Here is a 43742-nt window from a genome sequence, read left to right as displayed (position 1 = left end):
TCGTCCCCTTCGTCTAGTGGCCTAGGACACCGCCCTTTCACGGCGGTAACAGGGGTTCGAGTCCCCTAGGGGACGCCATTTTTTGCGGGAATAGCTCAGTTGGTAGAGCACGACCTTGCCAAGGTCGGGGTCGCGAGTTCGAGTCTCGTTTCCCGCTCCAAATATGGTGCTCCAGCGTTTGATAACGCTGTAGTGATGGAGCAAGTGCAACAGCGCTTGTTCTTGCCGGATTTACCGGTCGCTACAAAATTTGCGGGAATAGCTCAGTTGGTAGAGCACGACCTTGCCAAGGTCGGGGTCGCGAGTTCGAGTCTCGTTTCCCGCTCCAAATAAAGAAACGCCGTTCGTTTGAACGGCGTTTTTTTTCGTCTCGATTATTTAATCGCTGGTTGTGGGCGGCAGGGCTGTTTGTCAGCCCTGCACACCTTCATCGCTTAATGCTTGCTGTCGTCGTCCGACATGCTCAGCAGCTGTTTTTCCTGGTTCCAGTCGAAGGGTTCGTCATTCTGCTCGGCTTCGAAGCGGCGCTCTTCCAGTTCCTGGTACATGTCCAGCTCGTTCTCCGGCATGAAGTGCAGGCAGTCGCCGCCAAAGAACCACAGCAGGTCGCGTGGCACCAGGTGCGCGACCTGTGGATAGCGCTGGATGACCTGGCACATCAGGTCCTGGCCAAGATAGGTGCTTTCCGGGTCGACGGGCAGTTGCAGCATCAGATCGTCGAAGCGCTCCAGAAACAGCGCGTGGCTTTCTTCCGGCACCTGCTCGGCTTCGCCCAGGGCAACCAGGATGGTGCGCAGGTGGGTGAGCAGGGCGAGATGGTATTCCAGGCGATCGGTAGCCATGCAGGCAGTCCTCTTGAGCAAAAACGGGCGCGGGAGTATACGGCTCCCGGCGCCCGATGTCCCGGCCCTTAGCGAATCTTGCCGTCAGCCGGTAGCAGTTGCTCCTTGTCGAAGGCATCGACGTCGATCACCCGCCGGCGTGCCGACTCAGCGGCATGCAGGCTTTGCGCCTCGCTGGCCTGGAGTACGCCGGCATGCAGGGCCGCGTCGATTACCGACTCGCCCGGAGCAGGGACAACCTGGCCGCTCTTGAGTGCCTGATGCAATTTTTTGCGCAGTGGCTCACCTGCACTGAGTTGATCGTAAGCCTGTTGCAGGGCGGCAACCGGGTCACCGTCCGCTTGTGGCCGGTAACAACCGGCAAGCAGCTCTTCCAGGGCCGGGTCGCCCTTGGCCCGGCCGATCAGCTCGGCGATTTCGGCGTCCAGTTCATCGCCTGGCCCGGTGTGACGGCGGCCGAAGGGGAATACCACCAGGCGCAGGGCGCAGCCGAGGAAGCGGTTTGGGAAGTTGTCGAGCAGCCGGTCCAGGGCTTTTTCAGCCTGGCCGAGGCTCTCTTCCAGGGCCCAGCGCAGCAACGGTTGCAGGTGCTCGGGCGAATTCAGGTCGTGGTAACGCTTGAGCGCCGCCGAGCTCAGGTACAGGTGGCTGAGCACATCGCCCAGGCGTGCCGACAAACGCTCGCGACGCTTGAGCTCGCCACCGAGGAGCATCATGCACAGGTCGGCGAGCAGGGCGAAGGCCGCCGCCTGGCGGTTGAGCGCGCGGAAGTAGCCCTGGCTCAAGGCGTCGCCTGGGACTTTCTCGAAGTGACCCAGGCCCAGGCCGAGCACCAGGGTGCTGGCGGCGTTACCCACGGCGAAGCCGATGTGCTGCATCAGCAGGTGATCGAACTCCTTGAGCGCCTGGTCGTGGTCTTCGCGACCGGCCAGGGCCATTTCCTTGAGCACGAACGGATGGCAGCGAATCGCCCCCTGGCCGAAGATCATCAGGTTGCGCGAGAGGATGTTGGCGCCCTCGACGGTGATGAAGATCGGCGCTCCCTGCCAATTGCGCCCCAGGTAGTTGTTCGGGCCCATGATGATGCCCTTGCCGCCGTGCACATCCATGGCGTGCTGGATGCATTCGCGGCCGCGCTCGGTAAGGTGGTACTTGAGAATCGCCGAGAGTACCGAAGGCTTCTCGCCCAGGTCCACGGCCTTGGCGGTGAGCAGGCGCGCGCTATCCATCAGGAAGGCGTTGCCGCCGATCCGGGCCAGGGATTCCTGGATGCCTTCGAAGGCTGCCAGCGGCACATTGAACTGCTCGCGGATGCGGGCGTACTGGCCGGTGACCAGGCTGGTGTACTTGGCTGCGCCGGTACCCACGGCCGGCAGGGAAATCGAGCGGCCAACCGACAGGCAGTTCATCAGCATCATCCAGCCCTTGCCGAGCATGTCCTGGCCGCCGATGAGGAAGTCCAGCGGCACAAATACATCCTTGCCGCTGTTGGGACCGTTCATGAAAGCGGCCCCCAGGGGCAGGTGGCGCTTGCCGATCTCGACACCGGGGGTGTCGGTGGGAATCAGTGCCAGGCTGATGCCCAGCTCTTCCTTGTCGCCCAGCAGGTGCTCAGGGTCGTAGGCCTTGAACGCCAGGCCGAGCAGGGTGGCGACCGGGCCGAGGGTGATGTAGCGCTTTTCCCAGTTCAGGCGCAGGCCGATAACTTCCTCGCCTTGCCATTGGCCTTTGCAGATGATCCCGGTATCGGGCATGGCGCCGGCGTCGGAGCCGGCCAGCGGGCCGGTGAGGGCGAAGCAGGGGATCTCGTCGCCGCGGGCCAGGCGTGGCAGGTAATGATTGCGTTGCTCGTCGGTGCCGTAGTGCAGCAACAGTTCGGCCGGGCCCAGGGAGTTGGGCACCATCACGGTCGAGGCGAGGTCACCGCTACGGGTTGCAAGCTTCATCGCCACCTGCGAGTGGGCGTAGGCCGAGAAGCCCTTGCCGCCGTATTCCCTGGGAATGATCAGGGCGAAGAAACCGTGGCTCTTGATGTGCTCCCAGGCGTCTGGCGGCAGGTCCAGGTCCTGGCCGATCTGCCAGTCGCTGACCATCGCGCAGAGTTCTTCGGTGGGGCCATCGATGAACGCCTGTTCTTCTTCCGTGAGTTCGGCCTTGGAGTAGCCGAGCAAGGTGTTCCAGTCCGGGCGGCCGCTGAACAGCTCGCCGTCCCACCACACGGTGCCGGCGTCGATGGCTTCGCGTTCGGTCTGCGACATCGGCGGCAGGGTGCGCTGGAACCAGCCGAACAGCGGTGCGGTAAGCACTTTGCGGCGCAGGTCGGGGAGCAGCAGGGGGGCAGCCACTGCGGCCAGCAGCAGCCAGAAAATCGTCAGCAGCCAGCCTGGCGCGTGGCTGAAAATGCCCATCGCCAGCAGGTACAGGGCAACGATGCCCAGCGCCGGCAAGGCGGCGATGCGACGGTGGGCCAGGTACGCCACGCCGATCACCAGGACCACTAACCACAACAGCAACATAGGAATTCCTCCGTGAAACATTGGGGCATTTCGCCATCCATCGAAGCTTAGACCGCATCCGCTAAATGGCTTGTCTGAACAGTGACAGGACATGAACTCAGGAGTTCGCCTGGATGCCAAACGATTGCCAGCGCGACCGCCTGGAGTAGACTGGGCGACCAGCCAAATCATCAGGGAAATATCATGCTCAAGATCTGGGGCAGGAAGAATTCGTCGAATGTCAGGAAAGCACTGTGGTGCGCCGAAGAGCTGGGTCTTGAATATGAGTCGATCGATGCCGGTGGCGCCTTCGGCCTGGTGAACGAACCGCAGTACCGGGCACTGAACCCCAACGGCCTGGTGCCGATGATCGAAGACAATGGCCTGGTGCTCTGGGAGTCCAATGCCATCGTGCGTTACCTGTCGGCGCAGTATGGCAGCGCGTCTGGCTGGTATGAGGCGGATGCGCGCAAGCGCGCCGAGGCCGACAAGTGGATGGACTGGGTCACTTCTTCCCTGGCCACACCGTTCCGCCCGTTGTTCTGGGGCATCCTGCGTACGCCTGCCGAGCAGCAAGACTGGGTGGCCATCAATGCCGCGCACAAGACCTGCGCGCAGTTGCTGTCGATTGCTGACCAGGCCCTGGCGCATAAGCCGTACCTGTCCGGCAGCGTCCTGGGCATGGGCGATATCCCCCTGGGCTGCTTTGCCTACGCCTGGTTCGAGATGCCCATCGAGCGCCCCGAGATGCGCCACTTGCGTGCCTGGTACGAGCGCTTGCAGGAGCGTCCGGCCTACCAGGCGGCGGTGATGACCGCGCTGACCTGATCAAGGCGGTCAACCTGATAGTTATTATCGATATACATGACTGTACTTGTCTGGCACGGACAAGCACCATGATCATATTCACTGCGGCTGGCCTTGCCCGGCTGCGTCTAGAACCTTCCAAACTGGTACGCGACCCGCTATGAGTTCTGCTCTGTCCATAAGGCAGCTAACCAAAACCTACGGCAACGGTTTCCAGGCCCTCAAGGGTATTGACCTGGATGTCGCCGAAGGTGACTTCTTCGCCTTGCTCGGCCCCAATGGCGCCGGCAAATCCACCACCATAGGCATCCTCTCGACCCTGGTCAACAAAACCAGTGGCAGCGTGAACATCTTCGGTCACGACCTCGATCGCCAACCCGCCGCGCTCAAGCGCTGCATCGGCGTGGTGCCGCAGGAATTCAATTTCAACCAGTTCGAAAAGACCTTCGACATCGTCGTGACCCAGGCCGGTTACTACGGCATCCCGGCCAAAGTGGCCAGGGAGCGTGCCGAGCAGTACCTGACCCAGCTCGGTCTGTGGGACAAGCGCGATGTACCGTCGCGTTCGCTGTCCGGCGGCATGAAGCGCCGGTTGATGATCGCCCGCGCCCTGATCCACGAGCCGCGCCTGTTGATTCTCGACGAGCCGACCGCGGGCGTCGATATCGAGCTGCGCCGTTCGATGTGGAGCTTTCTTACCGAGCTCAACCAGAAAGGCATCACCATCATCCTCACCACCCATTACCTGGAAGAGGCTGAACAGCTGTGCCGTCACATCGGCATCATCGACCACGGCACCATCGTCGAGAACACCAGCATGCGGGCATTGCTCAGCAAGCTGCACGTCGAGACCTTCCTGCTCGACCTCAAGCAGGACCTGCCCCAGGCGCCAAGCCTGGTCGGTTATCCGTGCCGGTTGATCACCCCGCACACCCTGGAAGTGCAAGTCGACAAGGAAGTGGGCATCACTGCGCTGTTCGGCCAGCTGGCACTACAGAACATCGAGGTGCAGAGCCTGCGCAACAAGACCAATCGTCTCGAGGAGCTGTTCGTGTCCCTGGTTGAGAAAAACCTGGCAAAGGTGGCGGTATGAGTTCGGAACTGAGCGCCAACCTGGTCGCCCTCAACACCATCGTCTACCGCGAAGTGCGTCGTTTCACCCGGATCTGGCCGCAGACCCTGCTGCCCCCGGCGATCACCATGGTCCTGTACTTCGTGATCTTCGGTAACCTGATCGGCCGTCAGATCGGCGACATGGGCGGCTTTACCTACATGGAGTACATCGTCCCGGGGCTGATCATGATGTCGGTGATCACCAACTCCTACGGCAACGTGGTGTCGAGCTTTTTCGGGAGCAAGTTCCAGCGCTCGATCGAGGAGTTGATGGTGTCGCCGGTGTCGCCGCACACCATCCTCGTCGGCTACACCCTGGGCGGCGTGTTGCGCGGCCTGGCGGTGGGGGTGATCGTGACCTTGCTGTCGTTGTTCTTCACCGACCTGCAGGTGCATCACCTGGGCGTGACCATAGTCGTGGTGCTGCTGACGGCGACGATTTTCTCGCTGTTGGGCTTCATCAACGCCGTGTTCGCACGCAATTTCGATGATATCTCGATCATTCCGACCTTCGTGCTCACGCCGTTGACCTACCTGGGTGGGGTGTTCTACTCGATTACCCTGCTGCCGCCATTCTGGCAGACCGTGTCGATGGCCAACCCGGTGCTGCACATGGTCAACTCGTTCCGCTATGGCATTCTCGGCGTGTCGGATATCCGTATTGGCGTCGCCATCAGCTTCATGCTGGTCGCCACTGCGGTACTGTACGTCGGATGCGCGCGCCTACTGGTCAGCGGGCGAGGAATGCGCACCTGATTGCTTGACCTTGCGCCGGCGCCACTGCCGGCCTACCCACCAGCGCCAATAGAGCATGGTCAGGCAGTAGGCGAGGGCGCCGAGCAACACGCCACACACCACCGAGCCGAGCAAGAACGGCTGCCACAAGGTCGACAGCTGGTCGGTGATCCACTCGAAGGTCAGTTCTTCAGGCAGGGTGCGCGGTGGGATCTGCATCAGCCAGGCGCCCATCTGGTAGGTGCAGAAGAACACCGGCGGCATGGTGATCGGGTTGGTCAGCCACACCAGGCTGACCGCGATCGGCATGTTGCCGCGCACCATGATCGCCAGGCTGGCGGCCAGCAGCATCTGCATCGGAATCGGAATGAAGGCGGCGAACAGGCCGACGGCCATGGCGCGCGCAACCGAATGCCGGTTGAGGTGCCAGAGGTTGGGGTCGTGCAACAGCCGGCCGAGAAAGCGTAAGGATTTGTGTTCCCTGATGCTGGTCGGATCGGGCATGTAGCGTTTGAAGAGACGACGCGGCATGTGGGGTCTCGGCAATCTGAAGGGTGCCAGTATGCACGGATTCTAAAACTGCCTTATTCAGACTTTGTGACAATTATTTAGCGAGCTGTTGCTGTCACTGATCTAAGCCTCAGGGGGTGGTTTACTTCTGGAGCTTCACGCTTATGCGCACAGGGATGTTGGCGCTTGCACTCGGGCTGATCAGCCTCGGGTTCCTACCGGTCGTGCCGTCCGTCTGGACACTTGTCCTGCTGACATTTATCGGGCTTTCCAGTCTGCTTTCAAGGCTCTGGCCAATCGGGCTGTTTCTGTTGGGACTGAGCTGGGCCTGTGTCTCGGCGCAATTGGCGCTGGATGAGCGCCTGGCGCCGCAGCTCGATGGCCGTACCCTGTGGATAGAAGGCCGGGTCACCGGCTTGCCGGAGCAGGGGGCGCGCTCGGTGCGGTTCGAGTTGAGCGACGCCGAGTCGCGTCGCGGACAATTGCCGCAACGGCTGCAGCTCAGCTGGTTCGGTGGGCCAGCGGTCAACAGCGGTGAATATTGGCGATTGGCCGTCAGCCTCAAACGCCCCTCTGGCTTGCTCAATCCTCACGGCCCGGATCAGGAAGCCAGCCTGTTGGCGCGACGTATCGGCGCGACCGGTAGTGTCAAGGCCGGGGAACGTCTGCTGCCAGCGACGGCGGCATGGCGTGATGGCCTGCGCCAGCGCTTGCTGGCGGTCGATGCCCAGGGCCGAGAGGCGACGCTGGTGGCGTTGATTCTGGGCGATGGTGGCGGGTTGGCGCGGCAAGACTGGCAAGTGCTGCAGGCTACCGGCACGGTGCACTTGCTGGTGATATCTGGTCAGCACGTGGGCCTGCTGGCCGGGCTGGTGTACGCCTTGATTGCCGGGCTTGCGCGCCTGGGCTGGTGGCCGCAAAGGCTGCCCTGGCTGCCTTGGGCGTGCGCGCTGGCATTTGCCGCGGCGCTGGCCTACGGCTTGCTGGCCGGTTTTCAGGTGCCGGTGCAGCGGGCGTGCATGATGCTAGCCATGGTGCTGCTCTGGCGCCTGCGTTTTCGCCACCTGGGCGTTGGCTTACCGCTGTTGCTGGCGCTGAATGCGGTGCTGCTGTGGGAGCCACTGGCCAGCTTGCAGCCAGGTTTCTGGCTGTCATTCATGGCCGTGGCCATTCTGATCTTCACCTTCAGCGGCCGCCTTGGCGCCTGGAACCCCTGGCTGGCCTGGAGTCGCGCCCAGTGGTTGATCGCCATCGGCTTGTTGCCGGTGTTGCTGGCGCAAGGTTTGCCGGTGAGCCTGACGGCACCACTGATCAACCTGCTGGCAGTACCGTGGATCAGTCTTGCTGTCTTGCCCTTGGCGTTGCTCGGCACCCTGTTGCTGCCCGTGCCGTATCTGGGGGAGGGGCTGCTATGGCTGGCTGGTGGCGTGCTCGATGGCTTGTTCCGCTTGCTGGCTGAAGTCGCTTTATGGCGACCGGCATGGCTACCTCAACCGCTGCCTTTCTGGGCCTGGTTATTGGTGTGCCTGGGGGCGTTCCTGCTGCTGTTACCGCGCGGCTTGCCTATGCGGGTGCTCGGCTGGCCATTGCTACTGCTGGCAGTGTTTGCGCCGAGAGAGCGCGTGCCGGTGGGGCAGGTCGAGGTTTGGCAGCTGGATGTCGGCCAGGGGCTGGCTTTTGTTTTGCGCACCCGTCACCACGCCATGCTCTATGACGCGGGCCCCGCCATGGGCGATTTCGATCTGGGTGAGAGGGTGGTGTTGCCCAGCTTGCGCAAGCTGGGTGTGCGCAAGCTTGACCTGATGTTGCTCAGTCATGCTGACGCCGACCATGCCGGTGGTGCCCGCGCCGTGCAACGCGGCTTGCCGGTGTTGCGGGTGCTTGGCGGGGAAGCCGCGGCCTTGCCTGAGGTGCTGAAGGCGCAGCCTTGCAGCAGTGGCGAACACTGGCAGTGGGACGGGGTGGGTTTTTCCCTCTGGCAATGGCATGAGGCTGGCGACAGCAACCAGGATTCCTGTGTGCTGCTGGTCGAGGCGCAAGGCGAGAAGCTGCTGCTGACCGGCGATCTCGATGCCCGTGGCGAGCGGGCGTGGGCGCGGGACTGGCAGGCGGGCCGGATCGACTGGCTGCAATCGCCCCATCACGGCAGCCGCAGCTCATCCAGCGAGGCCTTGTTGAAGGCGACTGCGCCGCGTGGCGTGCTGATCTCCCGCGGGCGTTACAACGCCTTCGGTCACCCTCACCCGGAGGTGATGGCACGCTATCGGACGCACGGTATCCAGGCCTACGACAATGTCGAGCACGGTGCGCTGCGCCTGCAACTGGGCGCGTTCGGCGAGCCGCAGGGCCTGCGCGCACAACGGCGTTTCTGGCGCGAACCGAGATGACGACCTTCGGCAGATGAGCCCCCTGGGGTCCTATGGTAAAGTGGCGGACTTTTTTGAGGGGATGCTTACTGTGTGGGAATTGGTCAAGTCCGGTGGCTGGATGATGCTGCCGATCATTCTGAGCTCCATCGCTGCCATGGCGATCGTCGCCGAGCGTCTCTGGACCTTGCGCGCCAGCCGGGTCACGCCACCGCACCTGCTTGGCCAGGTGTGGATGTGGATCAAGGACAAACAGCTCACCAGTGACAAGCTCAAGGCCCTGCGCGCCGACTCGCCGCTGGGTGAGATCCTTGCCGCGGGCCTGGCCAACTCGCGCCATGGCCGCGAAATCATGAAGGAATGCATCGAAGAGGCCGCCGCCCGGGTCATCCACGAACTGGAACGCTACATCAATGCCCTGGGCACCATCGCTGCCATGGCGCCGCTGCTCGGCCTGCTCGGCACCGTGCTGGGCATGATCGATATCTTCAGTGCCTTCATGGGCACCGGCATGTCCACCAACGCCGCAGTACTGGCCGGTGGTATCTCCAAGGCGCTGATCACCACGGCAGCCGGCCTGATGGTCGGTATCCCGGCGGTGTTCTTCCACCGTTTCCTGCAACGCCGTATCGATGAGCTGGTGGTTGGCATGGAGCAGGAAGCGATCAAGCTGGTCGAAGTGGTGCAGGGCGACCGCGATGTCGACCTGGCCGAGGGCAAGGCGTGAAATTCCGGCGCAAGCCACGGGAGACCGTGGACATCAACCTGGCCTCGTTGATCGACGTGGTGTTCATCCTGCTGTTGTTCTTCGTGGTCACCACCACCTTCACCCGCGAAACCCAACTGCGCGTCGAACTGCCGGAGTCGGTAAGCGGCGCGCCGGCACCGGATTCGGAGCTCAAGCAACTGGACATCACCATCAGCGCCGATGGCGTCTACTCGGTGAACAACCACCTGTTGCCCAAGAGCGACCTGGCGACCCTGACCGAAGCCCTACAGCAGGAATCCGCAGGTGATACCAAACTGCCGTTGTCGATCAGCGCCGACGGCAAGACCCCGCATCAGGCGGTGGTGACTGCCATGGATGCGGCCGGCAAGCTCGGTTTCAGCCAGTTGCGCATGACCACGGTCGAGGCGGCTCAGGGGACACCCTGATGGCTTTTGCCGATCGCCTGCTCGATGCCTGGTACGCCGGGCATCCGGCCCTGGGGCTGCTGCGTCCGCTCGAAGCCCTCTATCGGCGGGTGGTGCTGGGCAAGCGCGCGCGTTTTCTCAGCGGTGAAAGCCAGAGTTACCGTGCGCCAGTGCCGGTGATCGTGGTGGGAAACATCACCGTCGGCGGTACCGGCAAGACCCCGATGATCCTCTGGTTGATCGAGCATTGCCGCCAGCAAGGCCTGCGCGTCGGCGTGGTCAGCCGTGGTTATGGCGCCAAGCCGCCGCAGCTGCCGTGGCGCGTGCGTGCCGAGCAGAGCGCGGCCGAGGCGGGCGATGAGCCTTTGCTGATCGTTCAGCGCAGCGGCGTGCCGTTGATGATCGACCCGGACCGTTCGCGTGCGGTGCAAGCCTTGCTGGCCAGCGAGCCGCTGGACCTGATCCTCTGTGATGACGGCATGCAGCACTACCGTCTGGCCCGTGATCTGGAGCTGGTGCTGATCGACGCCGCCCGCGGCCTGGGCAATCGCCGCTGCCTGCCGGCCGGCCCCTTGCGCGAGCCGGTGGAGCGCTTGCAGGACGTCGATGCGGTGCTCTACAACGGCGCCACGGCGGACCGGGCAGATGGTTTTGCCTTTGCCCTGCAGCCCACTGCGCTGGTCAATCTGCGCAGTGGCGAGCGTCACGGCCTCGACTGTTTTCCGCCCGGCCAGGCCCTGCACGCAGTGGCCGGCATTGGTAACCCGCAACGTTTCTTCAATACCCTGCAGGGACTAAACTGGCGGCCTGTGCCACACCCTTTTGCCGATCATGCCGAGTACAGCGAGCAGGCCCTGAGCTTCACCCCTGCGCTGCCTTTGGTCATGACCGAGAAGGACGCGGTCAAATGCCGCGCCTTCGCTGCCGACGACTGGTGGTACCTTGCGGTCGATGCTGTGCCTTCGCCGGCCTTTCAGGCCTGGTTCGATGCTCAGCTTGCACGCTTGCTGCCCGGGTCGCGGCCCTCCTGATTCATTTCTTTTTCCGGCCACTGGCCTGAGGAATTTCCATGGACACCAAATTGCTCGATATCCTTGCCTGCCCGATCTGCAAGGGCCCGCTCAAGCTCAGCGCCGACAAGACCGAGCTGATCAGCAAGGGTGCCGGTCTCGCCTACCCGATCCGCGACGGCATCCCGGTGATGCTTGAAAGCGAAGCCCGCACCCTGACCGATGACGAGCGTCTGGACAAATGAGCCTGGCCTTTACCGTTGTGATTCCGGCGCGGCTGCGCTCCACGCGCTTGCCGGGCAAGCCATTGCTGCCGATCGCCGGCAAGCCGATGATCCAGCACGTCTGGGAACAGGCGCGCAGAAGCAGCGCCAGCCGCGTGGTGATTGCCACCGATGACGCGGGCATCTTCAAGGTCTGCGAGGCCTTCGGCGCCGAAGTGCTGATGACCCGCGAAGACCATGACTCCGGTACCGACCGCCTGGCCGAAGTGGCTGCCAAGCTGGGCCTGGCTGCCGATGCCATCGTGGTCAACGTCCAGGGTGACGAGCCGCTGATTCCGCCGGTGATCATCGATCAGGTGGCGGCCAACCTGGCTGCCCATCCGGAGGCGGGTATCGCCACCCTGGCCGAACCGATCAGCGACGTCGAAGCGCTGTTCAACCCCAATGCGGTCAAGGTGGTCAGCGATTGCAACGGTCTGGCCCTGACCTTCAGCCGCGCACCGTTGCCCTGGGCGCGGGATGCCCTGGCGCAGAGCCGCGAGCAACTGCCGCAAGGTGTGCCGTACCGCCGTCATATCGGCATGTACGCCTACCGGGCCGGCTTCCTGCAGGATTTCGTCGCCTGGGGTCCGTGTTGGCTGGAGAAGACAGAATCGCTGGAACAACTGCGGGCCCTCTGGCATGGCGTGCGTATTCACGTTGCCGATGCCATCGATGCGCCGCCGGTGGGGGTCGACACCCCTGAAGACCTGGAGCGCGTACGGCGCTTGCTGGAGGCCTGATGCGGGTTTTGTTCGTGTGCCTGGGCAATATCTGCCGCTCGCCCACCGCCGAAGGCGTGCTGCGTCAACAATTGCAGGCTGAAGGTCTGGGTGAGTTGATCGAAGTGGCGTCGGCCGGTACCGGTGACTGGCATGTCGGCAAGCAGCCGGATACCCGCACCTGCCGCACTGCGCGCATGCGTGGCTATGACTTGTCGCAACAGCGTGCGCAGCAGATCAAGGTCGCGCACTTCAATGAATGCGACCTGATCCTGGCCATGGACAAGAGCAATCTTGGCCATCTGCAGGCCATGCGCCCGGCCGGGGCCAAGGCCGAGCTGGACCTGTTCCTGCGCCGCTATGAAGGCGCGCTGGACGAGGTGCCGGATCCTTACTACGGCGCCGAGCAGGATTTCGAAGAGGTCCTCGACCTGATCGAAGCCGCCTGCAGTCGTTTGGTCATCGAACTCAAGGGTCGTCTATGAGCGTGCAGTGGCAGCAACAGGTATCGCTCAAGCCGTATAACACCTTTGGCATCGATGTGAGGGCTCGGTACTTCACCGAAGCCCACAACGACGATGAGGTGCGTCAGGCGTTGGCCCAGGCGGGTGAGCAGGGTGTGCCGGTGCTGGTGGTGGGTGGCGGTAGCAACCTGCTGCTGACCGCCGATATCCAGGCGCTGGTGCTGCGCATGGCCAGCCGTGGCCTGCGCATCCTGACTGAGCGCGGCGAGCGGGTTGTGGTCGAGGCCGAAGCTGGCGAACCCTGGCATCCGTTCGTGCAGTGGAGCTTGTCCCAGGGGCTGGCCGGGCTGGAGAACCTCAGTTTGATCCCCGGCACGGTGGGCGCTGCGCCGATGCAGAACATTGGCGCCTACGGTGTCGAGATCAAGGATGTGTTCGCCGGGCTTACCGCGCTGGATCGCCAGACCGGTGAACTGCGCGACTTCAGCCTGGAAGAGTGCGCCTTTGCCTACCGTGACAGCCTGTTCAAGCGTAATCCGGGGCGCTGGGTGATCCTGCGTGTGCGCTTTGCCTTGAGTCGGGTCATGCATGCCCATCTGGATTACGGCCCGGTGCGTCAGCGCCTGAGCGAGCAGGGCGTCAGTCGTCCGACCGCGCAAAACGTCAGTGATGCGATTTGCAGCATTCGGCGAGAGAAACTGCCCGATCCGCTTGAGCTGGGTAATGCCGGGAGTTTCTTCAAGAACCCGGTGGTGGCTGCAGTGCTGGCTGACAGGATCCGTTTGCAGTATCCGGGGCTGGTGGCTTATCCACAGGCTGATGGCCAGTTCAAGCTGGCTGCCGGTTGGTTGATCGAGCAGGCGGGCTGGAAGGGCCATCGTGAAGGCGATGCCGGGGTGCACCGCTTGCAGTCGTTGGTGCTGGTCAACTATGGCCAGGCGACCGGGGTGCAGTTGCATCAGCTGGCGCAGAAAATCCAGGCCGATATCCTTGAGCGCTTCGGGGTTGAGCTGGAAATGGAGCCGAACCTGTACTGAATACGCTGTGTTGTTCTGTGGGAGCGGGCTTGCCCCGCGATTGAGGTACAGGTGTTGCCTGCTGTGCTGGCTACACTGGCAATATCGCGGGGCAAGCCCGCTCCCACAGGCCATAAAAAAAGCCCCGCCAGTTACCTGGCGGGGCTTTTTTTCAGCCTGGATGATCAGACGAGCGGTTTATGCTCTTCTGCGGTTTCCAGTTTCTCTTCGACCACTTGTTCAGCCGGTGCAGCAGGCGCTTCTTCAGCGACTACGGCAGCGCTGGCTTCGGCGGCGACCGCTGCAGCGGCGGCTGCGGCAGCTTCGGCTTCACGCTTGCGACGGCGTACTTCACGTGGATCGTTCGGCGCGCGACCGCTGCTGGTCAGGGCGCTGGCCGGTGCTTCGACAGCAGGTGCCGGCTCTTCAACCGGTGCTGGCTCGACAACTGGCGCAGGCGCTTCGACTGCTTCGACGGCAACCACTGGCTCGGCCACAACCGGTGCCTGGACTTCAGGCTCTGGCTCGACCGCGGCAACAGGCTCGACCACTTCAGCTGGCGCAGCAACAGGGGCTTCGACTACTGGAGCGATACTGGCTTCTACTGCTGCTGGTGCTTCGACCGGGGCAGTAAAGGGTTGCTCGACAACCGGTGCGGCAGCGACTTCAGCAGCCTGAGCGGTTTCAACCACTTCGGCGACTTCAGAGGCTTCAACCACTGGCTGAGCAGCTTCGACGACGACGGTTTCGCTGGTAGCAACTTCAACAACAGCCGGCTCTTCGATTGTGGCAGTGGCGCGTTCGGCCTGCTGGTTGGCTTCGGCTTCGGCAGCGGCGCTGATGTTGCTGGTGGCAACAGCGGCAGTCACGGCCAGGCCAGCGGCCAGTTCAGCACCCAGCTCGGTGGCTTGCGGCTGCTCTTCGCTGCCTTCTTCCGAACCTTCTACCAGGTTGCCGTTGGCATCGCGTTGACGCTCGCGACGGTTGCTGCGGCGACGCTGGCCACGGGAGCGGCGGCGAGGGCGTTCGCCTTCGGTGCCTTCCAGGTTGTCATCCTGCAGCAGCTCTTCGTTCGGCAGTTGCTCTTCAGCAGCTTCAGCAGCCTGTTCGGCTGGGCGAGGCTGACGCTCTTCACGCGGCGGACGCGGTTGGCGCTCTTCACGTGGGGCACGTTCTTCACGCGGAGCACGTTCTTCGCGCGGTGCGCGCTCTTCACGTGGTGCGCGTTCTTCGCGTGGGGCGCGTTCTTCACGAGGCTGACGCTCTTCGCGCGGGGCGCGTTCAGGGCGTTCTTCGCTTACGGCCGGGGTGGCTGCGTCCAGTGGCTCGCGCAGTTCGCGGACCGGACGGTCCTCGCGAGGGCGGCGTTCTTCACGTGGTGCGCGTGGTTGACGCTCTTCACGCGGTTGACGTGGTGCGCGCTCTTCACGGGCAGGTGCTTCTTCGCGGGCTTCGCGTGGCTGACGCTCTTCACGTGGGGCGCGCTCGGCACGTTCTTCACGCGGTTTGCGGTCTTCATCACGGCGGCCGTTGCGGTTGCGGCTCTGCTGGCGACCGTTGCGGCGTTCTTCGTTGCGCTGCGGGCGTTCGGTGGCAGGCTTCTCGGCAACCACAGGCGCTGCGGCGGCAGGTTCGTCCTTGCCGGCGAACAGGCTGACCAGCGACTTCACCAGACCTTTGAACAGGCTTGGCTCAGGTGTGTGCTGGACCGGAGCGGCCACTGGTGCGGCAGCTTCGGCAGGTACCGGGGCGTTGGCGCGGGCCGGAGCGGTCTTGACGGCGGCTTCCTGGCGCACCAGGGTGCGGGTGGCGGCAGTCGGCTGGACTTCTTCGGTCTCGGCGGCGGTGATTTCGTAGCTGGACTGGCCGCTAAGGGCTTCCGGGCTGTCGTCGCGCAGGCGCTGGACTTCGAAATGCGGGGTTTCCAGGTGATCGTTCGGCAGAATGACGATACGGGCCCGGGTGCGCAGCTCGATCTTGGTGATCGAATTGCGTTTTTCGTTGAGCAGGAAGGCTGCAACCGGAATCGGCACTTGGGCGCGGACTTCGGCGGTGCGGTCTTTCAGGGCTTCTTCTTCGATCAGGCGCAGGATGGCCAGCGACAGCGATTCGACGTCACGGATGATGCCGGTGCCGCTGCAGCGTGGGCAGACGATGCCGCTGCTTTCGCCAAGCGATGGGCGCAGGCGCTGACGGGACATTTCCAGCAGGCCGAAGCGCGAGATGCGGCCAACCTGTACGCGGGCACGGTCGGCTTCCAGGCATTCGCGGACTTTTTCTTCCACGGCGCGCTGGTTCTTGGCCGGGGTCATGTCGATGAAGTCGATCACGATCAGGCCGCCGATGTCACGCAGACGCAGCTGGCGGGCGATTTCCTCAGCCGCTTCCAGGTTGGTCTGCAGGGCGGTTTCCTCGATGTCGCTGCCTTTGGTGGCGCGCGCCGAGTTGATGTCGATGGAGACCAGGGCTTCGGTCGGGTCGATGACGATCGAGCCGCCGGACGGCAGGTCGACGACGCGCTGGAAGGCGGTTTCGATCTGGCTTTCGATCTGGAAACGGTTGAACAACGGCACGCTGTCTTCGTACAGCTTGATCTTGCTGGCGTACTGCGGCATCACCTGGCGGATGAAGGTCAGGGCTTCTTCCTGGGCGTCGATGCTGTCGATCAGTACTTCGCCGATATCCTGACGCAGGTAGTCACGGATGGCGCGGATGATGACGTTGCTTTCCTGGTAGATCAGGAATGGCGCGGCGCGGTCCTGGGAGGCTTCCTTGATCGCGGTCCACAGCTGCAGCAGGTAGTCGAGGTCCCACTGCATTTCTTCGCTGCTGCGGCCAAGGCCGGCAGTGCGCACGATCAGGCCCATGTCGGCAGGGGCGACCAGGCCGTTGAGGGCTTCGCGCAGTTCGTTGCGCTCTTCGCCTTCGATGCGACGGGAGATGCCACCGGCACGCGGGTTGTTCGGCATCAGTACCAGGTAACGACCGGCCAGGCTGATGAAGGTGGTCAGGGCGGCGCCCTTGTTGCCGCGCTCTTCTTTCTCGACCTGGACGATGACTTCCTGGCCTTCGCTGAGCACTTCCTTGATGTTCACCCGGCCTTCGGGCGACTTCTTGAAGTATTCGCGGGAGATTTCCTTCAGCGGCAGGAAGCCGTGACGCTCGGAGCCGAAGTCGACGAAAGCGGCTTCAAGGCTAGGTTCGATCCGGGTGATCCGGCCTTTGTAGATGTTGGCCTTCTTCTGCTCACGCGCGCCGGACTCGATGTCCAGGTCGTAGAGACGTTGGCCGTCCACCAGAGCTACACGCAACTCTTCGGGTTGAGTCGCGTTAATCAGCATTCTTTTCATGTAATACCGTCGGTTTCCGGGCTGCCGGAAACGGCGTTCGGCACACACGACTTCTCACGGTCTGTGTCAGGTGCGCAAGGGGTGGCGGGCCACCCCCGTGTCCAGCAACTTTCGAGTCCGACTGGTCACCCAGTACTGCCGAAGTCGCGACGACGCGTCCTGCTTGCTGTGGTGTCAAATGCACTCAGTCAGGAGGAGGAATCAGCCTTCGGCCGTGGACGCCCGTGGGGCATCTTGATCAAGACCGGGTCCGGTCGCCTGGCCAATAGGCCGGTGGACTGGACGCAGTGCTACACGGTCCGACGGTTGTGCATCTCCACCCTACACGTATCCCTGATAATTCGGGTGCTGCCGCGCGCTGAATCCGCAACGGGTTGCATTTTCGCCAGCTCCATACGGGAGCCCGCGCCTTTTATGTCCAAGGCTGGTATTTCCGAAGCCGTCGCCATGACTGCGTGAAATTGACGGCACTGACAGAGTGGCAGCGAAAAAAAACGTGGGGGAGGGTGAAATACCGCTCTTGTAGTTTTTTATCGGTCTTCTCTGCGCGGCGCTGGTGGCGATTCCAGGCATTTCTGTAAACTGGCGAAAGCCCCGTCGGACGGCCTCGCGTCCTCGAGAATTGCGTCGGTCAGGGCCGGCTATAAGCCGTGAGTCCGCTGGCCAGCCGCTTTTGGCGGCGTTCGCGACTATAGCAGCAATCATTAAGTGCTTCAAATCCATAAAAAATTGTTATGATTGGCAAATGACGACTAATGCCCCTCCGACCTCCGGCGTCCAGCTGATCGAGGTCGCGCCGGAACTTGCCGGCCAACGAATCGATAATTTTCTCATCACTGCGCTCAAGGGTGTTCCCAAGACCTTGATTTACCGCATTTTGCGTAAAGGCGAAGTGCGCGTGAACAAGGGCCGGATCAAGCCCGAGTACAAGTTGCAGGCCGGTGACATCGTGCGCGTGCCGCCCGTTCGTCTGCCTGAGCGCGACGAACCGGTGCCGGTGGCCCAGGGTTTGCTTCAACGTCTCGAGGCGGCGATCGTCTACGAAGACAAGGCCCTGATTGTGCTCAACAAGCCCGCCGGCATTGCCGTGCATGGTGGCAGCGGCCTGAATTTTGGTGTGATCGAAGCCTTTCGTCAGATGCGTCCGGATGCCAAGGAGCTGGAGCTGGTCCATCGCCTGGACCGCGACACCTCTGGCCTGTTGATGATCGCCAAGAAGCGCAGCATGTTGCGTCACCTGCACGCCGCCCTGCGTGGTGATGGTGTCGACAAGCGCTACATGGCGCTGGTTCGCGGTCACTGGGCCACCGCCAAGAAGCAGGTCAATGCCCCGTTGCTCAAGAGCAACCTGCGCTCCGGCGAGCGTATGGTTGAGGTCAACGACGAGGGTAAAGAGGCGCTGACGATCTTCCGTGTGCTGCGCCGTTTTGGCGAGTTCGCGACGATTGTCGAGGCGCGGCCGATCACCGGGCGCACCCACCAGATTCGCGTACATGCCCTGCATGCCGGGCATTGCATCGCCGGCGACAGCAAGTATGGCGATGAAGATTTCACCCGCGAGATCCGCGACCTGGGTGGCAAGCGCCTGTTCCTGCATGCCTACGCCCTGACCGTGCCGCTGCCTGATGGCGGCGAGCTCAAGCTCGAGGCGCCGGTGGACGATATGTGGGCCAAGACCGTGGAGCGCCTGAGTGCAGCGTGATTACGACCTGCTGATCTTTGACTGGGACGGCACCCTCGCCGATTCCATTGGTCGGATTGTCGAGGCCATGCACCTGGCCGCCGGTCGCGCGGGCTATGCGACCTGCGATGACGAGGCGGTCAAGGGTATAATTGGCCTGGCGTTGCCCGAAGCCATCAGTGTGCTGTATCCGCACCTCGATGCTGTCCAGGTGGCTGCGTTCCGCCAGCATTACGCTGACGTCTACATGGCTCTGGACGACCAGCCTTCACCACTGTTCGACGGTGTGGTCGAGTCGCTGGAGGGCTTTCGTGCCGAGGGCTATCGCCTGGCGGTGGCTACCGGCAAGGCCCGCCGCGGGCTTGATCGGGTGTTGCGCGCCAACGGTTGGGAGGGTTACTTCGACATCACCAGGGCGGCCGACGAGAGTCGGGGCAAGCCGCACCCGCAGATGCTCGAGGAGATCCTTGCTCATTGCCAGGTCGAGCCGCAGCGTGCGTTGATGGTCGGAGATTCATCATTCGACCTGTTGATGGCCAGCAATGCCGGCATGCATTCGGTCGCGGTTGGCTACGGCGCCATGTCGCTGGAGGCCTTGAGCGCCTTCGGGCCACAGGTGTGTATCGATCATTTTTCGCAGTTGCAGGCCTGGCTTCGTCGCTCGCCTGTGGCGGCACATTCCAGGGTAGGTGAGCATGGCTGACGAGTGGAAGGCGCCCAGCGCCGAAGGCAACGAAGAGCAGAAGAGCTGGAAGCTGCTGGAGAAAACCCTGCTGGCCGGTGTTCAGGAGCAGCGTCGGGCCCGGCGCTGGGGGATTTTCTTCAAGCTGCTGACCTTCGTCTATCTGTTCGGCATCCTTGCCCTGTTTACTCCATTGATGGACATGGACAAGACGGCCTCGCGCAGTGTCAGCCATACCGCGCTGGTCGAAGTGCGCGGCATGATCGCTGACCAGGAGCCAGCCAGCGCCGACAATATCGTGGGTGGTCTGCGTGAAGCGTTCAAGGACCCGAAAACCAAGGCGGTGATCCTGCGCATCAACAGCCCGGGTGGCAGTCCGGTGCAGTCGGGTTACATCTACGATGAAATTCGCCGTCTGCGCGCCGAATACCCGGCAATCAAGCTGTACGCCGTCATCAGTGACCTGGGGGCTTCCGGTGCCTATTACATTGCCAGTGCTGCTGATCAGATCTACGCCGACAAGGCCAGCCTGGTTGGCTCCATCGGTGTGACTGCGGCCGGTTACGGTTTTGTCGGTACCATGGAGAAGCTGGGTGTCGAGCGCCGTACCTATACCGCGGGTGAGCACAAGGCCTTCCTCGATCCGTTTCAGCCGCAAAAGCCTGCGGAGACGGCGTTCTGGCAGGGTGTGCTGGAAACCACCCACAAGCAGTTCATTGCCAGCGTCAAGCAGGGCCGTGGCGAGCGCCTCAAGGACAAAGAACACCCTGAACTGTTCAGTGGCCTGATCTGGTCGGGCGAGCAAGCATTGGCGCTGGGGTTGGTGGATGGCCTGGGCAGTGCTGGCTATGTGGCGCGCGAGGTGGTGGGGGAGAAGGAGTTGGTTGACTTCACTGTCGAGGAGTCGCCGTTCGACCGCTTCTCCAAGCGCCTGGGTGCCAGTGTTGCCGAGCACCTGGCCATGTGGATGGGCTTCCAGGGGCCATCGCTGCGCTGATTGTCTGGTGCATTGAAAAAGCCGACCCTTCGAGGTCGGCTTTTTATTTGTGTAGGGGCGGGCTTGCCCTGCGATATCGATATGACCGCTCGCTCCCGCAGGTGTCAGGGCAGGTTCACGCCTTCAGTCAGCAGCATATCCACCAGGCGAATCAGCGGCAGGCCGATCAGGCTGGTGGCATCCACCCCGTGGGTGCTCTGGAACAGGCTCACACCCAGGCCTTCGGCCTTGAAGCTGCCGGCACAGTCGTAGGGTTGCTCGGCGCGCAGATAGCGCTCGATGCGCGGCAGGTCCAGCTCGCGCATGTTCACCGTGAAGGGCACGCAGTCGACCTGGCAGTGGCCGGTAGCGCTGTTGAGCAGCGCCAGGCCGGTTAGAAAGGTGACGTGATTGCCGCTGGCGGCCAGCAGTTGCTCGCAGGCGCGTTCAAAGGTGTGGGGTTTGCCGAGGATCTGCTCGCCAAGCACGGCGACCTGGTCGGAGCCAATGATCAGGTGTCCGGGGTGGCTGTCGGCCAGGGCCTGGGCTTTCTCCCGGGCCAGGCGTTTGACCAGGTCAAGGGCGGGTTCTTCAATCAGGCGTTGTTCGTCGATATCCGGGGACGCCCAGCTAAATGGCAGGCGCAGGCGTTCGAGCAGTTCGCGCCGGTAAGGTGAGCTGGAAGCCAGTAATAAAGGCAGCATGATAGACTCCTGGGCAGGTGAAACGATTCTAACATGCTGAACGGGGCCGAATTTCCTTTGACAGGGGCGGGGGTCATCCCTAGAATGCTGCGCCTATGTTGAATGACCCGATTCCACCTCACGTTGACCCGCGCAAATTGGCCGATCGTGGTGTTTCCCTCGAAGGAACACTACAACTCGCCGATTTGGAGAGACTCTGCGACCCGCTTTCCGACACTGTCGGTACGGTGCAGGCTAAATTCGATTTTGAGCGCGACGAGCAAAAGGCTGTGGTTATCCACACCGACCTGCACGTCGAGGTCAAGATGGTTTGCCAGCGTTGTCTTGAGCTGGTCACCCTGCCGATCCACAGCGAAACTACATACGCCGTGGTGAAGGAGGGTGCGAATACCCAGTCGTTGCCGAAAGGTTATGACGTGCTGGAACTGGGCGAAGATCCTTTGGATCTGCAGGCCTTGGTCGAGGAGGAGCTTCTGCTCGCCTTGCCTATCGTGCCTGCTCATCATCCGGAAGAATGCCAGCAGCCGGCGGGCGCCGATGAGCCCGAACCGAGCAAGGACGAGGTAACACGGTCCAACCCGTTCAGTGTATTGGCGCAGTTAAAGCGTGACCCAAACGTTTAGGAGTTAATCAATTATGGCTGTTCAGCAGAACAAAAAATCCCGCTCTGCCCGTGACATGCGCCGTTCGCACGACGCCCTCTCGGAAAACGCTCTGTCCGTAGAGAAAACCACTGGTGAAGTGCACCTGCGTCACCACGTATCGCCAGAAGGCGTATACCGTGGTCGTAAAGTGATCGACAAGGGCGCTGACGAGTAATCCTTGTCCGCTCAGATCATCGCGATTGACGCAATGGGCGGGGACTTCGGTCCCCGCAGCATTGTTCAGGCGAGTATTGCTTGCCTGTCGGCTACCCCCTCGCTGCACCTGACCCTCGTCGGTCAACCCTCCCTCCTTGAAGATCTTATCGCTGGCCAGTCGGCAGCGGATCGCGCGCGCCTGCAGATCGTGGCCGCCAGCGAAGTGATCGGCATGGACGAGCGGCCGTCCCAGGCGCTGCGCGGCAAGCCCGATTCGTCCATGCGCGTGGCCCTGGAACTATTGCGTGATGGCAAGGTTCACGCCTGCGTGAGTGCCGGCAACACCGGTGCGCTGATGGCGTTGTCGCGCTATGTATTGAAAACCCTGCCCGGCATCGATCGCCCGGCCATGGTTGCCGCCATTCCCACCCAAACCGGTTATTGTCAGTTGCTCGATCTGGGCGCCAATGTCGACTGCAGCGCGGAAAACCTCTACCAGTTCGCCGTTATGGGCTCGGTGGCCGCCCAGGCCCTGGGGATCTCCCGGCCGCGTGTGGCCTTGCTCAACGTCGGCACCGAAGACATCAAGGGTAATCAGCAGGTCAAGCTTGCTGCCAATCTGCTGCAGAACGCCCGCGGTCTGAACTACATCGGCTTCGTCGAAGGTGACGGACTGTACCGTGGCGAGGCGGATGTGGTGGTGTGCGACGGCTTTGTCGGCAATATCCTGCTCAAGTCCAGCGAAGGCCTGGCGACCATGATCGGCTCGCGCATCGAGGCCCTGTTCAAGGGCGGGCTTGGCGCGCGCCTGGCCGGGGCTGTGGCCATGCCGCTGCTGCGCCGGTTGCAGGCTGACCTGGCGCCGGCGCGACATAATGGCGCAAGCTTCCTCGGCCTGCAGGGCATCGTCATCAAGAGTCATGGTTCTGCCGGCGTGCAGGGCTTCCAGAGCGCCATCCAGCGGGCGCTGATCGAGATCCAGGAGAACCTGCCGCAACGCCTGCACGGTCGCCTGGAAGACCTGTTGCTTTAGGCATATGCCTCAGGAAGTGGTTAAATGTGACCGCTTGGTCCTCGTTACCATCCAACTCTTCAGTTTCTTGTGCTCAGCCTGGTGCTGGGCGCTTTATTTCCGACGACAAGATCACTAGGGGCTTGTTCAATGTCTGCATCCCTCGCATTCGTCTTTCCCGGTCAAGGTTCGCAGTCCCTCGGCATGCTCGCCGAGCTGGGCGCCCAGTATCCGCTGGTCATTGATACCTTCCGTGAGGCCTCCGAGGCTCTGGGCTATGACCTCTGGGCGCTGACCCAGAACGGTCCGGAAGAGCAACTCAACCAAACCGACAAAACCCAGCCGGCCATCCTCACCGCTTCGATCGCCTTGTGGCGCCTGTGGCTGGCCGAGGGCGGCGCGCGCCCGGCATTCGTTTCCGGCCACAGCCTGGGCGAATACAGCGCCCTGGTTGCCGCTGGCAGCCTGAGCCTGGGTGACGCTGTGAAGCTGGTCAAGCGTCGCGGCGAACTCATGCAAGAGGCCGTTCCGGCCGGGCAGGGCGCCATGGCGGCAATTCTCGGCCTGGACGACGCTGTCGTCGTGGGTATCTGCGCTGAAGCTGCCCAGGGCGAAGTGGTCAGTGCGGTCAACTTCAACTCGCCTGGCCAGGTCGTGATCGCCGGTGTCAAGGCGGCCGTCGAGCGCGCCATGGAAGCCTGCAAGGCTGCCGGCGCCAAGCGTGCACTGCCGCTTCCGGTCAGCGTGCCGTCGCACTGTGAACTGATGCGCCCGGCTGCCGAGCGCTTTGCCGAGTCGGTCAATGCCATCGACTGGCAGGCCCCGCAGATCCCGCTGGTGCAGAACGTCAGTGCCGCCGTTGCGGCGGACCTCGACACCCTCAAGCGCGACCTGCTGGAGCAACTGTACAAGCCGGTGCGTTGGGTCGAGTGCGTGCAGACCCTGGCCGCCAATGGTGCGGTACAGCTGGTCGAGTGCGGCCCGGGCAAGGTTCTGGCCGGCCTGAACAAGCGCTGCGCCGACGGCGTCAACACCTCTAACCTCAATACCCCGGATGCTTTCGCCGCGACCCTCGCGGCGCAGGCCTGATTTAGGAGAAACTTGCATGAGCCTGCAAGGTAAAGTTGCCCTGGTTACCGGCGCCAGCCGTGGTATCGGCCAGGCTATCGCCCTGGAGCTGGGCCGTCTGGGCGCTACCGTGATCGGTACCGCCACCTCCGCTTCGGGCGCCGAGCGTATCGCCGCGACCCTCAAGGAGCACGGTGTCACCGGTACCGGCCTGGAACTGAACGTGACCAGCGACGAGTCGGTCACCGCCACCCTGGCCAAGATCCAGGAGCAGTTCGGCGCACCGACCATCCTGGTCAACAACGCTGGCATCACCCGCGACAACCTCATGCTGCGCATGAAGGACGACGAGTGGTTCGACGTCATCGACACCAACCTGAACAGCCTCTACCGTCTGTCCAAGGGCGTTCTGCGTGGCATGACCAAGGCGCGTTGGGGTCGTATCATCAGCATCGGCTCGGTGGTCGGTGCCATGGGTAACGTCGGCCAGGTCAACTATGCTGCTGCCAAGGCGGGCCTGGAAGGTTTCAGTCGCGCTCTGGCGCGTGAAGTCGGTTCGCGCGCGATTACCGTCAACTCGGTGACCCCGGGTTTCATCGACACTGACATGACTCGCGAGCTGCCTGAAGCTCAGCGTGAAGCCCTGCAGACCCAGATCCCTCTGGGACGTCTGGGCCAGGCTCAGGAAATCGCCAATGTGGTGGCTTTCCTGGCCTCTGAAGGTGCAGGCTATGTGACCGGCGCGACCATTCCGGTCAACGGCGGCATGTACATGTAAAATCGAATGTGACGGATTGCTTCAAAAAAATGTCATACGAGCTGTCTAAAATCCGTTATAAAGCTGCAATCAGATTCTAGTTGGTTGGCGGGTGTGGTCTTGTAAGGCGTGTTGCGCTTGAAAAGCAGACGTCTTTCTATACACTTACACACCGGCCAGCTGCCTGACATATGTCCATTAGGAGTGAAAACAAGGTATGAGCACCATCGAAGAACGCGTCAAGAAAATCGTCGCCGAGCAACTGGGCGTTAAAGAAGAAGAAGTAGTGAACACTGCTTCCTTCGTCGAAGATCTGGGTGCCGATTCCCTTGACACCGTTGAGCTGGTGATGGCTCTGGAAGAGGAATTCGAGACCGAAATCCCTGACGAAGAAGCCGAGAAGATCACTACTGTTCAAGCTGCTATCGACTACGTCACCAGCCACCAGGCCTAAGACGTTGTAGTCGTTGCTTCTTGTCATGGAAAAACCGCACTGCCTTCGCCGGCGTGCGGTTTTTTCTTTACAAGAGATGTAGTCAATTGAATAAGGAGAGTGCTGTGTCGCGTAGACGCGTCGTGGTCACCGGTATGGGTATGCTGTCGCCACTGGGTACGGATGTGCCGAGCAGTTGGCAGGGCATTCTGGCTGGCCGCAGTGGCATAGGTCTGATCGAGCATACTGACCTGTCTGCCTACTCCACCCGTTTTGGCGGCTCGGTAAAGGGCTTTGAAGTCGAGCAGTACCTGTCGGTCAAGGAAGCCCGCAAGCTCGATCTGTTCATCCAGTACGGCCTGGCAGCCGGTTTTCAGGCAGTGCGTAATGCCGGCCTGGAAGTGACCGATGCCAACCGCGAGCGCATTGGCGTGGCCATGGGCTCGGGTATCGGCGGCCTGACCAACATCGAAGAAACCAGCCGGACCTTGCATGATCAGGGCCCGCGGCGCATTTCGCCATTCTTCGTACCGGGTTCGATCATCAACATGATTTCTGGTTTCCTGTCGATCCATCTGGGTGTACAGGGGCCTAACTACGCTATTTCCACCGCTTGCACCACCGGTACCCACTGTATCGGCATGGCCGCGCGCAACATTGCCTTCGGTGAAGCCGACGTGATGATCGCCGGCGGTGCGGAAATGGCTGCCTGCGGTCTGGGCATGGGCGGTTTCGGTGCGTCGCGGGCGCTGTCGACCCGCAATGACGACCCGACCCGTGCCAGCCGTCCGTGGGACAAGGGCCGTGATGGCTTCGTCCTCGCCGACGGTGCCGGTGCGCTGGTACTCGAAGAGCTCGAGCACGCCAAGGCTCGCGGCGCGACCATCTATGCCGAGCTGGTTGGTTTCGGCATGAGTGGCGATGCCTACCACATGACCTCGCCGCCAGAAGATGGCAGCGGTGCTGCGCGCTGCATGGTCAACGCCCTGCGCGATGCCGGCCTGAACGCCAGTGACGTTGATTACATCAACGCACATGGCACGTCGACGCCAGCAGGCGATCTGGCAGAGTCCTCGGCGATCAAGTCGGTGTTCGGCGACCACGCCTACAAGCTGGCCGTCAGCTCGACCAAGTCGATGACCGGTCACCTGCTGGGTGCTGCCGGTGCTGTTGAGGCAATCTTCAGCGTGCTGTCGATCAACAGTCAGGTGGCGCCGCCGACCATCAACCTGGATGAGCCGAGCGAAGGTTGCGACCTCGACTTCGTGCCACACCAGGCGCGGACCATGCCGATCGAGGTGGTGCTGTCCAACTCCTTCGGTTTTGGTGGCACCAACGGCTCGCTGGTGTTCCGCCGGTTCGCCGGCTGATGCACAGCTGGGTCGATGGCCTGCCGGCAGATGCGCTAACGCTGCAAAGCCGGGGGCTGGCCTATGGCGATGGTCTGTTCGAGACCCTCGTCGTACGTGCCGGTCGGCCATCGTTGCTCGAGTACCACCTCGAGCGCCTGGCGCTGGGTTGCCAGCGCCTGGCGATCAGCGCCGATCACGGCCTGATTCGCGACGAGCTATGCCGTTACGCCAGCTTGCTGGGTGACGGCGTACTCAAGCTTATTGTTACCCGCGGCGACAGCCAGCGCGGCTATGCGCCGGCCGCTGGCGTGGCGCCACGGCGTATTCTCCAGGGCAATCCCTTGCCCGGTTATCCCGCACAACATGCCGAGCAGGGCGTTCGCCTGTTCGATTGCCAGACGCGCCTGGCCGAGCAGCCGTTGCTGGCTGGCCTGAAACACCTCAACCGCCTCGAGCAAGTGCTGGCCCGTGCCGAATGGCAGGATGCCGGGCATGCTGAAGGTTTGATGCGCGATGTTTCCGGGCGCATCATCGAAGGGGTGTATAGCAACCTGTTCCTGGTGCGCGACGGTCAGTTGCTGACCGCCGACCTGAGCCGCTGTGGCGTGGCCGGGGTGATGCGCGCAGCCTTGCTCGATCACGCCAGGGATGCCGCGATCCCCTTGCAGATAACCGACTTGAGCCTGCAGGACCTGCAGCAGGCCGACGAAGTATTCGTCTGCAACAGCGTCTATGGCATCTGGCCGGTGCAGGCTTTTACATCGCTGAACTGGCCGCCGGGGCCGCTCACCCGTAAACTGCAGGCCATTGCCCGTACGCTACTGGATACCTGATTTGTGAGACGTAAATTCTTGGTGCTGCTGGAGATCGGGTTGATCCTGGCCGGCCTGATGGCGGGCTATTCTGCCTGGAAGGTGAAGTCGGCGCTGGAGCAGACCCTGCACGTGTCCCAGGAGCAGTTGCTCGACGTGCCCACCGGTACTACTCCCAACCGCATGTTCTACCGTATGCAGAGCGACGGTGTGCTGGAAGACGCCTTCTGGCTGCGCCTGTACTGGCGCTTCAACATGGCTGGCGTACCCTTGCATACCGGCGAATACCGCATGACTCCGGGCATGACCGTGCGCGACCTGTTCGAGGTCTGGCGCCGTGGTGATGTAGTGCAGTACACCCTGACCCTGGTCGAGGGCTGGAATTTCCGCCAGGTACGTGCGGCGCTGGCCAGGCACGAGAAGATCAAGAAAACCATCGACGGCCTCAGCGACACCGAGGTCATGGACAAGCTCGGCCATCCGGGAGTATTCCCTGAAGGGCGCTTCTTCCCCGATACCTACCGCTTCGTGCGCGGCATGAGCGACGTCGAGTTCCTCCAGCAGGCCTACGCGCGCCTGGAAGAAGTGCTGGCCAAGGAATGGGCGGAGCGCTCCAGCGACGTGCCGTATCGCGATCCGTACCAGGCGCTGATCATGGCGTCGCTGGTCGAGAAGGAAACCGGCGTGCCTCAGGAGCGCGGGCAGATCGCCGGGGTGTTCGTGCGGCGCATGCGCATCGGCATGCTGCTGCAAACTGACCCGACGGTGATCTACGGCATGGGCGAGCGCTACAACGGCAAGATCACCCGCGCCGACCTGCGCGAACCGACTCCGTATAACACCTACACCAATGCCGGCCTGCCGCCGACGCCGATCGCCATGGTCGGTCGCGAAGCCATTCATGCCGCGCTGAACCCGACGCCGGGCAGCAGTTTGTACTTCGTCGCCCGTGGCGATGGCAGCCATGTGTTCTCCGATGATCTCGATGCGCACAATTCGGCGGTCCGCGAATACCAGATCAAGCGCCGCGCCGACTACCGTTCGAGCCCGGCACCTGTCACCGAACCTGAACCCGAGGTTGCACCGCAGACTCCGCAAACGCCGGAAGTCAGCCCTGTGCCTGTGCCTGCGCCTGAGCAACCGGCGCCGGCCAGCGAAGAAACCTCCCCGCAATGATCAACTGTAAGGACTGCCTGTGAGCGGCTTGTTTATCACCCTGGAAGGTCCCGAAGGCGCGGGCAAGAGCACCAATCGCGAGTACCTCGCCGAGCACCTGCGCGCCGCGGGCCTGGATGTCGTGCTGACCCGCGAGCCCGGCGGTACACCGCTGGCCGAGCGGATTCGCGAACTGCTGCTGGCGCCCAGTGACGAGAAAATGGATGCCGACACCGAGCTTCTGCTGGTGTTCGCCGCGCGTGCCCAGCACCTGGCCGAAGTGATTCGCCCGGCCCTGGCCCGGGGGGCGGTGGTCCTGTGTGACCGCTTTACCGATGCCACTTACGCCTATCAGGGCGGTGGCCGTGGCCTGTCGCTGGAGCGCATCGCCATGCTGGAGAGCTTCGTCCAGGGCGACCTGCGTCCGGACTTGACCCTGGTGTTCGACCTGCCGGTGGAAATCGGCTTGTCCCGCGCCGCCGCGCGCGGTCGCCTGGACCGTTTCGAGCAGGAAGGCCAGGCCTTCTTCGAAGCCGTGCGCCAGGCCTACCTGGCCCGGGCCAAGGCCGCGCCGCAGCAGTACCGGTTGATCGATGCCGCACTGCCGCTGGCGCAGGTCCAGCAATCGCTGGACGCCTTGCTGCCGCAAATCCTGGAGCGTTGCCGTGGCTGAGGCCTTCCCCTGGCAGCAGGCTTTGTGGCAGCAACTGGCCGGACGTACCCAGCATGCCCATGCCTACCTGCTGCATGGCCCGCAAGGCATCGGCAAGCGGGCCATGGCCGAACGCCTGATGGCGTTGCTGCTGTGCCAGCGTCCAGAAGGGTTGCAGGCTTGCGGGCAGTGCAAGTCGTGCCTGTTGCTCGCAGCAGGCAGCCACCCCGACAACTACGTGCTGGAGCCGGAGGAGGCCGACAAGCCGATCAAGGTCGACCAGGTTCGCGACCTGGTGTCCTTCGTGGTGCAGACGGCGCAGCTGGGCGGGCGCAAAGTGGTGTTGATCGAGCCGGCCGAGGCGATGAACGTCAATGCCGCCAACGCCCTGCTCAAAAGCCTTGAAGAGCCCTCGGGCAATACCGTTTTGCTCCTGGTCAGCCATCAGCCCAGCCGCTTGCTGCCGACCATCAAGAGCCGCTGCCAGCAGCAAGCCTGTCCGCTGCCGAGCCGCGAGCAAAGCCTGGCCTGGCTCGAGCAGGCCTTGCCCGACTGCGACGAGCAGGAGCGCCTGGAGTTGCTCAGCCTGGCCGCCGGCTCGCCTTTGGCGGCCGTCAGCCTGCAGGCCCAGGGTGTGCGCGAGCAGCGCGCGCTGGTGGTCGAGGGCGTGAAGAAGTTGCTCAAGCAGCAGCAATCGCCCAGCCAACTGGCCGAAGCCTGGAATGCCATTCCCTTGTTGCAACTGTTCGACTGGTTCTGCGACTGGTCCAGCCTGGTCCTGCGTTACCAGTTGACCCAGGACGAGGAGGGGTTAGGCTTGAGCGATATGCGCAAGGTGGTCCAGTACCTGGCGCAGAAGAGCAACCAGGGCAAGGTCCTGGAGATCCAGGACTGGATTCTGGCCCAGCGCCAGAAGGTGCTGGGCAAGGCCAACCTCAATCGAGTGCTGTTGCTCGAGGCGCTGCTGGCGTCCTGGGCGATGTTGCCGGGCCAGCGTTGAGCTGCGCCGTTCCTTCATTACTTTTCAGCGTTGTCATCCGCCCATGCTTGTAGATTCCCATTGCCACCTCGACCGTCTCGACCTCACTGCCCACCAGGGCTCCCTGGATGCGGCCCTGGATGCGGCTCGCGCGCGTGGCGTCGGCCACTTTCTGTGCATCGGCGTCAGTGCCGACAATGCTCAGGCGGTCAAGGACCTGAGCGAGCGCTACAGCGATGTCGACTGTTCGGTGGGTATTCACCCGCTGGACCTCACCCCTGATGGCGCGCCGCCGCTGGACTGGCTGCTCAAAGAGCTTCAGCACCCGCACGTGGTGGCCATCGGCGAAACCGGCCTGGACTATCACTACGAGCCAGAGGCTGCCCAGGTGCAGCAGGACTCGTTCCGCCTGCACCTGGAGGCAGCCAAGGTCACTGGCAAGCCGGTGATCATCCACACCCGTGCGGCGCGCGCCGACACCCTGACCTTGCTGCGTGAAGCGGATTTGAGTCAGGCCGGTGTGCTGCATTGTTTCACTGAAGACTGGGACATGGCCAAGGCGGCGCTGGATCTGGGCTATTACATCTCGCTGTCGGGCATTGTCACCTTCCGCAACGCCGATGCGTTGCGCGATGTGGCCCGGCAGGTGCCGGCCGATCGCCTGCTGGTCGAGACCGACTCGCCATACCTGGCGCCGATTCCTTATCGCGGCAAGGCCAACCTGCCGCAATACGTACGGGAAGTGGCGGAGTTCGTCGCGATGGTGCGCGGTGAGCGCTATGAGCAGCTGGCCGAGCAGACCACTGCCAACTTCAAGCGGTTGTTTCCGTTGGCGCGGGTGGCCTGAACGGCTCCTGCAGGTGGTAAAAATCGCAGACAAAAAAAACCCGGGTTCTGGGGGGTGAATCCGGGTTAAGACCATTAGGAGTAAAACAAAGGCGCGCGGTCCCTGAGCACCTTTATCGGCGCCACATGGGGGGATGCGCTGCGCCAACATCTGAAGTATTGGTCAGGATTGGCGCGCCGCCACCGGCCGCTGCTCGTTTTTTAAACAGATTTGGAATACGCCTGCCGCTGCTGAGCACTCATCGCTCTGCAATCTGCCGCACAATGGCCAGAGTTTCGTCGATTATCGACTTGGGTGTGTAGAAGTGCGGAGAAAATCGCACCCCGGGGCCCCGCGGAATGCATATCACCTGTTCCTGCTTGAGTCGCTGATAGATCTGCGCGTTTTCAACGCCATCCATGCTGAAGGAAACAATCCCCGAGCGGCGCGCCGGGTCCTGCGGGCTGTGTACGCGTACCCCGGGGATCGCCGCCAGGCCCTCGGTGAGCCACTGCGCCCGTTCCAGTAGCGCTGTCGCCACCTGTTCCATGCCCACTTCCTCGAGCAACGACAGGCTGGCCTCCAGTGCTGCAGCGCCGAGCATGTTCGGGCTGCCGCATTCAAAGCGCCGCGCGCTATGGGCCGGTTGCCATTCACTGCGTGTGTAGTCGCCCATGTGTTCGAGCATGTGCCAGCCGTACTCGCTGAGCTTGAGCAGCGGGCGCACCTCGGCGCGGCAATAGAACACCCCCAGGCCTTCCGGGCCGAGCATCCATTTATGCCCGTCAGCCATGGCAAAGTCGCACTGGTAGGCCTGGACGTCGAAGGGCAGGGCGCCCAATTGCTGGATGGCGTCGATGCAGAACAGCACTTCCCGGTCACGGCAGCCCTGACCCAAACGTGGCAAGTCCAGGCGCAGGCCGCTGGCGAATTGCACGGCGCTGATTGCCAGCAGGCGAACCTTGGGGCCGCAGGCGGCCAACAGATCGCCTTCCGGGTCGCTGCCCTTGAGGCTCACCTGGATGACGCTGACGCCTTTGTCGGCCAGGGCTTCCCAGACAATCCGGTTGGAGGGGAATTCTTCGTCGCTGATAACGATCTGGTCGCCGGCCTGCCAGTCGATACCGAAGGCAACGAAAGACAGCGCCTCGGAAGTGTTCTTGACCAGTGCGATGTCATCCGTCGACGGTGCATTCGTCAGGCGCATCAGGCGTTCACGTAAACGTTGCTCCATGGCCATCCAGTCCGGATAGTCCCTTGCGCCGAGCAAAACGTTCTCGCTGGCGAAGCGTGAAACCGCCTGGCTGGCGCGTTTCGGCCAGGGTGCCACGGCGGCATGGTTCAGATAGCGCAGGCCCGGCGCCTGTTCAAACTCATCAAGAAACATAGACATGGTTGGATGATCCGTGCATTTTGGCGCAAGTTAGGCATAATAACCGGCTTCGATTTTGATCCAGTCCTTCTTATGCAGAAAGAACCTCGTAAGGTCCGTGAGTTTCGTCGCCGTGAGCAAGAAATTCTCGATACCGCGCTCAAGCTGTTTCTCGAACAGGGTGAAGACAGCGTCACCGTCGAGATGATCGCTGATGCCGTCGGTATCGGCAAAGGCACGATCTACAAGCACTTCAAATCCAAGGCGGAGATCTACCTGCGCCTGATGCTCGACTACGAGCGCGATTTGAACGAACTGCTGCACTCTGCCGACGTCGACCGCGACAAGGAAGCCCTGTCGCGCGCCTACTTCGAATTCCGCATGCGTGATCCGCAGCGCTACCGCCTGTTCGACCGCCTCGAAGAGAAGGTGGTCAAGGGCAACCAGGTGCCGGAGATGGTCGAGGAGCTGCACAAGATCCGCGCCTCCAACTTCGACCGCCTGACCCTGCTGATCAAGGGCCGCATCAGCGAAGGCAAGCTCGAAGACGTGCCGCCGTACTTTCACTACTGCGCGGCCTGGGCGCTGGTGCATGGGGCCGTGGCGCTCTATCACTCGCCGTTCTGGAGCAATGTGCTGGAAGATCAGGAAGGCTTCTTCCAGTTCCTCATGGACATCGGCGTGCGCATGGGCAACAAGCGCAAGCGCGACACGGATACCGCCGGTAGCTGAGACATTCAGCCAAACCATGGCGCTACTGGGATCGGCTGCCGAGGAATATACTCAGGTATGAGGCTTGCAAAAACCTGATTTTTGAGTCAGGTTTTGCAGGCCCGATTCACCCATGCCGGAGTCACCCATGATCGTCGACCGCCAAGGCAGGCGTTTTCGCAATTTGCGTGTCAGCCTGACGGCTGCCTGCAACTACGCCTGTACCTATTGTGTGCCGGACGGCAAGCGTCTGGTGGCGGCCCAGGACGAGCTCTCGGCCGAGGCCATGGCTCGCGGCGTGGCTTACCTGGTGGAGGCCGCCGGTATCGAGCGGGTGCGTGTCACCGGCGGCGAGCCGCTGGTCAGTCCGAAGCTTGAAACTTTTCTCGGCTCAATCGCCACTCTGGGTCTGGATGAAATCAGCCTGACCACCAATGGTCAGTTGCTGGCGCGCAAGCTGCCCTTGCTGCGCGCGGCGGGTATCCGTCGCCTCAACGTTTCCCTCGACACCCTCGACCCGGACGCCTTCCGTCGTATTGCCCGTGGCGGCGACCTGGCCACTGTGCTCGACGGCATGAGCCAGGCCCGCGCTTGCGGCATGCAGATCAAGGTCAACATGGTGCCCTTGCGCGGGCAGAACTTCGATCAGGTCCTGCCGCTGCTCGAGTATTGCCTGGCCCACGGCTATGAGCTGCGCTTCATCGAGCTAATGCGCATGGGTCACCTGGCCCGCGACAGCAATGCCTTCCTGCAGCAGTTCGTCAGCCTCGAACACCTGCTGCAGATGATTGGCGAGCAATACGAGTATTTGCAGGCCAACGCACCGGTAGATGCCACCGCGTTGCGTTATCAGATCCCGGGCCAAGGCTATTTTGGCGTGATCGCCAACGAGAGCGTGCCGTTCTGCCGTACCTGTTCGCGCTTGCGCCTGTCGTCTACCGGCTGGCTGCACGGTTGTCTGTCGTCGAGCAACCGTCACTACATCGGCGACCTGCTCGATAAACCGCGTCATCAGGCCTTGCCGGCACTACAGGGCTTGCTGGTCAAAGCCCTTGGCGACAAGCAGCCGGTGGCATTTTCCGGTGGTGCGACGGTGATGAAGATCATTGGCGGCTAAGACTGGCGCAAAAGCTGCATCTGCCAGCTGTTCGCCGGTTTTCCGTCACCGGCCACTGGAGGATAGATGCGTAGCCTGGTTTTGCTGCTGGCGCTGACGGCGCTGGGCGGCTGCATGAATGTCAGCGATATGGGCGAGGGCGCCCGTTATCACATGAGCGATGCCGGTCTGCTCGATCACAGCGACACCCGCCGTTCACTGTCGGTGCGCCTGCAGCCTGATTCATTCATTTACATTGGCCAGGGTGCCTTCGTGCCACCGGGCAAGGGCCCGTATCCACGCCCCAATGTGGTGGCCGAACAAGCCTTCAATGGCTTTATCGAGTATTTCCCCATGGTCCGCCGTGCCCCGGCACCGCTAGGGCTGGAGCAGGCATTGATCGAGGCGCGCGAAGTCGGCGCGCATTATTTGCTGTACACCCGCTTTGCCCGAACTGACGATCGCATCGGCAATGGTGATGAGTGGTACGACGAGCAGGCGGTTGATCGGCTGGGCGTCGATACAGGCGTCGTGCAGCTGATGCTGATCGAAACCAGTACCCGATACCTGATCGACACCGCGCGCATCAAAAGCCGCGGCGGTTTGCTGACGTTCCACGACAACACGCCGGAAGATTTGCTCAGGCCGCCGCTTGAGGATTACGCTCGCAGTCTGTTGGGCATGAGTCGCTAAGGAGAGGTTGATGCAAGATTCCGGCAAGGCCAGTGATCTGCTGGCACAGATTCCCAAGGCAGAAAAGGGCCTGCCGCCCGTGCATCTGTGGAACCCGGAATTCTGCGGCGACATCGACATGCGCATTGCCCGCGACGGCACCTGGTACTACCTGGGTACGCCGATCGGACGCAAGCCGATGGTGCGGCTGTTCTCGACCATCATCCGCCGCGACGGTGACGACTACTTCCTGGTGACGCCGGTGGAGAAGGTTGGCATCAAGGTTGATGACGCGCCCTTTGTTGCTGTCAGTCTTGAAGTGCAGGGCGAGGGTGAGCAGCAGCTGCTGCGCTTTACCAGCAATGTCGACGATCAGGTCGAGGCCGGCCCCGAGCATCCGCTGCGCTTTGAAATCGATGCGCAAACCCAGGAGCCTTCGCCGTATGTGCACATGCGCAGCAACCTCGAAGCGCTGATCCATCGCAACGTCTTCTACCAGTTGGTCGAGCTGGCGGTGCCGCGGCAGATCGATGGCCAGCAATGGCTGGGCGTCTGGAGTGGCGGCAGCTTCTACCCTATCGGCCGGGCCGATTAGCCTCCGCGCATTGCCTGTGGCGCAACTTTTGTGCGCTCGGAAACGAAAAAACCTCCAGTGCTCAAGGCAACTGGAGGTTTTTCAGGTGTTTGGCTCCGCGACCAGGACTCGAACCTGGGACCCAATGATTAACAGTCATTTGCTCTACCGACTGAGCTATCGCGGAATCTGTGGCGTATCTTACTGATTGCTAAGGGGAAGTCAAGCCTCCCCTATGCAATTGAGTAATTTACAGGACCTCGACGATCGCCTTGGTCACCACATGGATGTTGCTTTGGTTCAGCGAGGCGACGCAGATGCGGCCGGTATCCAGAGCATAGATACCGAACTCGTTCTTCAGGCGGGCCACCTGCTCAACGGTCAGACCGGAGTAGGAGAACATGCCGCACTGGCGACCGACGAAGCTGAAGTCCTGCTTGGCGCCGTACTCGGCCAGCAGCTCGACCATCTGCTGGCGCATGCCGTGGATGCGCTGGCGCATCTCGGCCAGCTCGTCTTCCCACATCTTGCGCAGCTCTGGGCTGTTGAGCACGGTGGCGACGATGGTCGCGCCGTGGGTCGGCGGGTTGGAGTAGTTGGTGCGGATCACGCGCTTGACTTGCGACAGCACGCGCGTGGCCTCTTCCTTGGACTCGGTGACGATCGACAGGGCGCCAACGCGCTCGCCGTACAGCGAGAAGGATTTGGAGAACGAGCTGGACACGAAGAAGTTCAGGCCCGACTCGGCGAACAGGCGTACGGCGGCGGCGTCTTCAGTGATACCGGCGCCAAAGCCCTGGTAGGCCATGTCGAGGAACGGCACGTGGCCTTTGGCCTTGACCACTTCGAGGACGTTTTTCCAGTCTTCTGGGGTCAGGTCGACACCGGTCGGGTTGTGGCAGCAGGCGTGCAGCACAATGATCGAGCCGGATGGCAGGGCGTTGAGGTCTTCGAGCATGCCGCTGCGGTTGACGTCATGGGTGGCGGCGTCGTAGTAGCGGTAGTTCTGTACCGGGAAACCAGCGGTTTCGAACAGTGCGCGGTGGTTTTCCCAGCTCGGGTCGCTGATGGCGACGACGGCGTTCGGCGACAGCTGCTTGAGGAAGTCGGCACCGATCTTCAGGGCGCCGGTACCGCCGACGGCCTGGGTGGTGATCACCCGACCGGCGCTCAGCAGCGGCGACTCGGCACCGAACAGCAGCTTCTGCACGGCCTGGTCGTAAGCGACGATACCGTCGATCGGCAGGTAACCGCGGGAAGCGTGCTGGGCAGCGCGCTGGGTTTCGGCTTCGATCACTGCGCGCAGCAGTGGGATACGCCCTTCTTCGTTGCAGTAAACACCTACACCCAGGTTGACCTTGTTGCTACGGGTATCGGCGTTGAAAGCTTCGTTGAGGCCCAGAATGGGGTCGCGTGGTGCCAGCTCGACAGCGGAAAACAGGCTCATTTTTACCTTGGCTCTGAATGGAGAGTGGAAGAGGTCGCACGCTCCAGTCGCTTGCACTAGAGCGGTGCACAAACGGGGAGTCAGTATAGTGATACCGGTCGGTCACGGCGACAGTCTGTCGCAGCTTTTCCTGCTGTTTGGCCGAATATTTTTCGACCGTTAGTCGATTTGATCGGTCCATAGTCGGAAATGCCCACAACACTGAGTTGAAACTGGCGCTCCCGGCCCTAAATTCGGTATAACTACTGTCTATAAATACAGTTGTCCGCGCCAGCGATGAAACCATCGCGATCACACAGAGGTTTGTCATGTCCGAGTTCCAGCTCGTCACCCGTTTCCAGCCGGCCGGCGACCAGCCCGAGGCCATTCGCCTGATGGTCGAAGGAATCGAGGCGGGCCTTGCGCACCAGACCCTGCTCGGGGTGACCGGCTCGGGCAAGACCTTCAGCATCGCCAACGTGATCGCCCAGGTGCAGCGCCCAACGCTGGTGCTGGCGCCGAACAAGACCCTGGCGGCGCAGCTGTACGGCGAGTTCAAGTCGTTCTTCCCGAACAACTCCGTGGAATATTTCGTTTCCTATTACGACTACTACCAGCCCGAAGCCTATGTGCCGTCGTCCGATACCTTCATCGAGAAGGACGCCTCGATCAACGACCATATCGAGCAGATGCGCCTGTCGGCGACCAAGGCGCTGCTGGAGCGCCGTGACGCGATCATCGTCACCACCGTTTCCTGCATCTATGGCCTGGGCAGCCCGGAAACCTACCTGAAGATGGTCCTGCACGTGGACCGCGGCGACAAGCTCGACCAGCGCGCGCTGCTGCGTCGCCTGGCCGACCTGCAGTACACCCGCAACGAGATGGACTTTGCCCGCGCCACCTTCCGCGTGCGCGGTGACGTGATCGATATCTTCCCGGCCGAATCGGACCTGGAAGCCATCCGCATCGAGCTGTTCGACGACGAGGTGGAGAACATCGCCGCCTTCGATCCGCTGACCGGCGAAGTGATCCGCAAGCTGCCGCGCTTCACCTTCTACCCCAAGAGCCACTACGTGACCCCGCGCGAGACCCTGCTCGAGGCGGTGGACGGCATCAAGGAAGAACTGGCCCAGCGCCTTGAGTACCTGCACAAGAGCAACAAGCTGGTCGAAGCCCAGCGCCTGGAGCAACGCACCCGTTTCGACCTGGAGATGATCCTCGAGCTGGGCTACTGCAACGGCATCGAAAACTACTCGCGCTACCTCTCCGGGCGCCCGGCCGGTGCGCCGCCACCGACCCTCTACGACTACCTGCCGGACGACGCCCTGCTGGTGATCGACGAATCCCACGTCAGCGTTCCGCAGGTCGGCGCCATGTACAAGGGCGACCGCTCGCGCAAGGAAACCCTGGTCGAGTACGGCTTTCGCCTGCCCTCGGCGCTGGACAACCGGCCGATGCGTTTTGACGAGTGGGAAAACGTCAGCCCGCAGACCATCTTCGTCTCGGCGACCCCGGGCAACTACGAGGCTGAACACGCCGGCCGCGTGGTGGAACAGGTGGTACGCCCGACCGGCCTGGTCGACCCGCAGGTCGAGGTGCGCCCGGCCACCACCCAGGTCGATGATCTGCTGTCGGAGATTCGCAAGCGCGTGGCGGTGGAAGAGCGCGTGCTGGTCACCACCCTGACCAAGCGCATGGCCGAAGACCTCACCGACTACCTGGCCGATCACGACGTGCGCGTGCGTTACCTGCACTCGGACATCGACACCGTGGAGCGGGTCGAGATCATCCGCGACCTGCGCCTGGGTACTTTCGATGTGCTGGTGGGCATCAACCTGTTGCGTGAAGGCCTGGACATGCCCGAGGTGTCGCTGGTGGCAATCCTCGATGCCGACAAGGAAGGCTTCCTGCGTTCCGAGCGCTCGCTGATCCAGACCATCGGCCGCGCGGCGCGTAACCTCAATGGCCGGGCAATTTTGTACGCCGACAACATGACTGGCTCGATGCAGCGGGCGATTGGCGAGACCGAACGGCGCCGCGACAAGCAGATAGCCTTCAACGCCGCCAACGGCATCGTGCCCAAGGGCGTGGTCAAAGACATCACCGACATCATGGAAGGCGCCAACGTGCCCGGCTCGCGCAGCAAGAAGCGCAAGGGCATGGCCAAGGCGGCAGAGGAGAGCGCCCGTTACGAAGCCGAACTGCGCTCGCCGGGCGAGATCGCCAAGCGTATCAAGCAGCTGGAAGAGAAGATGTATCAGCTGGCGCGGGACCTGGAGTTCGAGGCAGCGGCGCAGTTGCGCGACGAGATTACCGCGTTGCGCGAGCGGATGATCACCGCCTGAGGGCCTTATCGCTGGCAAGCCAGCTCCCACATGGTCCTGTGAATGACATACCTGTGGGAGCTGGCTTGCCAGCGATGGCCTGCAAAGCAGGCCCAAAACGGGTCAGTGCGCTTCCCCCGCCTTCAACCCCTGGGGCAGTTTCCGCGTCATCACCACGGCCAGCATACTGATCGCCAAGCCGATGCCGACAAAATGGAAGGCGTCGTTATAGGCCATGATCATCGCCTGCTGGTGGGTGATTTCACTCAGCTTGCCCAGCGCCGCGCCATCGCTGCCCAAACGCTCCGCCAATTGCGCCAGGCGTTCTGCCACCTGCGGATTGCTCGGCACCACTGACTCGCGCAGGTAATCGAAATACACCTTGGTCCGCGCATCCAGCAGGGTTGCCAGCAAGGCGATCCCGATGGCACCACCCAGGTTGCGCAGGATGTTGAACAGGCTGGACGCCGAGCCGGCATCCTGGGGCTGGATATACGCCGTGGCAATCAACGAGATGGTCACCATGATCATCGGCTGGCCGAGGGCGCGGATGATCTGGATATGGTTGAACTGCTCGCCGGCAAAGTCCGGGTTGAGCACCCCGGAGCTGAAGCTGGCCAGGCCGAACAGGCCGAAACCCACGGTGCAGAGAATCTTCGGCGAGATCACCTTCATCAGCTGCGGTACCAGCGGAATCAGGAACAGCTGCGGAATACCCATCCACATGATCACTTCGCCGATCTGCAGGGCGTTGTAGTTCTGGATCTGCGCCAGGTACAGCGGCAGCAGGTAGATCGAACCGTACAGACCCACGCCCATCCCCAGGCTGGCGATACTCGACAGGCCAAAGTTGCGGTTGCCGAGGATGCGCAGGTTGATCAGCGGGTTGGGCTTGGAAAACTGCAGGATGACGAAGGCGATCAGGCTGAGCAGGGCGATGCTGCCCAGGGTGACGATCAGGCTCGACTCCAGCCAGTCCTTGCGGTGGCCCTCTTCGAGGAACACCTGCAGGCAGCCAAGGCCGACGCCGAGGGTAACAATGCCGGCATAGTCGGTGCTTTTCAGCAGTTCCCAGTGTGCTTCTTTCTTCTCCAGACCGTACAGCAAGCCGCCGATCATGATCAGCCCCGGCGGGATGTTGATATAGAAGATGTACTCCCAGCCCCAGTTCTCGGTCAGCCAACCCCCCAGGGTCGGGCCGATTGATGGCGCGAATGTGGCGGTCATGGCAAACATGGCCATGCCTTTGGCGCGGTGGTGTTCTGGTAGTTTGATCAGGGTCAGGGTGAAGGCCAGGGGGATCAGCGCGCCGCCGGTAAAACCCTGCATGGCGCGGAAGATGATCATGCTCTCCAGGTTCCAGGCCATGGAACACAACAGTGATGAGGCCAGAAAACCCAATGACACCCACACCGCCAGGCGTCGCGCCGAGAGCAGTTGCACCAGCCAGGCGGTGAGCGGGATCATGATGATCTCGGCCACCAGGTAGGAGGTGGAAATCCACGAGCCTTCCTCCAGGGTCGCCGACAGGGCGCCCTGGATGTCCTTGAGCGAGGAGTTGGTGATCTGGATGTCGAGCACCGCCATGAAGGCGCCGAGCATCACGCTCATTACCGCGATCCAGTCGCGCCGGCTGGGTTCGCCGGCGGGACGGATCAACGGGTCACCGGCCATGGTCGGCGCTGTCGCGGATGTCGACAGTAGCGGTAACCGACATGCCTGGGCGAATCTTGCCGTGCAGCGGGTTGTCGCTGGCGAAGGTCAGTTTCACCGGGATGCGCTGCACCACCTTGGTGAAGTTGCCGGTGGCGTTGTCCGGTGGCAGCAGGCTGAACTGCGCGCCGGAGGCGGCGAACAGGCTGTCGACTTGCGCTTCGATCGGTGTGTCCGGGTAGCTGTCGAACAGCAGCTCGGCTTTTTGCCCGGGCTGCATGTGGCCGATCTGGGTCTCCTTGAAGTTGGCCTGAATCCAGATGTCTTGATCGGGGACGATCGACAGCAGGTAAGCACCGGCCTGCACCACCTGGCCATTGCGCGCGGCGCGCTGGCCGATGATGCCGGTGATCGGTGCGTGGATTGCGCTGCGGGTCAGGTTCAGTTCGGCCTGGGCCAGATCGGCACGGGCGTTGACGATCTGCGCATCCAGGCGCTTGATCTCGGCGGTCAGGGCGTTGACCTGCTGGCGCTGACCTTGCAGGTCGGCCTGGGCCTTGCTCACCTGGGAGCGGGCGACGTGGTTCTCGGCCGACAGGGTAGTGACCCGTTCTTCGGAGACAAACCCTGGTTTGCGCAGCGCTTCGGCGCGGTTCAGGTCCAGTTGCGCGCGGCCGAGGGTGGCCTGGTTGGCGGCGACCTGGGCTTGCCCGGCGGCAATCAGGCTGGCTTGCTGGGTGAGCCGGCTTTCGGCCTGCAGGCGTTCGGCTTCACGGGTGTCGAGGGCAGCGCGGGCGCGCTCCACGGCCAGGCGGAAATCCTCCGGCTCCAGGCGCACCAGCAGGTCGCCCTTGGCCACGTGCTGGTTGTCCTGCACCAGCACTTCATCGATGCGCGCGCTCAGCTGGCTGGAAACCCGGGTAATTTCGCCCTGTACGTAGGCATTGTCGGTGCTTTCATAGAAGCGTCCCTTGAAATACCAATGGGCGAGAAAGGCGAGGGCAATCACTACAACCAGAGTGAGAAAAATCAGCAGGCGACGCTTGAGTTGGGCAGGCATGGGGATGATCGTTGCAAAAATGTAAGCAAATTTAACAGCGTTTGGATCCGTGCTTACAAGTGCCGATCGCGCCCATTGCTGGAGCCCGGTGCCCGCTCCCTGTTAACATCCAGCCTTTGTTTCATCTCTAGTTCGAGACTGTCCATGACCACCGTTCGCACGCGTATCGCGCCTTCGCCTACTGGCGATCCCCACGTCGGCACCGCTTACATCGCCTTGTTCAACTACTGCTTTGCCAAGCAGCACGGCGGCGAGTTCATCCTGCGTATCGAAGATACCGACCAGCTGCGCTCGACCCGCGAGTCGGAACAGCAGATCTTCGACGCCCTGCGCTGGCTCGGTATCGAGTGGAGCGAAGGTCCGGACGTCGGCGGCCCGCACGGCCCTTACCGGCAGAGCGAGCGGGGCGATATCTACAAGCAGTATGCCCAGCAGCTGGTCGACCTCGGTCACGCCTTCCCGTGCTTCTGCACCGCCGAAGAGCTGGACCAGATGCGTGCCGAACAGATGGCCCGTGGCGAAACCCCACGCTACGACGGTCGCGCCTTGCTGCTGTCGGCTGAAGAAGTACAGCGCCGCCTGGCCGCTGGCGAGCCGCACGTGATCCGCATGAAAGTGCCGAGCGAAGGCGTCTGCGTGGTCCCGGACATGCTCCGTAGCGACGTCGAGATCCCGTGGGACCGCATGGACATGCAGGTCTTGATGAAGACCGACGGCCTGCCGACCTACTTCCTGGCCAACGTCGTCGATGACCATCTGATGGGCATCACCCATGTGCTGCGCGGCGAAGAGTGGCTACCGTCGGCGCCCAAGCTGATCAAGCTGTACGAGTACTTCGGCTGGGAACAACCGACCCTGTGCTACATGCCGCTGCTGCGTAACCCGGACAAGAGCAAGCTGTCCAAGCGCAAGAACCCGACCTCGGTGACCTTCTACGAGCGCATGGGTTTCATGCCGGAAGCCATGCTCAACTACCTGGGCCGCATGGGCTGGTCGATGCCGGACGAGCGCGAGAAGTTCTCCCTGGCCGAGATGGTCGAGCACTTCGACCTGTCGCGCGTTTCCCTCGGCGGGCCGATCTTCGATATCGAGAAGCTGTCGTGGCTCAACGGCCAGTGGCTGCGCGAGCTGCCGGTGGAAGAATTCGCTGTACGCCTGCAGAAGTGGGCATTCAACAGCGACTACATGATGCAGATCGCGCCGCATGTGCAGGGCAGGGTAGAGACCTTCAGCCAGGTCGTACCGTTGGGGGGCTTCTTCTTTGAGGGTGGCCTCAAGCTCGATGCCAAGCTGTTCGAAAGCAAGAAGCTTTCGGCCGACCAGGTGCGCCAGGTCATCCAGCTGATCCTGTGGAAGCTCGAAAGCCTGCGTCAGTGGGAAAAAGACCGCATCACCGGATGCATCCAGGCGGTGGTCGAAGCCCTGGAGCTGAAGTTGCGTGATGCCATGCCGCTGATGTTTGCTGCGATTACCGGCCAGGCCAGCTCGGTCTCGGTGCTCGATGCCATGGAAATCCTTGGCCCGGACCTGACCCGCTACCGCCTGCGCCAGGCCCTGGACCTGCTCGGTGGTGTGTCGAAGAAAGAAAACAAGGAGTGGGAAAAGCTCCTGGGCACCATCGCCTGATTGCTTTCCTTCCCCTGTGGGAGCCGGCCTTGCCGGCGATGGCATCAGCGCGGTGCTCGTGATTGCGCGGTGTCTGCATCGCCGGCAAGGCCGGCTCTCATGGGGTTTCACCCCAGTAAAATCGGGGTGTTTCCCGGTTCTGGGCGGTAAGTGTTTGTTATCTCGGAAATTTTTTTTGAATTTTGTTGAAAATATATTTGACAGGTTCGCCATCCGATCTTAATATGCGCCCCGTCCACAGCGATGAACGAAAACGAAACGCGAAGCACCCAGCCAAGCGGTTCAGTTCAAAGCGACATTGTGGGGCTATAGCTCAGCTGGGAGAGCGCCTGCATGGCATGCAGGAGGTCAGCGGTTCGATCCCGCTTAGCTCCACCAAATTCCGATTCGTAGTCAGCTAGACTGACTGCGAAATCAACCGGGTTCCAGCGACCGGGTTGGTAAGGTAAGAAGGTTCGTCCCCTTCGTCTAGTGGCCTAGGACACCGCCCTTTCACGGCGGTAACAGGGGTT

At 62.3% G+C, this 43742-nt stretch carries 41 protein-coding genes and 5 tRNA genes; 36 read left to right on the top strand and 10 right to left on the bottom strand.

The features are described 5' to 3' along the window. Positions 1 to 2: 2 nt before the first annotated feature. The 3 genes from ABM562_RS20010 to ABM562_RS20000 all read left to right on the top strand — a co-directional run bounded on the left by ABM562_RS20010 (position 3) and on the right by ABM562_RS20000 (position 328). Positions 3 to 78 (top strand) — tRNA-Glu (locus ABM562_RS20010). Positions 79 to 84: 6 nt separating this feature from the next. Beyond that, positions 85 to 160 (top strand) — tRNA-Gly (locus ABM562_RS20005). A gap of 92 nt (positions 161 to 252) precedes the next feature. Continuing rightward, positions 253 to 328, top strand: a tRNA-Gly gene (locus ABM562_RS20000). 106 nt (positions 329 to 434) lie between these two features. On the opposite strand, the gene ABM562_RS19995 is transcribed toward ABM562_RS20000, so the two are convergent. Both ABM562_RS19995 and ABM562_RS19990 read right to left on the bottom strand, forming a co-directional pair. Next, positions 435 to 842, bottom strand: coding sequence for a PA2817 family protein (locus ABM562_RS19995; RefSeq protein ID WP_045195203.1), 408 nt, complete (start codon positions 840 to 842; stop codon positions 435 to 437). 68 nt (positions 843 to 910) lie between these two features. After that, complete coding sequence (locus tag ABM562_RS19990; protein WP_460423060.1) at positions 911 to 3358, bottom strand: acyl-CoA dehydrogenase; 2448 nt, start codon at positions 3356 to 3358, stop codon at positions 911 to 913. A gap of 183 nt (positions 3359 to 3541) precedes the next feature. Between ABM562_RS19990 and ABM562_RS19985 the strand changes: the two genes are divergently transcribed. The 3 genes from ABM562_RS19985 (at position 3542) to ABM562_RS19975 (ending at position 6013) form a co-directional block, all read left to right on the top strand. Next, entirely contained in the window at positions 3542 to 4165 is a 624-nt protein-coding gene (locus tag ABM562_RS19985) for a glutathione S-transferase family protein (RefSeq protein ID WP_115085908.1), read from the top strand. 139 nt (positions 4166 to 4304) lie between these two features. Continuing rightward, positions 4305 to 5237 carry an ABC transporter ATP-binding protein gene (locus tag ABM562_RS19980; protein ID WP_115085909.1) on the top strand — a complete coding sequence of 311 codons (933 nt, stop codon included), beginning with the start codon at positions 4305 to 4307 and terminating at the stop codon, positions 5235 to 5237. Beyond that, entirely contained in the window at positions 5234 to 6013 is a 780-nt protein-coding gene (locus ABM562_RS19975; protein ID WP_115085910.1) for an ABC transporter permease, read from the top strand. The genes ABM562_RS19980 and ABM562_RS19975 overlap by 4 nt, the downstream gene beginning before the upstream one ends. Here the strand turns inward: ABM562_RS19975 and ABM562_RS19970 are convergent. Next, positions 5981 to 6523, bottom strand: a complete 543-nt coding sequence (locus ABM562_RS19970; RefSeq protein ID WP_115085911.1) for a DUF2062 domain-containing protein — start codon at positions 6521 to 6523, stop codon at positions 5981 to 5983. The genes ABM562_RS19975 and ABM562_RS19970 overlap by 33 nt on opposite strands. A gap of 143 nt (positions 6524 to 6666) precedes the next feature. Here ABM562_RS19970 and ABM562_RS19965 point away from each other — a divergent pair, with 143 nt between their 5' ends. The 8 genes from ABM562_RS19965 (at position 6667) to murB (ending at position 13498) form a co-directional block, all read left to right on the top strand. Further along, entirely contained in the window at positions 6667 to 8889 is a 2223-nt protein-coding gene (locus ABM562_RS19965; RefSeq protein WP_460423058.1) for a DNA internalization-related competence protein ComEC/Rec2, read from the top strand. Positions 8890 to 8959: 70 nt separating this feature from the next. After that, complete coding sequence (locus ABM562_RS19960) at positions 8960 to 9595, top strand: MotA/TolQ/ExbB proton channel family protein (protein ID WP_166675661.1); 636 nt, start codon at positions 8960 to 8962, stop codon at positions 9593 to 9595. After that, entirely contained in the window at positions 9592 to 10023 is a 432-nt protein-coding gene (locus ABM562_RS19955; protein ID WP_010223210.1) for an ExbD/TolR family protein, read from the top strand. Before ABM562_RS19960 ends, ABM562_RS19955 begins: the two co-directional genes overlap by 4 nt. Continuing rightward, entirely contained in the window at positions 10023 to 11033 is a 1011-nt protein-coding gene (gene lpxK / locus ABM562_RS19950) for a tetraacyldisaccharide 4'-kinase (protein ID WP_115085914.1), read from the top strand. The genes ABM562_RS19955 and lpxK overlap by 1 nt, the downstream gene beginning before the upstream one ends. Positions 11034 to 11071: 38 nt before the next feature. Beyond that, positions 11072 to 11257 (top strand): Trm112 family protein, encoded by a 186-nt coding sequence (locus ABM562_RS19945; protein ID WP_038994143.1) that lies wholly within the window; start codon positions 11072 to 11074, stop codon positions 11255 to 11257. Continuing rightward, entirely contained in the window at positions 11254 to 12018 is a 765-nt protein-coding gene (gene kdsB / locus ABM562_RS19940; RefSeq protein WP_115085915.1) for a 3-deoxy-manno-octulosonate cytidylyltransferase, read from the top strand. Before ABM562_RS19945 ends, kdsB begins: the two co-directional genes overlap by 4 nt. Next, on the top strand, positions 12018 to 12482 hold the full coding sequence (locus ABM562_RS19935) for a low molecular weight protein-tyrosine-phosphatase (RefSeq protein ID WP_460423055.1): 465 nt from the start codon (positions 12018 to 12020) through the stop codon (positions 12480 to 12482). Before kdsB ends, ABM562_RS19935 begins: the two co-directional genes overlap by 1 nt. Then, positions 12479 to 13498 carry a UDP-N-acetylmuramate dehydrogenase gene (murB, locus tag ABM562_RS19930; RefSeq protein WP_346617842.1) on the top strand — a complete coding sequence of 340 codons (1020 nt, stop codon included), beginning with the start codon at positions 12479 to 12481 and terminating at the stop codon, positions 13496 to 13498. Before ABM562_RS19935 ends, murB begins: the two co-directional genes overlap by 4 nt. Before the next feature lie 164 nt (positions 13499 to 13662). Here murB and rne read toward each other — a convergent pair whose 3' ends face one another. After that, on the bottom strand, positions 13663 to 16827 hold the full coding sequence (gene rne, locus ABM562_RS19925) for a ribonuclease E (RefSeq protein WP_346617841.1): 3165 nt from the start codon (positions 16825 to 16827) through the stop codon (positions 13663 to 13665). Positions 16828 to 17572: 745 nt separating this feature from the next. On the opposite strand from rne, the gene rluC reads away from it, so the two are divergent. Genes rluC through ABM562_RS19910 form a run of 3 tightly spaced genes read left to right on the top strand, consistent with a single transcriptional unit; the run spans position 17573 to position 20187 of the window. Continuing rightward, the gene (gene rluC / locus ABM562_RS19920) at positions 17573 to 18529 is read left to right on the top strand and encodes a 23S rRNA pseudouridine(955/2504/2580) synthase RluC (RefSeq protein ID WP_115085919.1); all 957 of its coding nucleotides are present in this window, start codon (positions 17573 to 17575) and stop codon (positions 18527 to 18529) included. Beyond that, entirely contained in the window at positions 18519 to 19211 is a 693-nt protein-coding gene (locus ABM562_RS19915; RefSeq protein ID WP_115085920.1) for an HAD family hydrolase, read from the top strand. Before rluC ends, ABM562_RS19915 begins: the two co-directional genes overlap by 11 nt. Then, positions 19204 to 20187: a S49 family peptidase gene (locus tag ABM562_RS19910; protein ID WP_115085921.1), complete on the top strand. Its 984-nt coding sequence runs from the start codon at positions 19204 to 19206 to the stop codon at positions 20185 to 20187. Before ABM562_RS19915 ends, ABM562_RS19910 begins: the two co-directional genes overlap by 8 nt. 104 nt (positions 20188 to 20291) lie before the next feature. Here the strand turns inward: ABM562_RS19910 and ABM562_RS19905 are convergent, their stop codons facing one another. Then, positions 20292 to 20870: a Maf family protein gene (locus ABM562_RS19905; protein ID WP_115085922.1), complete on the bottom strand. Its 579-nt coding sequence runs from the start codon at positions 20868 to 20870 to the stop codon at positions 20292 to 20294. Positions 20871 to 20965: 95 nt separating this feature from the next. Between ABM562_RS19905 and ABM562_RS19900 the strand changes: the two genes are divergently transcribed. The 12 genes from ABM562_RS19900 (at position 20966) to ABM562_RS19845 (ending at position 30737) form a co-directional block, all read left to right on the top strand. Then, positions 20966 to 21493: a YceD family protein gene (locus ABM562_RS19900; protein ID WP_115085923.1), complete on the top strand. Its 528-nt coding sequence runs from the start codon at positions 20966 to 20968 to the stop codon at positions 21491 to 21493. A gap of 13 nt (positions 21494 to 21506) precedes the next feature. Further along, entirely contained in the window at positions 21507 to 21689 is a 183-nt protein-coding gene (rpmF, locus tag ABM562_RS19895) for a 50S ribosomal protein L32 (protein ID WP_010223221.1), read from the top strand. Positions 21690 to 21692: 3 nt separating this feature from the next. Further along, complete coding sequence (gene plsX / locus ABM562_RS19890) at positions 21693 to 22703, top strand: phosphate acyltransferase PlsX (protein ID WP_115085924.1); 1011 nt, start codon at positions 21693 to 21695, stop codon at positions 22701 to 22703. 129 nt (positions 22704 to 22832) lie between these two features. Further along, on the top strand, positions 22833 to 23771 hold the full coding sequence (gene fabD, locus ABM562_RS19885; protein ID WP_460423051.1) for an ACP S-malonyltransferase: 939 nt from the start codon (positions 22833 to 22835) through the stop codon (positions 23769 to 23771). A gap of 16 nt (positions 23772 to 23787) precedes the next feature. Beyond that, entirely contained in the window at positions 23788 to 24528 is a 741-nt protein-coding gene (gene fabG, locus ABM562_RS19880) for a 3-oxoacyl-ACP reductase FabG (protein WP_134061782.1), read from the top strand. A 196-nt stretch (positions 24529 to 24724) separates the two neighbouring features. Further along, entirely contained in the window at positions 24725 to 24961 is a 237-nt protein-coding gene (gene acpP / locus ABM562_RS19875; RefSeq protein WP_003175607.1) for an acyl carrier protein, read from the top strand. A 104-nt stretch (positions 24962 to 25065) separates the two neighbouring features. Beyond that, positions 25066 to 26310, top strand: coding sequence for a beta-ketoacyl-ACP synthase II (gene fabF, locus ABM562_RS19870; protein WP_115085927.1), 1245 nt, complete (start codon positions 25066 to 25068; stop codon positions 26308 to 26310). After that, positions 26310 to 27125: an aminodeoxychorismate lyase gene (pabC, locus tag ABM562_RS19865; protein ID WP_115085928.1), complete on the top strand. Its 816-nt coding sequence runs from the start codon at positions 26310 to 26312 to the stop codon at positions 27123 to 27125. The genes fabF and pabC overlap by 1 nt, the downstream gene beginning before the upstream one ends. Before the next feature lie 3 nt (positions 27126 to 27128). After that, positions 27129 to 28280: an endolytic transglycosylase MltG gene (mltG, locus tag ABM562_RS19860; RefSeq protein WP_244211888.1), complete on the top strand. Its 1152-nt coding sequence runs from the start codon at positions 27129 to 27131 to the stop codon at positions 28278 to 28280. A 19-nt stretch (positions 28281 to 28299) separates the two neighbouring features. Next, positions 28300 to 28932, top strand: coding sequence for a dTMP kinase (tmk, locus tag ABM562_RS19855; protein ID WP_134061788.1), 633 nt, complete (start codon positions 28300 to 28302; stop codon positions 28930 to 28932). After that, positions 28925 to 29911, top strand: coding sequence for a DNA polymerase III subunit delta' (locus ABM562_RS19850; RefSeq protein WP_115085931.1), 987 nt, complete (start codon positions 28925 to 28927; stop codon positions 29909 to 29911). The genes tmk and ABM562_RS19850 overlap by 8 nt, the downstream gene beginning before the upstream one ends. A gap of 43 nt (positions 29912 to 29954) precedes the next feature. Next, complete coding sequence (locus ABM562_RS19845; RefSeq protein WP_115085932.1) at positions 29955 to 30737, top strand: TatD family hydrolase; 783 nt, start codon at positions 29955 to 29957, stop codon at positions 30735 to 30737. 238 nt (positions 30738 to 30975) lie between these two features. On the opposite strand, the gene ABM562_RS19840 is transcribed toward ABM562_RS19845, so the two are convergent. Next, complete coding sequence (locus ABM562_RS19840) at positions 30976 to 32109, bottom strand: aminotransferase class V-fold PLP-dependent enzyme (RefSeq protein ID WP_115085933.1); 1134 nt, start codon at positions 32107 to 32109, stop codon at positions 30976 to 30978. A 72-nt stretch (positions 32110 to 32181) separates the two neighbouring features. On the opposite strand from ABM562_RS19840, the gene ABM562_RS19835 reads away from it, so the two are divergent. From ABM562_RS19835 to ABM562_RS19820, 4 genes are all read left to right on the top strand, one after another. Next, positions 32182 to 32820, top strand: a complete 639-nt coding sequence (locus ABM562_RS19835; protein ID WP_115085934.1) for a TetR/AcrR family transcriptional regulator — start codon at positions 32182 to 32184, stop codon at positions 32818 to 32820. 127 nt (positions 32821 to 32947) lie between these two features. Next, complete coding sequence (locus tag ABM562_RS19830; protein ID WP_115085935.1) at positions 32948 to 33916, top strand: GTP 3',8-cyclase MoaA; 969 nt, start codon at positions 32948 to 32950, stop codon at positions 33914 to 33916. A 66-nt stretch (positions 33917 to 33982) separates the two neighbouring features. Then, positions 33983 to 34588, top strand: a complete 606-nt coding sequence (locus tag ABM562_RS19825) for a DUF4823 domain-containing protein (RefSeq protein WP_115085936.1) — start codon at positions 33983 to 33985, stop codon at positions 34586 to 34588. Between the two features lie 10 nt (positions 34589 to 34598). Beyond that, positions 34599 to 35162, top strand: coding sequence for a DUF1285 domain-containing protein (locus ABM562_RS19820; protein ID WP_115085937.1), 564 nt, complete (start codon positions 34599 to 34601; stop codon positions 35160 to 35162). A 90-nt stretch (positions 35163 to 35252) separates the two neighbouring features. On the opposite strand, the gene ABM562_RS19815 is transcribed toward ABM562_RS19820, so the two are convergent. After that, a tRNA-Asn gene (locus ABM562_RS19815) sits at positions 35253 to 35328 on the bottom strand. A 63-nt stretch (positions 35329 to 35391) separates the two neighbouring features. Beyond that, on the bottom strand, positions 35392 to 36588 hold the full coding sequence (locus ABM562_RS19810; protein ID WP_115085938.1) for an amino acid aminotransferase: 1197 nt from the start codon (positions 36586 to 36588) through the stop codon (positions 35392 to 35394). A 308-nt stretch (positions 36589 to 36896) separates the two neighbouring features. Here ABM562_RS19810 and uvrB point away from each other — a divergent pair, with 308 nt between their 5' ends. Continuing rightward, the gene (gene uvrB / locus ABM562_RS19805) at positions 36897 to 38912 is read left to right on the top strand and encodes an excinuclease ABC subunit UvrB (protein ID WP_115085939.1); all 2016 of its coding nucleotides are present in this window, start codon (positions 36897 to 36899) and stop codon (positions 38910 to 38912) included. Positions 38913 to 39014: 102 nt separating this feature from the next. On the opposite strand, the gene ABM562_RS19800 is transcribed toward uvrB, so the two are convergent. Then, positions 39015 to 40565 carry a DHA2 family efflux MFS transporter permease subunit gene (locus ABM562_RS19800; protein WP_115085940.1) on the bottom strand — a complete coding sequence of 517 codons (1551 nt, stop codon included), beginning with the start codon at positions 40563 to 40565 and terminating at the stop codon, positions 39015 to 39017. Continuing rightward, complete coding sequence (locus tag ABM562_RS19795) at positions 40555 to 41604, bottom strand: HlyD family secretion protein (protein WP_134061798.1); 1050 nt, start codon at positions 41602 to 41604, stop codon at positions 40555 to 40557. The genes ABM562_RS19800 and ABM562_RS19795 overlap by 11 nt, the downstream gene beginning before the upstream one ends. A gap of 144 nt (positions 41605 to 41748) precedes the next feature. Here ABM562_RS19795 and gltX point away from each other — a divergent pair, with 144 nt between their 5' ends. Further along, the gene (gltX, locus tag ABM562_RS19790) at positions 41749 to 43230 is read left to right on the top strand and encodes a glutamate--tRNA ligase (RefSeq protein WP_460423045.1); all 1482 of its coding nucleotides are present in this window, start codon (positions 41749 to 41751) and stop codon (positions 43228 to 43230) included. A gap of 302 nt (positions 43231 to 43532) precedes the next feature. Continuing rightward, positions 43533 to 43608: transfer RNA gene (locus ABM562_RS19785), tRNA-Ala, on the top strand. Positions 43609 to 43742: the final 134 nt, after the last annotated feature.

The organism is Pseudomonas sp. ZL2, assembly GCF_054788455.1.
This window is presented reverse-complemented; position numbering and strand designations above follow the sequence as displayed.

Bases quoted from the DNA above. Each gene is read 5' to 3' on its own strand.
- fabG (WP_134061782.1), top strand. From the start codon at position 23,788: ATGAGCCTGCAAGGTAAAGTTGCCCTGGTTACCGGCGCCAGCCGTGGT.
- fabD (WP_460423051.1), top strand. From the start codon at position 22,833: ATGTCTGCATCCCTCGCATTCGTCTTTCCCGGTCAAGGTTCGCAGTCC.
- ABM562_RS19820 (WP_115085937.1), top strand. From the start codon at position 34,599: ATGCAAGATTCCGGCAAGGCCAGTGATCTGCTGGCACAGATTCCCAAG.
- ABM562_RS19840 (WP_115085933.1), bottom strand. From the start codon at position 32,109: ATGTCTATGTTTCTTGATGAGTTTGAACAGGCGCCGGGCCTGCGCTAT.
- ABM562_RS19985 (WP_115085908.1), top strand. From the start codon at position 3,542: ATGCTCAAGATCTGGGGCAGGAAGAATTCGTCGAATGTCAGGAAAGCA.
- ABM562_RS19910 (WP_115085921.1), top strand. From the start codon at position 19,204: ATGGCTGACGAGTGGAAGGCGCCCAGCGCCGAAGGCAACGAAGAGCAG.
- acpP (WP_003175607.1), top strand. From the start codon at position 24,725: ATGAGCACCATCGAAGAACGCGTCAAGAAAATCGTCGCCGAGCAACTG.
- ABM562_RS19825 (WP_115085936.1), top strand. From the start codon at position 33,983: ATGCGTAGCCTGGTTTTGCTGCTGGCGCTGACGGCGCTGGGCGGCTGC.
- ABM562_RS19965 (WP_460423058.1), top strand. From the start codon at position 6,667: ATGCGCACAGGGATGTTGGCGCTTGCACTCGGGCTGATCAGCCTCGGG.
- rpmF (WP_010223221.1), top strand. From the start codon at position 21,507: ATGGCTGTTCAGCAGAACAAAAAATCCCGCTCTGCCCGTGACATGCGC.
- ABM562_RS19995 (WP_045195203.1), bottom strand. From the start codon at position 842: ATGGCTACCGATCGCCTGGAATACCATCTCGCCCTGCTCACCCACCTG.
- ABM562_RS19795 (WP_134061798.1), bottom strand. From the start codon at position 41,604: ATGCCTGCCCAACTCAAGCGTCGCCTGCTGATTTTTCTCACTCTGGTT.
- ABM562_RS19800 (WP_115085940.1), bottom strand. From the start codon at position 40,565: ATGGCCGGTGACCCGTTGATCCGTCCCGCCGGCGAACCCAGCCGGCGC.
- ABM562_RS19810 (WP_115085938.1), bottom strand. From the start codon at position 36,588: ATGAGCCTGTTTTCCGCTGTCGAGCTGGCACCACGCGACCCCATTCTG.
- pabC (WP_115085928.1), top strand. From the start codon at position 26,310: ATGCACAGCTGGGTCGATGGCCTGCCGGCAGATGCGCTAACGCTGCAA.
- ABM562_RS19970 (WP_115085911.1), bottom strand. From the start codon at position 6,523: ATGCCGCGTCGTCTCTTCAAACGCTACATGCCCGATCCGACCAGCATC.
- murB (WP_346617842.1), top strand. From the start codon at position 12,479: ATGAGCGTGCAGTGGCAGCAACAGGTATCGCTCAAGCCGTATAACACC.
- ABM562_RS19835 (WP_115085934.1), top strand. From the start codon at position 32,182: ATGCAGAAAGAACCTCGTAAGGTCCGTGAGTTTCGTCGCCGTGAGCAA.
- ABM562_RS19990 (WP_460423060.1), bottom strand. From the start codon at position 3,358: ATGTTGCTGTTGTGGTTAGTGGTCCTGGTGATCGGCGTGGCGTACCTG.
- ABM562_RS19980 (WP_115085909.1), top strand. From the start codon at position 4,305: ATGAGTTCTGCTCTGTCCATAAGGCAGCTAACCAAAACCTACGGCAAC.
- ABM562_RS19935 (WP_460423055.1), top strand. From the start codon at position 12,018: ATGCGGGTTTTGTTCGTGTGCCTGGGCAATATCTGCCGCTCGCCCACC.
- ABM562_RS19830 (WP_115085935.1), top strand. From the start codon at position 32,948: ATGATCGTCGACCGCCAAGGCAGGCGTTTTCGCAATTTGCGTGTCAGC.
- ABM562_RS19905 (WP_115085922.1), bottom strand. From the start codon at position 20,870: ATGCTGCCTTTATTACTGGCTTCCAGCTCACCTTACCGGCGCGAACTG.
- ABM562_RS19900 (WP_115085923.1), top strand. From the start codon at position 20,966: ATGTTGAATGACCCGATTCCACCTCACGTTGACCCGCGCAAATTGGCC.
- ABM562_RS19975 (WP_115085910.1), top strand. From the start codon at position 5,234: ATGAGTTCGGAACTGAGCGCCAACCTGGTCGCCCTCAACACCATCGTC.
- uvrB (WP_115085939.1), top strand. From the start codon at position 36,897: ATGTCCGAGTTCCAGCTCGTCACCCGTTTCCAGCCGGCCGGCGACCAG.
- gltX (WP_460423045.1), top strand. From the start codon at position 41,749: ATGACCACCGTTCGCACGCGTATCGCGCCTTCGCCTACTGGCGATCCC.
- ABM562_RS19845 (WP_115085932.1), top strand. From the start codon at position 29,955: ATGCTTGTAGATTCCCATTGCCACCTCGACCGTCTCGACCTCACTGCC.
- ABM562_RS19945 (WP_038994143.1), top strand. From the start codon at position 11,072: ATGGACACCAAATTGCTCGATATCCTTGCCTGCCCGATCTGCAAGGGC.
- kdsB (WP_115085915.1), top strand. From the start codon at position 11,254: ATGAGCCTGGCCTTTACCGTTGTGATTCCGGCGCGGCTGCGCTCCACG.
- rluC (WP_115085919.1), top strand. From the start codon at position 17,573: ATGACGACTAATGCCCCTCCGACCTCCGGCGTCCAGCTGATCGAGGTC.
- lpxK (WP_115085914.1), top strand. From the start codon at position 10,023: ATGGCTTTTGCCGATCGCCTGCTCGATGCCTGGTACGCCGGGCATCCG.
- rne (WP_346617841.1), bottom strand. From the start codon at position 16,827: ATGAAAAGAATGCTGATTAACGCGACTCAACCCGAAGAGTTGCGTGTA.